The sequence below is a fragment of the Streptomyces sp. BoleA5 genome, from assembly GCF_000373665.1.
Lineage (GTDB): Bacteria > Actinomycetota > Actinomycetes > Streptomycetales > Streptomycetaceae > Actinacidiphila.
Genome location: NZ_KB892127.1, coordinates 1 through 55,133, shown reverse-complemented (window position 1 = coordinate 55,133; position 55,133 = coordinate 1). Strand labels below are relative to the sequence as shown.

Here is a 55,133-nt window from a genome sequence, read left to right as displayed (position 1 = left end):
ACCGCGTCCGGCGCGCGCAAGCCCCCTTGCCCTGGGCGCCGCCCTGCTCAAAGATGACCGGGCTGCTGGATCCCTGACAGGGGCCGCCGCCTCTCGCGTTCGACGGTGCCGTGCGGCATCCTCGGGTTCCCGGCGGCGTCCCGCGCCCGGCGCAGGTATGCCCGCTGCCCCGCAGGGCAGCCGAAAGCCATGGACACACCGGAGCGCCACCGAGCACCCGACCGGAACAGGGACGAAGAGCCCGACGCCACGTCGCCGGAGAACCTGATCCCCGGGACACCCCTGTCACCGTCACCGCCTGCCGGGCCCCGGGAACGCGCCCGGCGGGACGAGGACGACAGGGGCGCCGGCGGTCCGCCCGCAGGGCCGCCCAAGACTGCGGAGCGGGACTGACTCCACGGCGAAGGAGAAGAGCATGAAGCGCAACGAAGACGCCGACGAGGCGCGACGTACGACGCCGCCCGCCGAGGACCGCCAGGACCCGCGGCCGGGCCGCGGACCCGACTCCGGCGCCGCAGAACGAGGGCGTTCGGGGAGCGACGTCCCCGAGGCACCACGTGACGTGCCGCCGCAAGAGCCGCCCGATTGAGAGCGGGCAACCCGAAGGTGGGCTATCCCGGACGCCGGGAGGGGGGGCCGGCGTCCGGGGCGTTCACCCGCCATGCGGTCTGCCTCGCCGCATATTCCGGCTGCCCCCGATGCGCCGTCGCACACCAGCGCGCGAGGCCGTTTTCAGCTCGACCGACCGGGCAGCCGCCTCATATGACGCAATTCGGATACACGATGATGACCGAGCAGGCAGGGCCGAAGGAGTTGGTGGACCACGTGGTGAGGGCCGAGGAGGCAGGCTTCGACTTCTCGGTGACCTCCGACCACTACGTCCCGTGGCTGGACGAGCAGGGCCACGCCCCCTACGCCTGGAGCGTGCTGGGCGCGGCCGCGCAGGCCACCTCGCGGATTCCTCTGATGACGTACGTGACCTGTCCGACCGTCCATTACCACCCTGCCGTGGTCGCGCAGAAGGCGGCCACGATGCAGTTGCTGTCCGACGGCCGGTTCCGGCTCGGGCTGGGGTCGGGCGAGAACCTCAACGAGCACGTGGTGGGCGGCGGATGGCCCGCCGTCGACGTCCGGCAGAAGATGCTGGCCGAGGCCGTCGAGATCATCCGGGCCCTGTTCGGCGGGGGTTACGTCAACCACCGCGGCGAGCACTTCGACGTGGAGTCGGCGAAGCTGTGGGATCTGCCCGACCGGCCGCCGCCGATCGGGGTCGCGGTGTCCGGCACGCAGTCCTGCGAAGACCGAACACCGCGGCCGCTGACCCCTCGTGTCCCGCCCTGGGGCGTTTCCCCCTCGGGGGTTCGGGCAGCCGCCGACCATGGACTACTCGCACGCGCCGGTCCTGGAGGCGCTCGCCGCCTACCAAGCGACCGGACAGACACCCTTCACCCCGCCCGGTCACAAACAGGGCCGGGGAACCGACAAGCGTGTTCTGGAGGCCCTGGGGGAGTCGGTGTTCCGCTGCGACATCCTTGCCACCAGCGGACTCGATGACCGCACCTCCTCACACGGGGCTCTGGAAGAGGCCCAAGCTCTCATGGCGGACGCCGTGGGGCCAAGCACACGTTGAGATGCTCACACCGTATCCGCCGGGGATACCCGCCGCCCTCCCGGGTGAGCGCCTCAACCGGCAGGTGCTGGAGTACCTGCGTACCGGGGTGGAGGCCGGAATGGTCGTACCCGACGCCGCCGACCAGCAGGTGGGCTCCATCCGAGTCGCCATCGAGAAGTGACGGAGGAACAACCCCATGACCTCCCGCAACGAGGACCCGGTCACCCGCCATCCGCAGCCCGACTTCCCCGCGCAGGGCCAGCCGCACCCGGGGTGGACCGGTCCGATGGACCCGCCCCCCGACCACGGCGAGACCTCGTACGAGGGCAGCGGCCAACTGGAGGGCAAGGCCGCTGTGATCACCGGCGGCGACTCCGGGATCGGCCGCGCCGTCGCGCTCGCCTTCGCCCGCGAAGGGGCCGACGTGCTCATCACGCACCTTGCGGAGGAGAGGGAGGACGCGGACACCACGATGGGGCTCGTGCTGGACGCCGGACGCAAGGGCGTCGCCCTCTCCTGCGACGTACGCGAGGAGGACCAGTGCCGCGAGGTGATCGACCTGGCACTCGCCCAGTTCGGCCGGCTCGACATCCTGGTCAACAACGCCGCGTACCAGATGTCCCAGCCGGACGGGATCGGCGCCATCACCACGGAGCAGTTCGACCGGGTGCTCAAGACCAACCTGTACGCGATGTTCTGGCTGTCGAAGCTGGCGCTCGAGCACCTGCCGGCCGGAGGTTCCATCATCAACACCAGCTCCGTGCAGGCCTACAAGCCCAGCCCACACCTGCTGGACTACGCGTTGACGAAGGCGGCCATCGTCAACTTCACCCAGTCGCTCGCGCAGATGGTCGCCGACAAGGGCATCCGCGTCAACGCGGTGGCCCCCGGACCGGTGTGGACGCCGCTCATCCCCGCGACGCTGCCGGACACCACGGAGTTCGGCAAGCAGTCGCCGCTCGGCCGCCCCGCCCAGCCGGCCGAGATGGCCCCGGCCTACGTTTTTCTCGCGTCCCCGCGCGCCAGCTACATCACGGCGGAGGTGGTCAACGCGACCGGCGGCACGCCGCTGCCTTGAGGGCGTGTCGTACCAGCGGATCTCGGTATGAAATGATCTTGATTCGTGGCTCGTGGAGATCTGACGGACGAGCAGTGGGCGTTGTTGGAGCCGCTGCTGCCCGTGCGCAAGAAGGTGGGTCGGCCGGCGACATGGACCCGGCGGCAGTTGATCGACGGCATTCGGTTCCGGGTCCGTACCGGTGTGCCCTGGCGGGACGTGCCCGAGAGGTACGGTCCATGGGGCCGGGTGTACGACCTGTTCCGCCGCTGGCAGAGGGACGGCACATGGCAGCGGCTCTCCGACCAGCTCCACGCCCGGGAGGAGGCGAAGGACGTGATCACCTGGGCTCCCGTCGTCGGCGCCGACGTGAATCGAGTCCGTCGGCGCATCGCGCCGGCACGGCACAGAACAGGCTTCGACGGGAACCGCCTCGCGGTGTCCCCACCGAGCCGGTGATCACCGCGTCGTCGCACCCGGCTGCCGTGTCGTTCTGAACTCGATCCTCAGTGGCTCGGCTCGGGGCGGGCGAGAGGCCCACGAGGCGACGCGCCCTCACACCGGCGCGTGTGCCGGCGCCGGCCGGGGAGGCGTGAGGTTCCACACGCGCTGCACCGAACCGCCGTCACCGTCGTCGTGGCACTGAGGCGCCACCGTGCGACGGGTCTGCGCACGTCGCTGGAGCGATTGCCGCGGGACACGCACACGGTACGCGTGGCGCTCACGCACTTCTCGCCCGTTGCCGACACCCTCGCCGGCGAACCTCCGGAGATCCCCCCGTTCCTCGGCAGCTACCTGCTTGCGGAGGCGATCGACGAGGGCGGAGCCGACCTGGCCGTGCACGGCCACGCGCACCGGGGAGTCGAGCGGGGCATGACGGCGGGGGCGTACGCGTACGCAACGTGGCGCACCCGTGATCGATCGCGCTTTCGCCGTCTACCGGCTGTACACCGGGTACCGGGTAGCAGTCACCCACGGAGGGACCTGCGATCCACCGAGAAGGTGATGTGAGATGACCGGGACGACCCGGGACCAGGACACCGTGAGGGACAAGGCCACGGTCAAGGCCCTGCTGGACCAGGAGGGCCACACCTACGCCGAGGACGCCGGCATCAAGCTGAGGAACACTCCCCAGCCCGTGTACCAGGTGCTGGTGGCAGCGTGCCTGCTCAGCGCCCGCATCAAGGCGTCCGTGGCCACCGCCGCGGCGCACGAGTTGTTCGCCGCGGGGATGCGCGACCCCCGCAAGATGCGCGACGCCACCTGGCAGCAGCGGGTCGACGCGCTCGGCAGGGGCCACTACCGGCGCTACGACGAGCGGACGGCGACGCAACTCGGGGACGGCGCGCGACTGCTCCTGGACCGCTACGGAGGCGACCTCCGCCGCCTGCGGGACGAGGCGGACGGGGACCCGGACGCGATCCGCCGTGCCCTGCGCGAGGTTCCCGGGCTGGGACCCGTCGGGGTGGAGATCTTCCTGCGCGAGGTGCAGGCGGTCTGGCCGGAGGCGGGCCCGCTCTTCGACGCCAAGGCGCTCAAGGGCGCGGAACGGCTCGGTCTCCCGGCGCGGCCGGAGGACTTGGCCGCCCTGGTGCCCGAGGCCGCGTACGCGGTCTTCGCGGCGGCCCTGGTGCGCGCCGCGCTGGACCGCCACGTGGCCGAGGAGGTCGCCGGGGCGCGGCCCTGAGCGGACCCGGGCCGCGCCGTCAGCGGGCCGCTTTGCCGAGGGCCCGGGCGAGATCCGGAAGACTCGTCGCTTCACGGTCCGGACGGGTCATGACAGCGGGGTAGTGGGCAGAGTCCCGGTGCAGCCAGGCGCCCGCGAGCCCGGCCCGCCGAGCACCGTCCACGTCCCATGGGTGGGCAGCGACGAGCAGCGCCTCCTCGGGCCGCACGCCGGCCCGGTCGGTGGCGTGGCGATACGCGGCCGGCGCGGGTTTCCAGCACCGGGGCCCCGAGACGTCCAGCAGGGCGTCGAAGTGCCCCAGCAAGCCGGCACCGTCCAGCAGTCGCCGGGTGGTCGCCGCCGAGCCGTTGGTCATGGTGAGCAGCCGGTAGCCGGCGGCGCGAAGTTCCTGTACGCCGTCGGGTACGTCCGGGTGCACGGTGAGTTCGGCGAAGCCTTCGACCACGTGGCGTGCGGCGTCCTCCGTGTCGCCGCTCCAGTCCGGCGATGCGGTGAGCAGCACGCGGACGTTCTCCGTCGCGATCTCCGCGAAGTCCCCGTATCCGCCGGCGGCCGTGAGTGCGAAGCCGTCGCGCAGCACGGCGGCGAACCAGGTGGGCAGCACGTCCTGGGAAACGCCGATGTCCTCGAAGCGCCCGCCCAGGGGCGTCAGGTCGCTGAGGGTCTCGTTGACGTCGAAGACGATCACGCGGACACGGTTCTCGGCCGCCATGGCGTGCCTCCGGAGAGACGGATCGGTGTCTGTCCGTCCATCGTGCGCCCTCACCGCCGTCCACCGAGACCGGACTGTTCGGCTCCGCTTTTCTGGGCAGCACGTATATGAGGTGATAAAAATGGGTGAAAGTGGTCGTCATTCTTCCTCAGCCGTGATGGAGGCCGTGTCGCACCCTCTGGACACGATGAGGTCGACGGCGCAGAGGCTGCCGGGAGCCGAGGCCGTCAAAGGGGCGTTCGACGGTGTACTGGACAAGGTAGGGGTGGTCTCGCCGCAAACACGACGGGTGGCCGCCTACACCGGGGCGGGGCTGCTCGGCGTCGCCGGAGTCGTCGAGTGGCCGGTGGCGGCCGCGGGAGCCGCCGCCGTGTGGCTGACGCAGCAGCGTTCGCGCGCGCAGGCGACGGTCCAGGACCAGGCCGAGGCACAGGCCCGCCAGGACGTGCCGGACCTGCAGGACACGATGGTCCCGCCGGAGACACGGATACCGGCCGCGCCACACGCGCAGGGCCACATGTCCGCAGCCGAGACCCACGAGGCGCCCCTCACCGAGAAGGGACCGGACGCGATGACCGGACCCGATGAGCTGCCGGTTCCCGAGGGCGGGCCGAGCAAGGCGAAGATCAAGGCGAAGGAAGGCAAGAAGAAGGCGAAGGCCTCCGCCGCATGAGGGCCGCGACGGGGTTGGGGCTGCTGATCGGACTTCCCGCCGCGGGCCTGCGGCTGGCCGCTACCGCTCCCGGCGACGTCGCGCGCCATGTGCTCCCACTGGCGGACGCCGGCGCACGCGTGGCACTGCGCGGCGCCGTTGCCGCCTCCCGCGGTGCCGCGCGCCTCGGGCGGGCGACACAACAGGCGATGACCCCTGGACGCCGCTGGGTCGGCGCACACCGCCTGCACGTCCCGCTGCGGCCGCGCCGCGGAGCGGTACTCGACCGAAGGCAGTTGGAGTCGGCGGCCCGTAGGGTCGCGGTGTCACTGGCCGAGCATCCCGACGTGCTGGCGGCCTACTGGGACGGCGGCCTGGAGTCGCTGGTGGTGCAGTTGGCCGAGGACGCGGTCGCCGACAAGGTGGCGGCCCGGGCGGCCGGGCTGGCCGCCGATCAGCAGCTGGAACAGCCCGAGGAACCGGCACGGGATCACGACCATCCCGGCCAGGCCGCCAGTGCCCGCGTGCATGCCACCGCGCTGTGCTGCGACATGGCGGGTGTCGCCACCGCGACGACCGCGCGAGTCCTGCGGCTGCGCCCGTCCCCGCGCCTGGTGACGGCCGCCGTCACCGTACTGCGCGAGGACTCTCGACCGCGCGGCTGGCTCCGGCACAGGCTCGGGGAACCGACCGCCGACGCTTTCCTCTCCGTCGCCTACGCGGCCGCGCACGGCTTCGGGCAGTCCCCGACGGCTCTCGTGCTGGACGCGTCCCTGCGTGCCGGTCAGCTCCTCGAATCGGTCACGAGGGCCGCGTTGTTCGACGAGGTCCACGACCGCCTGTGCACCCCCGACCGGCACAGCCTTCCGACGCCACAGGTGCGGCGGCCCCGCCTCCATGTGGTGCCGGCCCAGCAGTACGCCGACCAGGCCGTCACCGGAGGACTGCTGGGGGCCGTGGCGACGCTCGCCTTCACCCGCGACGGCGCCGAGGCCGCCGAGGCGGTCCTGGCCGCCGCCCCGCGCGCGGCACACTACGGGCCCGTCGCCTTCACCGCCGCTCTCGGCACCGGCCTGGCCCGTCGCAGGGTGCTCGTGCGCGATCTGGAGCGGATCCGGCAACTGGAACTGGTGGACACCGTCGTCCTGCATCACTCCGTGCTCAGCGGCCGCAGGCGCACCCTGACGGAAGCGAGCCCTCTCGGCGACGACTGGGACCACGACCGCCTCTGGCACGCCGCCGCGGCCACGCTGCGGGCGCAGGACGAGAAGCAGTTGGACGAGAACCAGCGGGACGAGAAGCGGCAGGCCGAGGCGGAGGTGCGCCTGCGAGCCGCGGCAGGAAGCGCACCGGGGACCCGCACGGGGCGGATGACCGCCCTCGACGACGACAACCGCGAGGTGGGCACCGTCTTCGTCGCCCGCGAGGTCGACCCGCTGGCGGAGGCGGTTCTCGACGCGGCCCGCCGGGCAGGTCTGCACGTCGTCGTCGCCGACGACGGGACGCTGGGCGAGTTCGGCGCGCTCGCCGACCAACTGGTACCGGCTGAGGCATCCTTGACCGATACGGTGCGCCGACTCCGTCAATGCCGAAGGGCCGTGCTCACCGTCGCGCGGGTGGCGGCCGGGTCCGGGGCGGACGACGACGTGCCCACGGGATTGCTGAGCAGCGACGTGGCCGTGACCGTCGTCGACTCGGGCAGCGCCGTCCTGTGGGCGGCGGACGCCCTGGTCCTGGACGACCTCTCCGGGGTCTGGCGGCTGCTGGCCGCCGTACCGGGTTCCCGGGCGGCCGCCCGGCACGCCAAGGTCCTTGCCGAGGCCGGAGCGGCGCTTTCGGAACTGATGGTGCTCACCCGCGGCTCGCGAGGACGTCGTGCCGCGTGGCGCGTGGGACCGCGACTGAGTCCGGTCAACGCCGCGGCCGCGGCCGCCCTCGTCGACGGCTGGCGCGGCGCCCGGCGCGTACTGCGCCGCGACGTGCCCCGGCCGCGGCCGCGCGTGCCCTGGCACGCCCTGGAACCCCGGGAAGTCTTCGACCGGCTGCGCGAGGCGGAGCGCGACCTCCACGAGGAGTCGACGCGCGCGACGTCGGCAGCCGGGCGTCTCGGCCGGTCCGTGGCCGCGTCACCCGCCGCCGTTCCACTGCGGCTGACGGGGCGTCTGGTCCGCGCGGTACGCGCCGAACTGGACGACCCGCTCACGCCCGTGCTCGCCGTGGGGGCCACCGCCTCCGCACTGCTGGGCTCGGCCGTCGACGCCTTCCTCGTCACGGGCGCGATGGGCATCAACGCGCTCGTCGGCGGCATCCAGCGGCTGCGCGCGGAACAGGCTCTGACCTCACTGGCGGTGACCCAGCGTCAGCAGGCGCGCCGGGTCGTCGACCCCGGAACCGGCGACACCCGCACCGTCGAGGCCGGACGGCTCACCCCCGGGGAGATCATCGAGCTCCAGACCGGAGACGTGGTCCCCGCCGACGCGCGGCTGCTCGTGGCCGAGGACCTGGAGGTCGACGAGTCCTCCCTGACGGGGGAGTCACTGCCCACGCTCAAGCAGACCGGGCCGACCCCCAGAGTGCCGGTCCCGGACCGCCATTGCATGGTCTTCCAGGGCGCGACCGTGGTGGCGGGCCAGGGGCGCGCCGTGGTGGTCGACACGGGGGACGACACCGAGGCGGGCCGAGCCGCCCACCTGGCCGCGCGGATGCCGCCGGCGCCCGGTGTGCAGGCCCGGCTCCGTGAACTGACCTCCACGGTGCTGCCCCTCACCCTGGCCGGCGGCGCCGCGGTGACCGGACTGTCGCTGCTGCGCGGCACGCCCGTGCGGCAGGCCGTGGCCGGCGGGCTGGCCGTCGCCGTGGCGGCCGTACCCGAAGGGCTGCCGCTCACCGCGACCGTCGCCCAACTCGCCGCCGCCCGCAGGCTGACCGCCCACGGCGTGCTCGTGCGCACCCCGCGCACCCTGGAGGCACTCGGGCGGATGGACACGGTGTGCTTCGACAAGACCGGCACCCTCACCGAGAGCCGGCTCCGCGTGGTCCGCACCGCCGCCCCCGACGGCGGTGCCCACGAGAACGACTCCGAGGAGGGCCGCGAAATCCTGCGGCAGGCCGCCAGGACCTGCCCCCAGGTCGGCGAGGACCACGGCGTCCACGCCCACGCCACCGACGGGGCCGTCCTCGACGCGGCCGGCGACGACCCGCACTGGACCCCCGCCGGCACCCAGCCCTTCCAGGCCTCCCGCGGCTACGCCTCGGCCACCGGGCACGACGCGGAGGGCACCCCGCTTCTGGTCGTCAAGGGCGCACCGGAAGTGGTACTGCCCCTCTGCCCCGACGCGGACGGCACCGCGACCGAGACGGCGCGGGCGCTGGCGGCCGAGGGTCTGCGCGTACTGGCCGTGGCGGAATACCGCCTGCGGGACGGCGAGTTCGCGGGTGCGCTCGAAAGCTCCCTGGAGCAGTACCGGTTGCACCTTTCCGGTTTCATCGCCCTGGCCGACACGCCCCGTTCGGACGCGGCACCGCTGATCTCCGGACTCCGTGAGGCGGGTGTGCGGCCGGTGATGCTCACCGGAGACCACCCCGAGACCGCCAGGGCCGTCGCCGTGGCGCTCGGCTGGTCCACGGACGTCTCCGTGGTCACGGGAGACGAACTCGCCACCCGTGACCGCACGGGCCGGACCTCGCTCGTCCGTGATTGCGGCGTCGTCGCCCGTGTGGCGCCCGAGCAGAAGTTGCAGGTCGTCGAGGCCCTCAGGGAATCCGGGCGGGTCGTCGGCATGGTCGGTGACGGCTCCAACGACGCGGCGGCCATCAGGGCCGCGGACGTCGGTGTCGGCATCGCCGTCCGGGGCTCCGCGGCCGCGCGCAACGCCGCGGACCTCGTCATCGTCAATGACGAACTCTCGGCGCTGATAGAGGCGGTCGCCGAGGGGCGCGCCCTGTGGCACAGCGTCGCCGACGCGCTGACCGTCCTGATCGGCGGCAACGCCGGCGAGATCGGCTTCTCCCTGCTCGGGACCGTGATCTCCGGCGCGTCACCGCTTTCCACCAGGCAACTCCTGCTGGTCAACCTGCTCACCGACATGTTCCCCGCGATGGCGGTCGCCGTGACCCCGCAGGGCGCCACGGGCACGGCTGCCGGAACGGACGGGACCGGAACGGACGGGACCGGGACGGAAGGGCGGGGAGCGCGGACCGGTACGGCCCCGCTGGGCCTGGGTACCCTCGGCGCACCTCTGGCCCACCGGATTCGGCATCGCGGCGTCGTCACCGCCCTCGGAGCCGCGGCCGCCTGGCTGGTCGGCACCGTCACGCCGGGCAGCGCCCGGCGCACCAGCACCATGGCGCTGTGCGGTGTGGTGGGGGCCCAACTCACCCAGACCGTGACCGGCCGCCGTCACAGCCCTTTGGTGTGGCTCACGGTGCTCGGCTCGGCAGCGGCGCTCATAGCCGTCATCCAGACCCCGGGTGTGAGCCAATTCTTCGGCTGTACTCCGCTCGGCCCCATCGCCTGGGCCGGAGTGGCCGCGGCCGTGGCTCTCGCGGCTCTCGCCCCGCGGTCACCGTCCCGCTGAAGTCGCGTCAGGCGACCCGCCGCCTCCGCCGTGCGCGCCCGCCGCTCGCGACCGGCCAGGTGGCGGTGAGCAGGGTGATGATCCATGAGGCCGCGCCGACCCGGACCAGCGGTGGCGACTTGGTCAGCGTGGCCGACAGCAACAGGGCCAGGGTGCCGCCGGCCAGGAAGGTCACGCACAGGGCGCGCGGCCACCGGGCGAACCGCGCCGCGGTCTCCCGCAGGGGGGTGCGCAGGCGCATGGTGCGCAGTCGCCGGGCAAGGGCCCGGTCCTCGTGACGGAGCAGTCGTTCGATCCCGTCGAGTGCCATCCGCTCCCGGCCGGTGAGCCGGCAGTCCTCCCTCATCGGCGTCTCCTGGCCAGGCGCGGGCCGGGCTGCTCCGGCCATCTGCGCCCGCGTCCACCCCGTCGAACGCCGGGGACCCGTGCCGCACGAGAACTGACCGGATCACGCCCACGCCGGACAACGCCCACGACGAGCGGGGTGCCGGCCGCGGATCGCGGCCGGCACCCCGGCGTGCTGCGAGCGAACGTCAGGTCACCATCGGTACCAGCGGCGGCGCCCGCCTCCCTCGGCGGCCCGGAACACGAAGCCGAGCAGCCACACCACCAGGACGATGACGGCGATCCACCACAGCGCCTTGAGGGCGAAGCCCGCCCCGAAGAGGATCAGGGCCAGCAGCAGGACAAGCAGCAAAGGAACCATGTCTACAACCTCCTGACCCCGCGTGTGCCCCGCCCCCGTGCCACCATGCACGCCGAATTCGAGGCGGCGATCGCGAAGCCCTGTCGGACCGGCGTGGCATGATCCGGCCATGAGCCTGACCGCGCGGCAACTCGCCCTCGCCACACTGGACCGCCAGCTCCTGCTCGAACGCCGGAGCCTCGACGTGGCCGAGGCCGTCCGCCGGCTCTGCGCGCTGCAGGCGCAGGCTCCGGCCTCCCCGTACCTGGCGCTGTGGAACCGCGTGCGCGACTTCGCGCCCGAGGACCTGGACGCGGCGTTCGCGGACCGCCGCATAGTCAAGGCGACGCTGATGCGGATCACGCTGCACGCCGTCCACGCCGAGGACCATGCGGCACACCACGCCGCCATGGTCAGCACGTTGCGGGGGTCCCGGCTGTACGACCGCCGCTACAGTTCGACGGGGCTGGACCCCTCCGACGCCGACGGGATCCTCCCCGAACTCGCGGGCTTCCTCGCCCGGCCCCGCGTCGGCGCCGAGGTCGAGAACGAGGTCACGGCACGGTTCGGCGAGCACGCGCATCGGGTGTGGTGGGCGCTGCGGACCTATGCCCCGATACATCATGTGCCGGCCGGCGGCCCCTGGTCGTTCACCCAGCCGAACACCTACCGCGCCGCCGAGGCGGTCCCCGCACCGACGCCCGAGGAAGTGGACGCCGGAGTACGGCAGTTGCTGCTTTCGTACCTGCGCGCGTTCGGGCCCGGCTCCACCCAGGACTTCGCGCGCTTCACTCTGCTGCGGCGTTCCGTCATCACCACGGCGCTGCGGGGGCTCGGCGACCAGGTGGTGCGGGTGGCGGGTCCCGGTCGCGCCCCCCTGTACGACCTCGTGGACGCCACCGTCCCCGACGAGGACACACCCGCACCGCCGAGGCTGCTCCCGATGTGGGACAGCATCCTGTTCGCCCACACCGGCGCCGGCCGGGTCGTCCCCGACGAGTACCGGCCGGTGGTCGTCCGGCGGAACGGGGACACCCTGCCCTGCCTGCTCGTCGACGGGCTGGTCGCCGGGGTGTGGCGGGCGGTGGACGGGGGAGTGGAACTGACCGCCTTCCGCAAGCTCGGCAAAGCCGCCTGGGACGGCCTGGCCGAGGAGGCGGCCAGGCTCAGGGCGCTGCTCGCCGACCGCGACCCGGCCGTCTACCGGCGCTACGGACACTGGTGGGACAAGGGGCTCCCCGGCGTCGAGAGCCGGATCGTCACGGACTGACCGGGAGCCGCGACAGGGCGTCGGGTGTGGCCGTCTCCGCCGCGCCGCGCGACGGGCATCGGTCCCTTGCGCCCCACGGGTCACAGGACCCACTTCGGCCCCGTGGCACATCTTCGGATCACGTGTCTATGGCCGGCCGTACGGGGCATGACGTTCATTGTTCGCCGCTGGTGGCTGAGCCCCAGCCCCCGCGCCCGAGAGGAGGCCACTCATGGGACAGCCGGAGAAGGAGACTCGCGAGGAGCCGGAGCCGGAGCCGGAGCCGGAGCGGGAACCGGCAAAGGACGGCCGCTCCGCGGACGAAGAGCGGCCTGACTCGGAGCGGACGAAGATGCCGCCGCACGAGAAGCGGCGGGGCACCGGCCTGGAAGACTTCTAGGCGGCGCGCGGCCTCGGCGCCGGCAGGCGGGGCGCCACCCGCAGTGCGGGCCGGCGCCCCGCCGTAGTCAGGTGGACAGAAGGCGGTTGAAGAAGGAGCGGTAGCGCCGGAGCGCCGTGCGCAGCTCTTCGGTGTTCACCTCTTCGCCGCGGGTCCACTGGCCCTCCAGGCCCTGCTTGTGCTGGGCGAAGGTCGACGCCAGCTTCTGCATGACGTCGGCGACCAACTCGTCGGCGGCGTGCACGGCGTCGCGCGGGTCGTCGACGAACTCGCTCTGGATCTGCTGCCAGCGGGTGCGGAAGCCCTCCTGGTCCGTGGAGCCCAGCAGCTGCGGGGCCTCGTCCGCCGCCTTGTCCCCTGTGGGGGCGCCGACCGCTTCGTCAGGCGGCGGCTCGCCCCGCGACCCGGTGCTCTCGCCGGGGTATTCCGGTGCCCTGGAGGCCGCCTCCGAGCGGTCCTGCGGGGTGCCGGGAGGCGCGTGGGTCTCTGCGAGGTCCTCGGTGGCCAGACCGCTTCCGCGGGAGACGCGCTCGCGTTCCATCGTTTCTCCGCCTTTCGGATGGGTGTTGCGGGTTCCGCGTCCCGGGCGCTGGTCAGGCCCGGGCGTGGCGCCGCCCGCCGCCGTCGGTGAGCAGCTCGTCGAACAGGGCGCGGTAGTGGACCATCGCACCGCGCAACTGTTCCGTGGTGGCCTCGTGCCGGGTGCTGAGGTCGTTGACCTCGTGCGCCGCCCGGTAGTGGTCCAGGGTCCGGCCGTGCTCCACCGACAGGTCCTTGACCCGCTGGTCGAAGTCCTCGGTCGGGTAGCCGCGGTCGTGCATCAGGGAGACCACGAGGCTGTCGGCGTCGTGCACGGCGTCCTCGGGCCGGTCGACGAACTCCTCCTGGACGCTGGTCCACTCCCGCGCGTAGCGGTCACGGACACCGCTCGGCAGCGGCTTGATGTCCAGCGAGTCGTGACGCTTGGCGCGTGCGGCGAGGTCGCGTTCGGCATCCATGCGGCTGTCGGAGCTCTCCACCGTCCTGTCGTACTCCGGGCCGAAGCGGTTCTTCAGGCGCTGGTGCCGGATGAATAGGGTGGACGCGACCGCGATCAGGGCGAGTACCACCACCACGGGGATGATGATCGCCAGAAGTGTCCCTGTTGACATGGGGTCGACTCCCTAGCACTCACGGGAAACCCCCCTCGCTGCGACGCCTGCCCCGGGCTGTGTCTCCGAAACGCCGCTTGTGCGGCTATTCGTCACGCGAGTCCCGCGCGCCCCTCAGATCCTGCCGCGCGCCGCGCGCAGGTGCTCGACGACCGGGGTGAGGGCCTTGCGGAGGGCCGCCTGGTCGTCGGTGGGGACCAGGTCGATGAAGTGCTCCCGTACTGCGGTGACGTGGTGCGGGGCGACCCTGCGCATGGTCTCCCAGCCCTCCTCGGTCAGGACGGCGAACAGCCCGCGCCGGTCGGATTCGCAGTTCTCGCGGCGGACCAGGCCGCTCTTCTCCATGCGGCTGATCTGATGGGACAGCCGGCTCTTGGACTGCAGGGTGGTGCGGGCCAGATCGCTCATCCGCATGCGGCGCTGGGGCGACTCCGAGAGGTTCACGAGGATCTCGTAGTCGTTGATGGTCAGGTCGAACGGCTCGAGATCCCGTCCGAGCTGGTTGAGCAGCAGAGTGCCGACGTCCACGTACGTGCGCCAGGCCCGCTGCTCGTCGTCGGTCAGCCAGTCGTCGCTCTTGCCCTTCTCCATTTCCTCAGCATATCGAGAGGCGCAGTTCTGCTTGAAAGCTCGAAAAGAAGCCATTCACGGCGGCCTCGCGCAGGGTGCACGGGCGATGGCGAGCCCCGCCCAGCCGAGCGCCCGTGCGCCCGGCCAGACGCTCGCTTCCACCATGGGCTCATCCGGCCCGGCGATTCGTCGTCGGCGGCCGCCGCCGAGCGTGCCGGGGGCCGACAGACAGGCCTGGTGTCGCTCCGTAGCCACCCGAGTGGTCCGGTGCCGTCACTTGTCGCGGGCCGGTGACGGGGTCGCCTACCCGTCCACCAGTCCGGTACCCGGGGGCATGAGCGGGTGCTCCGAGTGGCGTGACGTTCCCCGGCCGTCGTGGACGGAGCGACTCGGGAAGGCCCTCAGAGGTTCCGGTCCTGGTGCGGGTGGCCGAGCCCGAACCTCTCGGGCGTGCCGGACTCGCCGGGGATGATCCTGGCGGACGAGTTGTTCCGGCGGTTCAGGACGACCACGAGGGCCACGATGACGACGACGACGGACAGGGCTGCCAGAAGGTAGAACACGCGGATCCCCCATGACTGTTTCCGCGCTGCCGCGGCAACGGCAGCGTGATGTCATTGTGCCCGCCGCAGGCCCCCAGGTCACGGGGTGAGTCGGGCAAGTCCGGCGGCGCGCGGACCGGGTGCGCCGCGTGTGGCGTCAGGCCTCGGGGATGCGGTGCTACGCCTGCGGCGAGGGCCCGAGTGTGACGGTCGCGGGCGTCCCCTGGGCGAGCATCTTCGTGTACGGGCAGAGGGCGTCCGCCCGCTCGAGCAGGGGGGCCGCGGATGCCGCGTCCGTGCCCGGCCAGGTGACCACCACGTCCGCCCGTACCAGGTAGCCGCCGTCCCTGGGATCGCGGCCGAAGGCGACGGTCGCGTGGACCGCGATCGTCGCGGGATTCCGCCCGGCCTGCCGGGCGACCAGGCTGAGGGCGCCGTGGAAGCAGGCGGCGAGCGCCGCGGCGAACAGCTGCTCCGGATTGGTGCCACCGCTGTCCCCGCCCAGCTCGGCGGGGAGCCGCAGCGTGAGGTCCAGCGCGCCGTCGGCGGACCGGGCCCGGCCCGAGGCCCGTCCGTGGCTGACCGCACCGCCGTCGACGGTCACCGTCGTCGTGTAGAGGGGGGAGAAGGCCGGGCCGTCGAAGTCCTCGGCGGTGGACAGACCGGGCCGATCGGTCGGCTCGCTCATCGTGGCGCCTCTCCATGGTGCGGGCTCCGGGCGGCCGTGGGGCTTGTGACCCGTGCGGGCGTCCACCTGCCGCTCGTGACGGTGGTGTGCATGCTCTGTCCTTCGTCGTCCCGGGGAGAGGCCCGGACCTGATCATCGACTTTGACCGGCCAGCCGATCCGCGTGTGACGCTCCGGGAATCGAGGATTTTCCGGTGAACTCTCGTGGCGATGCGGAGGCTTGGCCCGGGAGGGCTTCGCCGGGCGCCCGGACCCGGCATATCGGGCGTCACACACCCGTCGATCCACTGGTCTCCATGGGGAGTCCCCGCCACGGACGGCCGACGGGTCCCGCCGGCCACGGCCCGCGGGTGTGCCGGGGAGCCCGGCCGTCCGCACGAGGAGGTTTTCGTGAACTGGCGATATGAGGCGGCCTGCCGCGAGGAGGATCCGGAACTGTTCTTCCCGATCAGCGGCAGCGGACCGGGAAGGGCGCAGACCGGTGAGGCCAAGGCCGTGTGCCTGCGCTGCCCGGTCACCGCCCACTGCCTGGAGTGGGCGCTGGCGGCCGGCCGCCTGGACGGGATCTGGGGCGGGACCACGGAGGAGGAGCGGCGCAGGATGCGGCGGCGCGACTACGTCGAACGCTGGCGGAAGGGCCGGGCCACCGCCTGACCCGGATCAGAAGAGCTTCAGTCCGCCGTCGACCGTCACAACCTGGCCGGCCATGTGCGTCCGCACCGCCTCGGTGACCCGCGGGAGCGATGACGCAGTGCGTCGTCCTGCGCGCGCTCCCCGAAAGGATCGGCCCGCTGGGCGTCGCCGCCTCCTACCAGGCGTCGGCCGCCCACGCCACCGTCGGCGGCGATCTCTACGCGGCGGCACGGATCACCGGAGCGACGCGGATCCTGATCGGCGACGTGCGGGGCAAGGGCCCGCAGGGCATCCCCGAGGCCGAGGGGACCGCGGCCTGCGCCCCCTGAGACCGCCCCGCACACCGGTGCCGGTCCGCCCGCGCCCCGGCCGGCCGGCCCGCGGCAGCCCAGGCGCGTCGACTGCCGCGAAGGTACGTTGAACACGTAGAGGCATTCACCGGTCATCGGCATCGGGAGATGGGCAAAGCCATGAAAATCGCAGTCATCGGCGGAACAGGGCTCATCGGCTCACAGGTCGTGAAGAACCTCACCGCGGCGGGTCACGAGGCCGTGCCGCACTCCCTGTCCACCGGCGTGGACCTCCTGAGCGGCGAGGGCGTCGTGGAGGCCGTCGCGGGCGCCGACGTCGTCGTCAACCTCACGAACTCGCCGACCTTCGACGAGGCCTCGCCCGCCTTCTTCCAGACGTCCATGGACAACCTGGTCGCCGCGAGCGAGAAGGGCGGCGTCGGCCACATGGTCATCCTCTCGATCGTCGGCGTCGACCAGGTGCCGGAACTGGACTACTACCGGGCGAAGACGCTCCAGGAGGACATCCTCAAGGCCGGTTCGATCCCCTACTCCATCGTCCGCGCCACGCAGTTCATGGAGTTCATGGAAGCGACGATGTCCTGGACCACCGACGGTGACACCGTACGGCTGCCGCGGACCCCGCTCCAGCCGATCGCCGCCGCCGACGTCGCGCGGATGGTCGCCGAGGTCGCCTCGGGCCCCCCGCTCAACGGGACCGTGGACATCGCCGGGCCCGACGTCTTCCCCCTGGCGGAGATCGGCCGGATCACCATCGCGGCCAAGGGCGACGGACGTACGGTCGTCGTCGACGACACGGCGGGCATGTTCGCCGTCGCCCACGGCGACGTCCTCACCGGAGGCAGCGACGCCCGCATCGCCCCCACCCACTACAGGGACTGGCTGTCCTGACGACCGGGGCGTCCCGGACGCGGACGACGCCGACGAGGACGAAGCAGTGGATGAAGCCGAGGACCTGGACCTCCGCGAAGCACAGGAGGAGTTCCAGGCCGCCCGTGGCAGCCTGTTCGGCATCGCCTACCGGATGCTCGGCAGCGTGAGCGAGGCCGAGGACATCCTTCAGGACGCCTGGATCCGCTGGCAGACCTACGACCGCTCCAAGGTGGAGAACCCCCGGGCGTTCCTCGCGACGACGGTGACGAGGCTCGCGATCAACGTGCTCAAGTCGGCCAGGGCCCGCCGCGAGACCTACGTCGGGCCCTGGCTGCCCGAACCGGTGGACACCGAGAGCGACCCCGCCCTCGGCGCGGTGAACGGCGAGGCGCTGGAAGTCGCGGTGCTCATGCTCCTGGAGAAGCTCACGCCCGCCGAACGCGCCGCGTACGTGCTCCGTGAGGCGTTCGAGTACCCGTACGCGCAGATCGCGGAGATCATCGGCCAGTCCAACGCCAACGCGCGCCAACTGGTCAGCCGGGCGCGCAAGCACCTGGCGGCGGAGAAGAGGGCCAGTGTCGTGTCCACCGACCACCAGCGGTTCCTGACGGCGTTCGTCGCCGCCGCCAAGGCCGGTGAAGTGGGCGTGCTGGAGGACATGTTCACCGAGGACGTCGTCTCGTACTCCGACGGCGGAGGCGAGGTGCGGGCGTCGAAGTTCCCCGTCGTGGGCCGTCACCGGGTGGCCAAGTACCACCATGCCTTCGCCGACCGGTTCTGGGTGGACGCCACCGTGGAGCCCGTCCAGGTGAACGGCCGGCCCGCCATGAAGCTGTCCCGGGACGGCACGGTCTTCGCCCTCCTGACGCTGAGCGTCACGGCGGAGGGCATCGACCGCGTGATGTGGATGATGAGCCCGACGAAACTCGCCGTCCTGGACGAGTAGGCGCGCACGGACCCCGGCACCGCCCAGGGGGGCGCGGCGCCGGGGAGCGGCCCGGTCAGTCGACGAAGTACGAGTCGTGCTTGTCCAGGAACGCGGCGCGCTCCTCCGCCGTGGCGTTGCCCATCTGCGAGATCTGCTCGAAGTACTCCTCGCGCGGCGCTCCCGGCGTGAAGAGCAGCAGCATCTCGGCCGGGGCGTCGGAGTCGTTGCGGAAGGCGTGCAGTCCGCCCTGCGGGACGTGCAGGAAGTCGCCCTCCTCCGCGTCGACCCACTTCTCGCCGTTGTAGAGGCGGACGGTTCCGCGCAGGATGAAGAAGGACTCCGAGATGGTGCGGTGGAAGTGCGTGCTGGGACCGCCCGCGTTCGCCCTCATCATGACGCGGTAGAGCCCGTACTCGCCCCGCGTCATGTCCGTGGTGGCCAGGTAGTGGATGCCGTCCCCGGCCTGGCCGACGTTCGGAGGGGTGCTCGCCGGGCGGAAGTTCGCGTTGATCTCTCCGGTGTCCCCGAAGTACACCTGCTGTGGGTACGACATGCCTACCATCCCTTGCTCACGTCGCGTGCGCCGAGCGCACCGGGTGGGGCGAGTGCCGGCCGTCGCGACCGTCCGTGACCACGCCCCTCCGAGGTAAGACCGAGGCCCCCGGGCGGATGTGACAGCCCCGGAGGGTCAGGCGACCGCGACGACGCCCACCGCCGCCATGCCGTCGTCCGCGCGCAGGAGGATGTCGTAGAGGTAGGTGTCGCCCGCGCGGGGCGTCACGATTTGCCGGCCCCCCGGGGGCAGGGTGCGGGACACGGCCTCGTGCCTCTCACCGGGCTCCGACCCGCTGACGGCCACCAGCCTGACCGGCGTTCTGCCGATGTTCTCCAGCGTAACGGAACGGGTCCTCGGACACGTTTCGCCGAGCGCGTCTGTGCAGTGGAAGCGCACGTCGCCGAAATCGTCCAGCCCGCAGGAGACATCGGTGGCGAAGCTGAAGCGCACCGAGCAGACCGCGCCCACGCGCAGGTCCGTCGCGGGCGGCGGCGAGGCCCGCTCCTCCTTTCGGGGCGGGCCGTCCGCGCATGCCGCGGCGAACGGCACGAGCGTGACGGTGCTGACGAGTACGGCGGACAGGAGCGCGGTGCGCACGAGGGCTCCAGGGGGAAGACGGGAACAGCCGGGTGCCGCACCGGTCGGGGTGCGGGCGGGCCTGGGCGGTGCGGGCGCGAAGTCGCCGCGGACGTCGGTCGGCCCGTGCCGGCCTGAAGTCGAGTCCTCGGGAACGTAGCAGACAGTGTTGAACCGTAGGGCGGGCGGAGGGGGTGCACACGCTCTTCGACGTGGCTGTTTCCCGCGGAAAGCCCCATGTATGGGCGCTATGCGGTCACAACGTTCGCGACTGAGCGGGCATGCTCTGTCACACCGACAGGGGCTGCGCTGTCTTACTGGTGACGGAGAGAAACAGAGGGAACCATGCGCGAGATCCTGATCGTCGGCGGCGGCTACGCGGGCTTCTACACGGCCTGGGGCCTGGAGAAGACGCTGCGGCCCGGGGAAGCGCGGGTCACCGTCGTCGACCCGCGTCCCTACATGACCTACCAGCCGTTCCTGCCGGAAGTGACCGCGGGTTCGGTGGAGGCACGCCACGCCGCCGTGTCGCTGCGGCGCCACCTGCACAAGACCCGCCTGGTCGCGGGAAGTGTGACCGAGATCCGCCACGCCGACCGGACGGTGACCGTCCGGCCCCCGAACGGTGAGGAGTACGAACTCCGCTACGACACGCTGGTCGTCACCGCGGGTGCCGTGACCCGCACCTTCCCCATCCCGGGACTGGCCCAGAGCGCCATCGGCCTCAAGCACGTCGAGGAGGCGGTCGCCGTCCGCGACCGGCTGCTGACGGCGTTCGACCAGGCGGCCTCGCTGCCGCCGGGGCCCGAGCGGCGGAAGCTGCTCACCGTCACGTTCGTGGGCGGCGGCTTCTCCGGTGTCGAGGGCTTCGGCGAACTGCTCGCGCTCGCGACCGCGATGCTCAAGTCCTATCCCGAACTGAGCCCGGGCGAGCTGTCGTTCCACCTGATCGAGGCCCGGGGCCGCATCCTGCCGGAGGTGAGCGACAAGCCCGGCGCCTGGGTCGTGCGCCACCTGGAGCGGCGCGGCGCCCATGTGCACCTGAACACCCAGTTGGTCTCCGCCGAGGACGGACACGTCGTGCTGTCCGACGGGGAGGAGTTCGACTCGGAACTCATCGTCTGGACCGCGGGCAACGCCTCGAACCCGGTCGTGCACAACCACACCGACCTGCCGGTGGACGAGCGCGGACTGCTCGTCGTGCGCCCCGACCTCCGGGTGGGCACGGAAGGCGACCCCGTGCCGGACGTGTGGGCGGCCGGGGACGACGCGGCCGTGCCCGACCTGGCCTCGCCCGTGCCGGGCGCGCGCACGGTGCCGAACGCCCAGCACGCGGTCCGGCAGGGCAAGCGGCTGGCGAAGAACATCCTCGCGAGCCTGCGCGGCGGCAGGGTCCGGGACTACCGCCACAGCAGCCTCGGCGTGGTGGCCACGCTGGGCCTGGGCCGCGGGATCTTCCAGTACAAGGGCATCGTCGTCAAGGGCTTCCCGGCCTGGCTGATGCACCGCGGCTACCACGTGCTCGCCGTGCCCACCTGGGAGCGGAAGGTCCGGGTGCTCACCGTCTGGCTCACCGCGGCCCTGTTCGGCCGGGACCTCGTCTCCCTCGCCTCCGTGCAGCACCCGCGGGACGCGTTCGTCACCAGCGCCGCAGCCCGGCGCCCCGCGGAGCGGCGGGCGGGCGACCGCACGGCGGTGTGAGCGCCGCGAAGACGACGCCGGCCGGGCGGTGGGGCGCGCTCACGTCCTGAACGCCCTCCGTGCCGGGGACGACCGACGCGGACCTGATCCGCCGCTTCCAGGGGCCCGCCCGGCTCCCGGAGGCGGCGGATCAGCTCTGCGGGGCTCTCGCACCCTCCACCCGTCACACTCCGTGACACCACATTTCCGTGGGCGGAACTTCAGCCACGGATGAATAACGTGTCACTGCTTTTTGAAACACCATGGGATTGATTCTGCGCGGTTCTTGGCGAACTGTCGGGAGTAGCGTCCGATTCGCGGCATTTGTCCAGCGTATGATGTGTGCCGACGGTGGGTTGTGAGGCTCTGACACACACCGTTCACTCGCCCGAGATCCTTTGTTTCGGTGGCCGGTGACGATTTTCTCTCGCCATTTCTGTCACACGATCGGGCCTTTATCGGTCTATTCAGCGGAAGTGATGGGAGAAGTCAGTGACGCTAGGTGACCGCAGCCCGTGTAGTAGCCACCCAGGTGGAACATCGTGTGACACCCTTGTGTCGCGCGGCTGGGGGCTGCCCGTAAATGACCTCTGAACGGATGGGTGACGTGTGCGCCTGCCGCCCACCCGGTGACGGTGATGCCGTGCGCGTGGACGAAGCCCGGGGGAAGGCGGATGCCGAGCCGTCCCCCTCCGCACAGGGTCTCGACGAGGCCGCCGGCGTCTTCATGGAACTGCAGCCGCGTCTGTTCGGCATCGCGTACCGCGTGCTCGGAAGCGCTGTCGAGGCCGAGGACGTCGTGCAGGAGGTCTGGCTGCGCTGGCAGAAGACCGACCGCTCCGCGGTGCTCAGCCCACCCGCGTTCCTCTCCACCACCACGACCCGCCTGGCCATCAACGTCGCCCAGTCCGCCCGGGTGCGCCGCGAGACCTACATCGGGCCCTGGCTGCCCGAACCCGTCGACACGAGTGCGGATCCCGAAGTGGGTGCCCAGCGGGCCGAGGCCGTGGAACTCGCCCTGCTCCTGGTGTTGGAGCGACTGGCCCCGACGGAGCGCGCGGCCTATGTCCTGCGCGAGGCGTTCGACTACTCCTATCCGGAGATCGCCGGGATACTGCAGGTCAGCCTCGTCAACGCACGCAAGATAGTCAGCCGGGCCCGCAAGCACGTGATGGCCGGGCGTCGCGAGACGGTGGACTCCGCGGAGCACCGGCGTCTGCGTGAGGCCTTCGTCTCCGCGGCGCGGACGGGGGAGCTGGCCCCGCTGGAGGCGCTGCTCGCCCCCGAGGTCGCGGACCGGGTGCGGGAACGCGGCGGTCCGCGGGGCGCGGAAGCGGCCCGCGCGGCGCCAAGCGCCGTCAGGAGCCGATGACGGGGCGGACGGAGCGGGCCGGATGGTTCCAGGGCCGGAGCTTGTCGGGGTTGAGGACGATCCAGGCCTGCGAGACACGGTCGTCGGCGATGTCCAGGCTGACGACCGCCACCACCTGGCCCTCGTAGCGGGCCACCAGACCGGTGCGGCCGTTGACGGCGTGGGCGGTCAGGGTCACCCGCTGACGGTGGGCGAGCAGGGTCAGCAGACTGCGCGCGACCGGTTCGGCACCGTGCACCGGCCGGACCAGTGCCCTCAGCTTCCCGCCCCCGTCGAAGAACGCCGTGGCGTCCGGGCGCATCAACGCCGACAACCGCACCGCGTCGTCACTCAGGCACGCCGCCCGCACCGCGCGCGCCACGGCATCGTGCACCTGCGGCGTCACGGTGTGCGACCTGCGGGCGCGGATCGCACGCCGCGCGCGATCGGCGAGCTCGGCGCACTCCGGCTCCGGCCGACCCACGACGTCCGCCACCGTGCCCAGCGCCATCCCGAAGCAGCCGTTGAGCACGAACGCCGCCCGCTCCGCGGGCGCCAGCGCGTCCAGCGCGGTCAGCAGGGCCTCACCGATCTCGTGCTGCAGCTCGACCCCCACCTGCGGACGCGCCGTGACGGCCGTGGCCGGTCCCGCGTACCCGGCAGACGTGGCCAGGCGGGCCAGACAGATCCCGCCCACCGTCTTCACCAGCCACGCCCCGGGCGACTCGATCCCCCTGCGCGCCGCCTCCGGCAACCCGAACCACTGCCGGTAGGCCCCGTCGACGACCGACTCGGCCTGCGCCGACCCGCCCACCATCCACAGGGCCACGTCCAGCAGGTGCCGGCGCTCGTCCAGCAACTCCGCGATCGGCACCGCGTCATCGGAGAAATCCATGGCGTTGACCTCCCTCGTCCGCGATACCGACAGGGAACCGTTTTCCTGTCCTGCTGGTGAGACCGACCGGGCGGGGACCTTGTGACATTGCGCTCCTCCGCCACCGCGGCGATGCCGCGCGGACGGTGCACGTCACACTTTCGTCTCGGGATCGGTCATATACGAGGAAGGTGCACGAGAGTGCCGACCTGCGACCCGCCATGGGTGGAACATGAATGGTGACAGGAACATGGGAAGCGTCAGCCGGTCCGCGAAATCGCAGCAGGCGGGCGGAGGCGCGAAGGTCGCCGAATGGTTCGGCGGGCGACTGGGCGTCGACACCCGTTCCGGATCATCCGTCAGACGGAAAGCGTTCCCCAGCCACTGGTCCTTCATGCTGGGGGAGATATCCCTCTACAGTTTCTTCATTCTCGTCCTCACGGGAATCTACCTTTCGCTCTACTTCCACCCGTCCATGACGCCGGTGGAGTACCAGGGCAGTTACGCGCCGCTGCGGGGCCTGACGGTCTCCGAGGCCTTCGACTCGACCATGCGCATCTCCTTCGAGGTGCGCGGCGGCCTGCTGATCCGCCAGGCCCACCACTGGGCGGCGCTGGTCTTCGTCGCCAGCATGTTCGTCCACATGCTGCGCGTCTTCTTCACCGGAGCCTTCCGCAAGCCGCGCGAACTCAACTGGGTGCTGGGCTTCTCGCTGCTGGTCCTGGGCATGTTCGAGGGTCTGACGGGCTACGACCTCCCGGACGACCTGCTGTCCGGGACCGGGCTGATGGTCGTGAACGGGACCATCCTCTCCATCCCGCTCGTCGGGACCTATCTGTCGATGTTCCTCTTCGGCGGCGAGTACCCGGGCAAGGACCTGATCGCGCACTTCAACACCCTGCACGTCGTGGTGATCCCGGCCCTCATGGCCGGCATCCTCGTCGCGCACCTGGTCCTGGCACGCCGTCACAGGCACACCCAGTACCCGGGACCGGGGCGTACCGAGAGGAACACCGTCGGTCTGCCCTTCCGCGTGTACGCCGTGAAGTCGGGGGCGTACTTCCTGCTGGTCACCGGGGTCGTCTTCATCATCGCCTCGCTCGTGCAGATCAACCCCATCTGGCTGTACGGCCCCTACCGGCCCGACCAGGTCACCGCGGGATCACAACCCGACTGGTACATGGGCGTCCTCGACGGGCTGCTGCGCGTGATGCCGGGCTGGGAGGTCGCCTTCTGGGGCCACACCCTGGCCCTGGACAACCTCGTGCCGCTGCTGGCGGGCGCGGGGCTCTTCCTCGCCCTGGGCGCCTACCCGTTCGTCGAGGCCTGGGTGACCAATGACGGCAAGCGCGACCACCACCTCCTCGACAGGCCGCGCAACCGGCCGGTGCGCACGGCCCTGGGCGCGGCGTGGGTCAGCGTGTACGCGGTGGCGCTGCTGGGAGCCGCCAACGACCTGATCGCGGTCCGTCTGCACATGTCGGTCAACGCCGTGACCTGGGCCGTCCGGATCGGCCTGTTCGTCGTGCCGTTCGTCGTCTTCACCGTGACGAAGCGATGGGCCCTCGCCCTCCAGCGCGGCGACCGCGAGGAGGTGCTGCACGGCCGCGAGACCGGGATCATCAAGCGGATGCCGGACGGCGAGTACGTCGAGGTCCACCGTCCGCTCGCCCGGGAGAAGCTCCATCTCCTCACCCAGCACGAGCAGTACGCGCCCATCCGCATCTCCGCGGACGGCAGCGCCGCCCGTGCCGAGCGGCTGCGCGCGCTGCTCAGCCGCGGCCTGTACGGAAAGGGGACGCAGATTGCCAAACCCACCGTGCGGGAATACGAGGAGATCGCCCATGGCGAGGGTGACGGCACCGTTATCCACTGAGCTGTCACAGATTCCCCCGTGCCCTTGTCGAAAAGGGTGAGGGAAAACGCACGCAGTTCCGAAACTTGGGAGTCCCACAGATGAGCAAGCCCGTTCTCGAGCCCGCGGCCCAGGAAATAGCGGACGCCACGGCAAAGCCGCCGTTCCTCCACGAACTCGGTGCGGAGGGCGCCCGCAAGGTCCTCGACGACATCCAGGCGGCGCCGGTCGAGAAGTACGAGGTCCGGGAGAAGTGGCTCACCGTGCCCGCGGAGGCCGGAGACGTACGGGTGCGCATCGTCAGGCCGGTGGGCGCGGACGAGCTCCTTCCCGTCGTGCTGTACGTGCACGGCGGAGGCTGGGTGCTCGGCAACGCGGGTACGCACGACCGCCTCGTGCGGGAACTGGCCGTGCTGGCGCACGCCGCGGTGGTGTTCGTGGAGTACGACCGCTCGCCCGAGGCCCGCTACCCGGTCGCGATCGAGCAGGCCTACGCCACGGCCCGCTGGATCACCGCGCAGGGCGCGGCCGAGGGTCTGGACGCCTCCCGCATGGCCGTCGCCGGAGACTCCGTGGGCGGCAACATGACCGCGGCCCTGACGATCATGGCCAAGCGGCGCGGCGACGTGACCTTCGTCCACCAGTCGCTCTACTACCCCGTGACCGACGCGGCCCAGGACACCGGCAGCTACCGGGAGTTCGCGGACGGCCCGCACCTGACCGCCAAGGCCATGGCCTGGTTCTGGGACTGCTACACCACCGACCCGGCGGAGCGGGCGGAGATCACCGCCTCGCCGCTGCGCGCGAGCCTGCGGGACCTCGAGGGGCTGCCGCCGGCGCTGGTCATCACCGACGAGAACGACGTGCTGCGCGACGAGGGCGAGGCCTACGCCCGCAAGCTGACCCAGGCCGGCGTCCCCACCGTCAGCGTCCGCTACAACGGCACGCTGCACGACTTCATGATGCTCAACCCCGTCCGTTCCACGCGGGCCACCCGCGCCGCGATGGAGCAGGCGACCCGCGCGCTGCACACCGCGCTGCACGGCAACTGACCTCCCCGCTAACGGAGGGCGGCCGCGTGACGCGCCTCCCGCAGCGGTGATCCCGGGTGGCCCGGACCCGTACGCCGCCGTCCCGCGGCCGGCGGGCCACCCCTTCCAGACGTACGGCAGCGACTGCCGTGCCCACCCACCGCCGGCCTCCGTCCCGGGGCCGGGTGGGGACACAACCAACACCTGCCTCGAAAGGGCCAACCCGTGAACCGTCATGCCCGCTACCGGACCCTCCGCACCCCGCTCACCGTCATGGCGACGGTGACCGTCGCCGCCGGTCTGCTCGCCGCCACCATCGGTCCCGCCGGCGCCACCAAGGGCGGCGGCCAGGCCCCCGCGCAGCACCGCAAGCCGACCGTGGTCCTCGTCCACGGCGCGTTCGCCGACTCCTCCAGCTGGAACGACGTCGTCAAGAAGCTGAAGCACGACGGCTACCCCGTGGTGGCCGCGTCCAACCCGCTGCGCGGGCTCAGCAGCGACGCCGCCTACGTCAGGGAACTGGTGGACAGCATCAAGGGGCCCGTGGTCCTTGCCGGCCACTCCTACGGCGGCGCCGTGATCTCCAACGCCGCCTACGGCTCCGACAAGGTCAAGGCCCTGGTCTACCTGGCCGCCTTCATGCCCGACAAGGGCGAGAACGCCTTCGACCTGTCGCTGAAGTTCGAGGGCAGCACGCTCGGCGACGCGCTGAAGCAGGTGCCGGTCACGCTGCCCGACGGCTCCAAGGGCGTCGACCTCTACATCGACCAGCCCAAGTTCCACGACCAGTTCGCCGCGGACGTCCCTGCGCACACCGCGGAGATCATGGGGGCCACCCAGCGCCCCGTGTCCGGCGGCGCGCTCTACGAGCCCTCCGGCGAGCCCGCGTGGAAGACCATCCCGTCCTGGGTCCTGGTGGCCTCCGAGGACCGCAACATCCCCCGCGAGCTCCAGGTCTTCATGGCCGAGCGCGCCAAGTCCCACGTGGAGGAGGTCCGTTCCTCCCACGCGGTGAGCGTCTCCCACGCGAAGGAGAGCGCCCGCATCATCGAGGAAGCGGCGCGTTCCGTCCGCTGACCGGCGCCGCGGAGAACCGGCGGGCGGGGCGGCGCGTCACGCGCCGCCCCGCCCCTCCCTCGCCGCGACGTCCGGCCGCGGGCCGCGCACGACGCGGACGCCGGCCGCCCGCTCCGCGCGGTCGGCCAGTGCCGTGAGGCCTACGGACGGCTCGGTCGCCAGCGCGTCACCCACGAGCGCTCCCACGTCGACCGCCGCGGTCCGCCGGGCCGGCGGCCGCGTGAACCCGGTCACCACCCAGCGGCCGCCCACGGGCGAGGCCGAGTCGTCGAGCCACGCCCAGCGCGCACCGTGCACACTGATCAGGAACTCCCCGAGGCAGGCCGTCAGCAACGTGTGCAGCCGCGTCCACTCCTCGCCGTCCAGGAGGGCGGGGATCTCGCGTGCAAGGCTGTCGTCGAGGACGCGGACCGCGGCTCCGGGATCGGTCCGCAGGAGACCGGGAGCGTGCCCCAGACCGGCCAGGAGGTCCCTGGTGCGGCCGCGGCACGCGGCGGCCCACTCGGCGACGTCCAGGGCGGCGGTATCTGTACGCATACCCGCAGGGATATCAGAGCGGATCCGCCCGGCCGCACGGCACCCCCCCCCGGCACCGGCCGCCCGGCCGCCGAAATCGCGTTGTCGGCCCCCGCGCCGCCGCGAGAGCATCCGTGCATGGCCGAACCCGCCGCAATCCTCCGCTCCGACCAGGCCGTACTGCGCCGCTGGCGCACCGGCGACCTCGACGCCCTGGACCGCGCGATCACCGAGTCCCTGGAACACCTGATGCCCTGGATGCCGTGGGCCGCCGATCACGGCAGGCACCGCACCGCCGGCTTCCTCGCCGGCAGCCACGAGGAGTGGGCGACCGGTGAGGCGTTCGCCTACGCGATCACTACGGACGGCACCGTGATCGGCGGCTGCGGCCTCCACCGCCGTATCGGCGCCGGAGGCCTGGAGATCGGCTACTGGCTCCACCCCCGGTGGACCGGACGCGGCCTGGCCGCGGGGGCCGTGGCCGCCCTCGTCGACGAGGGCTTCACCCTGCCCGGCATCGAGCGCCTGGAGATCCACCACGACGCCGCCAACGCCGCCAGCGCCGCCGTGGCACGGCGCCTCGGCTTCGCCGAGGTCGCTCGCGTCCCCGAACCGGAGGGGCCCTCCACTCCGGGCGAGGTGGGGATCGAGGTCGTCCGGCGGCTGACCGCCGACCAGTGGCGACCGCGGGATCGGTCAGGAATGGAGAAGCCGCCGCCGGCGGCCCGCGGCTAGCGTGACGGCCATGGACATCACCATTCACTGGACCTTCCTCCCGCACACCGACCCCGAGGCCTCGCTCGCCTTCTACCGCGACACCCTCGGCTTCAAGGTCCGCAACGACGTCGGCTACGGCGACATGCGCTGGATCACCGTCGGCCCCGCCGACCAGCCCGGCACCTCGATCGTCCTGGAGCCGCCCGCCGGCGACCCGGCCATCACCGAGGACGAGCGCCGCGCCGTCACCGCGATGATGGCGAAGGGCACCTACGCCCGTGTCGTCCTCGCCACGCCCGACCTCGACGGCGTCTTCGAGCGGCTGGTCGCGGGCGGCGCCGAGGTCGTCCAGGAGCCGACCGAGCAGCCGTACGGGATCCGCGACTGCGCCTTCCGCGACCCGGCGGGCAACACGATCCGGTTCAACGAGGTCCGCTGACGCCGCCCCGCCGATCCCCGCTCCCCGCACGGACGGCCGCCGGGGCCGGGAACCCGTCCGCGGCCCGGCCCGTTCGAGGGGGACCGGTCCGAACCGGGAGCGGGGCGGCCGGTCGGACGGCTAGCGTGGCCGCGACCGCGCCGACGAGGGGACGCCGGACATACGTGTCCGAAGCCGGTCGGATCGAGTCAGGCGACGCCGGCGGAGACCGCGTGGGCGGCCCCGTACGCACCAGACAGATGGAGAGACGATAAGCATGGCCAAGAAGGCGGACGCGCAGTCGCCTGCGCCGCACGTTGCCGACAGCCACGATCTGATCCGCGTGCACGGCGCGCGCGAGAACAACCTGAAGGACGTCAGCATCGAGATCCCGAAGCGCCGGCTGACGGTGTTCACCGGTGTCTCCGGCTCGGGCAAGAGCTCCCTCGTCTTCAACACCATCGCCGCGGAGTCGCAGCGGCTGATCAACGAGACCTACAGCGCCTTCGTGCAGGGCTTCATGCCGACGCTGGCCCGTCCCGAGGTGGACGTCCTCGACGGGCTGACCACCGCGATCACCGTCGACCAGCAGCGGCTGGGGGCCGACCCCCGCTCCACCGTCGGCACCGTCACCGACGCCAACGCCATGCTGCGCATCCTCTTCAGCCGGCTCGGCGCCCCGCACATCGGCCCGCCCAGCGCGTACGCCTTCAACGTCCCCTCCGTCCGCGCCAGCGGGGCGATCACCGTGGAGCGCGGCGCGAGCAAGGCCGAGAAGGTCTCCTTCACCCGCACCGGCGGCATGTGCCCGCGCTGCGAGGGCCGGGGCACGGTCTCCGACATCGACCTCAGCCGGCTCTTCGACGACTCCAAGTCGATCAACGAGGGCGCCATCACGGTCCCCGGTTACAAGGGCGGCGGCTGGAACTCCCGGCTCTACGCCGAGTCCGGCTTCTTCGACCCCGACAAGCCGATCAGCACGTTCACCCAGCAGGAACTGCACGACTTCCTGCACCGCGAGCCGACCCGGATGAAGATCGCCGGCATCAACATGACCTACGAGGGGCTCATCCCGCGGGTCCAGAAGTCGATGCTCTCCAAGGACAAGGAGGCGATGCAGCCGCACATCCGCGAGTTCGTGGACCGCGCCGTCGCCTTCACCACCTGCCCCGAGTGCGACGGGACCCGGCTCAGCGAGGGCGCCCGCGCGTCGAAGATCGCCGGGACGAGCATCGCCGACGCGTGCGCGATGCAGATCAGCGACCTGGCGGAGTGGGTGCGCGGCCTCGACGAGCCCTCGGTGGCGCCGCTGCTCACCAAGCTGCAGCACACCCTCGAGTCGTTCGTGGAGATCGGCCTCGGCTACCTCTCGCTCGAGCGGCCGTCGGGCACCCTCTCGGGCGGCGAGGCGCAGCGCGTCAAGATGATCCGCCACCTCGGCTCCTCGCTCACCGACACCACGTACGTCTTCGACGAGCCCACCACCGGTCTGCACCCGCACGACATCCAGCGGATGAACGGCCTGCTGCTGAGGCTGCGCGACAAGGGCAACACGGTGCTCGTCGTGGAGCACAAGCCGGAGACCATCGCGATCGCCGACCATGTCGTCGATCTCGGCCCCGGCGCCGGTACGGCCGGCGGCACCGTCTGCTTCGAGGGCGACATCGAGGGGCTGCGCGCCAGCGGCACCATCACCGGCCGGCACTTCGACGACCGCGCCTCCCTGAAGGAGACGGTGCGCAAGCCCACCGGCAACCTGGAGGTACGCGGCGCCACGGCGCACAACCTGCGGGACGTCGACGTCGACGTCCCGCTCGGGGTGCTCACCGTCATCACCGGAGTCGCCGGCTCCGGCAAGAGCTCCCTCGTGCACGGGTCCATCCCCGCCGGTGCCGGCGTCGTGTCCGTCGACCAGAGCCCCATCCGGGGCTCCCGCCGCAGCAACCCGGCGACGTACACCGGGCTGCTCGACCCGATCCGCAAGGCGTTCGCCAAGGCCAACGACGTCAAGCCCGCGCTGTTCAGCGCCAACTCCGAAGGCGCCTGCCCCACCTGCAACGGCGCCGGCGTCGTCTACACGGACCTGGCGATGATGGCCGGCGTCGCCAGCACCTGCGAGGAGTGCGAGGGCAAGCGGTTCCAGGCCTCCGTGCTGGAGTACCACCTCGGCGGGCGCGACATCAGCGAGGTGCTCGCCATGTCGGTCACCGACGCCGAGGAGTTCTTCGGCGCCGGCGACGCGCACACCCCTGCCGCGCACCGCGTCCTCGGCCGGCTCGCCGACGTCGGACTCGGCTACCTCAGCCTCGGCCAGCCCCTCACCACGCTCTCCGGCGGTGAGCGGCAGCGGCTGAAGCTGGCCACGCACATGGCGGACAAGGGCGGTGTCTACGTCCTCGACGAACCCACCGCCGGCCTGCACCTCGCCGACGTCGAGCAACTGCTCGGCCTGCTGGACCGCCTCGTCGACTCCGGCAAGTCCGTCATCGTCGTCGAGCACCACCAGGCGGTCATGGCGCACGCCGACTGGATCATCGACCTCGGCCCCGGCGCCGGCCACGACGGCGGGCAGATCGTTTTCGAGGGCACCCCGGCGGACCTCGTCGCCGACCGCTCCACCCTCACCGGCCGGCACCTGGCCGCCTACGTCGGCGCCTGAGGCGCGGCTTCCGTACGACGACGCGGGGGCCGGGGCGATCCGCCCCGGCCCCCGCGGCCCTCAGTAGCGGGCGGCCCGGCCACCAGCGACGCGCCGACAGCCGCATGTCGCTCGTGGCCCGGGCGATCGAGTGGATCAAGGCCCACTACGACGAGGTCATCCGGATCGACGAGGTCGCCCGCGAGGTGGGCATGAGCGTCTCCTCGCTGAACCGGCACTTCCGTGCCGTGACCGCGATGAGCCCGCTGCAGTTCCAGAAGCAGATCCGGTTGCAGAAGGCCCGTCTGCAACTGATCGCGGCACCGGACGACATCGCCGCGGTCGGTCACGTCGTCGGGTACGACAGCGCCTCGCAGTTCAGCCGCGAGTACCGCCGCATGTTCGGAGCCCCGCCGGGCCGGGACGCGGCCCGCCTGCAGACCGCGGCGGTCGTCCAGGAGCAACCGCCCCGCGGACCGCCTCACGAGGAGGCCGTCGGTCCGCGGGGTCCGGGAGTTCGGCTCCCCGCCCTGGCAGGATGGCGGCATGGAACGTGTGCTTGGAATCGGCGGGCACTTCGTGCGCGCCGCCGACCCGGCGGCCCTCAGCGCCTGGTATCGCGACTGCCTGGGGCTGGACGCCGATCAGAACGGCCTGTGGACCCAGGAACCCGGCCCCACGGTCTTCGCGGCCTTCGAGTCCGGGACCGACTACTTCGGGTCCCGCACCCAGCAGACGATGCTCAACTTCCGGGTCCGCGACCTGGACGCGATGCTCGCGCAACTGCGCGCCCGGGGAGCGGACGTGGCCGCGCAGACCCAGGACATGGACGGTGTCGGCCGCTTCGGCTGGGTCACCGACCCCGAGGGCAACCGCATCGAGCTGTGGCAGCCCGCCTGACATCACCTTCCCCCTGGCACCGACCCCCGGAACCCGGGTCCACGGCGCCGGGCTCAGTGGTCGCCCGGGTCCTGTTCCGGGAGGAGGCCGGAGGCGCGGAGGCCGCTCAGGGCCTCGGCGACGGCGGTCATGCGGTCGGCGACGTCGGCGAGTTCGCGGCGCAGCTCGATGACGCGCAGTTCCAGGGCGACGGCCTGGGCGCTGAGGGTCAGCGCACTGGCCGAGACGTCGGGACGGTGGTCGGGTGAGCCGGTCATCACAGGGCCTCCGGGCCGAGTCGCAGCGCGGAGACGCTGAGTTCGAGCCGAACCTTGTCGCTGAGCAGGACGCCCCCGGTCTGCAGGGGGACGTTCCAGTCGAGCCCCCACTCGGAACGCCGGAGGGTGGCCGAGCCCTCGAAGCCGACCCGCCACTGTCCACCGGGGTCCCGGGCGGTGCCGCCGTAGGCCAGGTCGAGGTGCACGGGCCGCTCGATGCCCTTGATCGTCAGGTTCCCCGCCATGCGGAAACCGTTCCCGCCCGGGGAAGCGACCGCGGTCGAGCGGAAGACCATGAGGGGGAAGGCCGCGGAGTCCAGGAAGTCGGGGCCGGTGATGTGGGAGTCGCGCGCCGGGAGGCCCGTGGTCAGGCTGCCGGTCTGCACGCTCACATGGGCCTCGGAGCGGGCCGGCCGGAGCCCGTCGAGCCGCAGGAAGCCCTCGAAGGCCGTGAATCCGCCCCGCACCCGGGTGACCATGGCGTGCCGGACGGAGAAGCCGACCGCGCTGTGGAGCGGGTCGATGACGTACGCGCCGGTCAGTTCCTCCTGCGGACGCGTGCCGGGGACGGTGGTTTCCGCGCAGTTCCTGGGCATGGCGGGTCGGCACCTCTTCGTACGGGTGGGTCTCGGGAGGCTGCGGTGGCCCCCGCCGGGGGCGGGGGCCACCCGCGGGGGTTACCGCTGCTGCTGGGCGAACCAGTCGGCGAAGCGGGTCGCTGCCAGCTGCGCGCCGGGGCCGGGGACGAGGGAGTCTTCCTGCAGCTCGGAACCGTAGTAGCGGGCGTGCGGGTCCGCGACGACCTTGCGGGGGTCGTTCTGGGCGGTCAGCACGTCACGGATCAGTTCGTCGAACCGGAACACGTCCGGGCCGGCGATCTCCACCACCCCGTTGAGGGGCGTGCCGGCCGCGGTGCGGGCGACTGCCGTGGCCACGTCGTCGGAGTAGATGGGCTGGAACTTGACGGGCGGGATGCGCACCGTGTCGCCCTCGGTCCCCGCGTCCGCGATGCCGTTCGCGAACTCGAAGAACTGCGTGGCGTGGACGAGGGAGTAGGGCATGCCCGACGCCTTGATCAGCTCCTCCTGGGCCAGCTTGGCGCGGAAGTAGCCGTTCTCCGGGAGCCGGTCGGTGCCGACGATGGAGAGCGCGACGTGGTGCGTGACACCGGCCTCGGCGTTCGCCTTCAGCAGGTTGGAAGTGCAGGTGCGGAAGAAGTTCATCACGGCCTCGTCCTCCCAGGAGGGCGAGTTGGAGACGTCCACGACGACCTGGGCGCCCTGCAGGACCTCGGCGAGGCCCTCGCCGGTCAGGGTGTTGACGCCGGTGTTGGGGGAGGCCGCGACGGCCTCGTGCCCGTGGTCGTTGAGCTTGCTGACGACCTTCGAGCCGATCAGCCCGGTTCCGCCGATGACTACGACCTTCATGTTGGGGTCCTCTCGGGTGTTCTCGTGCGCGGGGCGCATGGTGCGGTGACTCGCCCACCGGCACCGGCCGGTACGTGATCGCCGGTACGTGTTCGCCGGTAATGACCGGGTGGCGGGGCGGTTTGTGACAGGGGCCCGGCGTGGCGGGCCCGGTACCTCACACGGAGTGGCCTGGCGGCGCCGCTACTCGACGAGCTTGCCCTCGGTGGAGACGTCCTGCATCAGGGCGGCGATCTCCTCGGGGACGGCCGGGATGCTCTCGCGGGTGACGCCGGTCTTCGGGGACCAGACGAGGTTGACCCGCAGCGCGGGGTCCGTCTCCGGGTAGTCGCTGCGGTTGTGGCAGCCACGGGTCTCGCGCCGCTCCAGCGCCGACTCCAGCGTGGCGCGCGCCGCCAGGGCCGCGGACTTGAGGTCGAAGGCGTGTGCGAGGTCCTGGTAGCCGGCGATGTCGGGGTGGATCCCGACCGACTCCATCCGCTTCTCGATGGCGTCGAGTTCCGCCAGGCCCGCGCGCAGGCCCTCCTCGTCGCGTACGACGCCCGCGTGCTCGGTCATCGTGTTGCGGATCGCGCGCTGCAGGGCGCGGACGTTCTCCGGCCCGTCCGCCGCCAGCAGGTCGTCGACCTCGGCGCGGGCCTGAGCGATCGCCGCCGCCGAGCGAGGAAGCGAGGTCAGCCCCAGCGAGTAGGCGGCGGCCGCCTGGCCCGTGATGCGGCCGAAGACGAGCAGCTCGATCAGGCTGTTGCCGCCCAGGCGGTTGGCGCCGTGCAGACCGCTGGACGCCTCGCCGATGGCGTACAGGCCGCGGACGTCGGTGCTGTGGTCCTCGGGCCGCACCCAGACGCCGCCCATCGAGTAGTGCGCGGTGGGCGCGATCTCGATCGGGTCGCGGGTGATGTCCAGCATCTGCAGGTCCAGCAGCGTCTGGTAGACCCGGGGGAGCCGGTTCATGATGGTCTGCCGCGGCAGGTGGGAGACGTCCAGCCACACGGCGCCCTTGGGGGTGCCGCGTCCCTCCTTGATCTCCGTGTACGAGGCGAGCGCCACGCGGTCACGCGTGGACAGCTCCATCCGCTCGGGGTCGTAGCGGCTCATGAACCGCTCGCCGAGCGCGTTGCGCAGGATGCCGCCCTCACCGCGGGCCGCCTCGCTGACGAGCGTGCCGGCCGCGTTCTCCGGCTCGATGATGCCGGACGGGTGGAACTGGACGAGCTCGGCGTCGCGCAGCCGGGCGCCGGCCTCCACGGCCAGGCGGAAGGAGTCACCGGTGTTCTCGTCGCGCCGGGAGGAGGTGCGCCGCCAGATCCGGGTGTGGCCGCCGGCCGCGAGGATCACGGCGTCGGCGTGGATGAGGTAGCGCGTGCCGTCCGTGAGGTCGAAGCCGTACGCCCCGAACACGGCGCCGTCGTGCTCCAGGATGCGGGTGATGTAGACGCCCTCGAGCACCGGGATGCCGAGCTGCTCCGTCCGGCGGACGAGGGTGCGCTGGATCTCCAGGCCGGTGTAGTCGCCCGCGAAGGCGGTGCGGCGGTACCGGTGCGCGCCGAAGAAGCGCTGCGAGATCCGGCCGTCCTCCTCCCGGGCGAAGGCCATGCCGTACCGCTCCAGGTCGTCGATGCCGCGGGCCGCGCCCTGGGTGACGATCTCCACGGTGCGGGGGTCGGCCAGCAGGTAGCTCTCCTTGAGCGTGTCCGCGGCGTGCTGCTGCCAGCTGTCCTCGGGGTCCATGGTGGCCAGCGCGGCGTTGATGCCCCCGGCCGCGAGCGCGGTGTGGGCGTCGTCCTTGGGCCGCTTGCCGACCGCGAGGACGTCGACACCGGCCTCCGCCAGTTCGATCGCCGCTCGCAGTCCTGCTCCTCCGGTGCCGATCACCAGCACCATGGTGGAAATGTGTCGTTCAGTGAGGGCCACGGTCCGCTCCGATCGCCTTGGTTGTCACTCGGTACGACCGGGCGGGCGGGCCATCTGTGACACCGGCTTCCCGCGCGGGGAAGGGCGTGGGGCGCCCGGGTCGTCCGGCCGTCCCACGCCCACGGGCGGCCGGGCCGTCAGGCGGTGACGCGGTCCAGCGGCACCTGCGGGTCGGCGAGCCGGGCGTCGTCGACCGCGGCGCGCGAGGTGATCAGGTCGCGGACCGGCTCGATGACGTCCCACACGTTGACGTTCATGCCGGCCTGGATGCGGTCGCCCGCCATCCAGAAGGCGACGAACTCCCGTGCGGCCTTGTCGCCGCGGAAGACGACGCGGTCGTAGCCGCCGGGCTCCACGTAGCCGGTGTACTCCATGCCGAGGTCGTACTGGTCGGTGTAGAAGTACGGCAGCCGGTCGTGGACGGCGTCGCCGCCGAGCATCCCCTGCGCGGCCGTGGCGGGCTGGTTCAGCGCGTTGGCCCAGTGCTCGACACGGATGTGGCGGTCGAGGAACGGGTGGTAGGCGTTGGCGACGTCGCCCGCGGCGAAGACGTCCGGCGCGGAGGTGCGCAGGTGGGCGTCGGTGACGATGCCGTTGCGCACCTCCAGCCCGGCCGCCTCGGCGAGCTGCACGTTGGGGGTGATGCCGACGCCGACGACCACGGCGTCCGCGGGGAGGCGCGTGCCGTCGGCGAGCTGCACCCCGTCGGCGCGTCCGCCGCTGCCGGTGATGCGCTCCACCTGCGCGCCGTGCCGCAGGACCACGCCGTGGTCGGTGTGCAGGGCCGCGAAGACCTCGGCCGCCTCGCGCCCGAGCACCCTGAGCAGCGGCAGCTCCTCGGCCTCCAGCACCGTGACGTCCGCCCCGGCCTGCTTGGCGGCCGCGGCGGTCTCCAGACCGATCCACCCGCCGCCGATGACGACGATCCGCGCGCCCGCGGTGAAGGCGGCCTTGAGCCGCTCGCTGTCACCCACACGGCGCAGGTAGAGCACGTTGTCCAGGTCGGCCCCGGGGACGGGCAGACGGCGCGGCGTCGAACCGGTGGCCAGGAGCAGCTTCGTGTACGGCATGCGCTGCCCGCCGTCGAGCTCCACCTCCTTGGCCCCCGCGTCGAGCCCGGTGACGGGCGTCCCGAGGCGCAGGTCGACGTCGTGCTTGTCGTACCAGTCGTCGGGGTGGACGAAGATCGAGTCGCGGGTCTCCTTGCCGAGCAGATAGCCCTTCGAGAGGGGCGGCCGGACGTAGGGCCGGTCCGGTTCGTCGCCGATGAGAACGAGCCGGCCGTCGTAGCCGTTCTCCCGCAGCGCCTCCGCCGCCTTGCCCGCGGCCAGACCGCCTCCGACGATCACGAAAGTGTTCTCAGGGGACACGATGCACCTCATTTCGGATGTCGCATGCTGCGAACCATGTACGGAGAGTCAACCACCAGACCGCTCGGCACTCCGCTGTGTGACACCGCCGTCGTGTCGCCGGGGCGTCCGGCGGGTGCGTCTGTCACAACGCCAGGCGTGTTCCGGTCATAGGGCTGCTGATCGAAGGACGCCCGGGGCGGACGGCCCACCGGTGCTCGTCCCCGCCGCGACCTTGGAGCTAAGGGTGACCTACGTCGTCGCGCAACCCTGCATCGACGTCAAGGACCGGGCCTGCGTCGCCGAATGCCCGGTGGACTGCATCTACGAGGGCGGCCGGACGCTCTACATCAACCCCGCCGAATGCGTGGACTGCCGGGCCTGCGAGCCCGTGTGCCCGGTCGAGGCGATCTTCCACGAGGACGACCTGCCGCAGGAGTGGGCGCGGTACCGGGACGTCAACGCCGAGTACTTCGCGTCCCTCCCGGATCCCGGTGGGCACGGCGGACCGCCGGCCGGGGACCGGGACCACCCCTACGTGGCGGCGCTGCCGCCGCAGGGGTCCCGGAAGAAGGACATCGCCGTCTTCGCCATCGGCAAGGAGGAGGCCGAGGAAGCCGACCTCTGGTTCCCGTCGTGACGGTCCGAGGGGACACGGGCGTGGGTGGGGATCCGGACGAGGCCCGCGGGTGAACCCCTTCGCCCGTACCCGGCTGCGGGGCGGACGGCCCGCGCGGCACGCGCCCCGCCTCGTCGAACTCGGCCCTCGGGACCTCGAACGAGCCGTGGCCATGCACCTCAGGTGCTCGCCCGGCACGCTGTGGAGCCGCTACCACAGGGCGATGGGTGATCCGCGGTCCTATCTGAGCACCCTGCTCGCCAGACCGGGAGCCGTGCACCTGGGCGTCCGGCAGCCGGACGGCGACCTCGTGGCCGTGGGGCACCTGATGCCGGACCGCGGGAACGCGGAGGCGGCGCTGCTCGTCGAGGACGCCTGGCAGAACAGCGGACTCGGCAGCCGGCTCCTGCGCCACCTCGGCCACCGTGCGGTCGGCGCCGGGTGGAAGGAGGTCTACGGGCTCGTCCTGCCCGGGGACGCGAAGATCGCCGCCATCCTGTCGCACACCTCCGTCCCGGTGCACGCCGTGCACGAGGAGGGCGTGACGACCCTGTGGGCGGAGACCGGCGACATCGGGGCCGAGGAACTCCCCGCCGACGTGTGGTGACGGGCGCGGCGCGCGTGCCGCTGTCACAGATCGGGACGCTGCCCGGTCTGTCCCCCGGAAGGCGCAAATCGGGCATTACGCCCGCCTGCTCGGCTGGCCTGAGGACAAGACTTCGATGACCTGCACAGATGTGGTGACGCTTGGCAATCGCGTGAACGCGCCCGGCATATCCGACTCGGCGTTCGCGATCTTCGACGAGCGGGGGACGGTGGTGGCCTGGACCACGGCCGCCGAGCGTCTGGTCGGCTACGCCGCCGGTGACGTGGTCGGCCTGTCCGCCGCACGCGTGCTGCCGTCCTTCGGGGACGCTCCGTCGATGTGGGATTTCACCCGGCAGCGCGTCGCCGAGGACGGCTGGCCGGGCACGGCCTCGGTGACCCACCGCGACGGGCGCATCATCGACGTCAGCCTGCGGATCACGATGCTGCGGGGCCTGAACGGGGCGACGCGCTGGCTCGCGACCCTGACCGACACCGGTGCCCTCACCGGGGACGCGACGAGCGGATCCGTGTGGGGGCCGCTCCTCGCCCGCGCGCCCATCGGGGTCGTCATCCGCGACCCGCAACTGCGCTGCGTCTTCGCCAACGACGTGATGGAGGAGCACGACGGCATCCCGGCCGCCCGGCGACTCGGACGACGGTTCGTCGACGTGCTGGCCGGCCCCAAGGCCGGCGCACTCGAAACGGTGATGCGCCAGGTGCTCGAGAGCGGCACCACCAAGGTGCACGAGTACCGGACGTGGCTGCCGGTGAGCAAGGGCCGGGAGCATCCGTTCGCGGCGTCGTTCCACTGCCTCCAGGGCGCCGACGGCGAATCGCTCGGGGTCTGCGTCATCAGCGCCGACGTCGTCGAGAGCCGGCTGGCCCGCGAGCGCCTCGCCGCCGTCGGCGAGGCCAGCGCGCGCCTCGGCAGCACCCTGGACGTGATGCAGACCAGCCAGGAACTGGCCGACCTCGCCGTGCCGCTGCTCGCCGACTACGTGGCCGTGGACCTGGAGCAGTCCGTGCCGTTCAGCGAGGGGCCTCCGGCGCGCATCGACCCGGCGGGCGGGCGCCTGCCCGTGCTGCGGCGAGCCGGTCTGGCCTCGATCCACCCGGGGGCGCCGGAATCCGTCTGGGTGCGCGGCGAGCCGGTCAGCGTGCCGCCCCGCTCGCCCTTCGCGTCCGTGCTGAGTACGGGCAGATCCCACCTGGAGCCGATCCTGGACACCGCTCCGGGGATCTGGTTCGACCATGACCCGGCCCTGGCCGCGCGGATCCGCACGAACGGCGTCCACTCGCTGATGGTCGTCCCGATCCGTGCCCGGCGCGCGCTGCTGGGCGTCGTCCTGTTCATCCGCACCGCCGACCCGGAGCCGTTCCAGGAGGTCGACCTCCTGCTGGCCGAGGAACTCGTCGGGCGCGCCGCGGTGGCGCTGGACAACGCACGCCAGTACGCACGGGAGCACACCGCGGCCCTCACCTTGCAACGCAACCTGCTCCCACGCCGGCTGAAGGGCGGCACGGCCGTCGAGGCGGCCTCGCGCTACCTGCCGGCCGACATGGACCACGGCGTCGGCGGGGACTGGTTCGACGTCATCCCGCTGTCCGGCGCCCGCGTCGCCCTCGTCGTCGGCGACGTGGTCGGGCACGGTCTCCACGCGGCGGCCACGATGGGCACCCTCCGCGCCGCCGTCCGCACACTGGCCGACATGGAACTGCCCCCCGCCGAACTCCTGCACCGGCTCGACGACACGGTCCAGCGACTCGTCGAGGAGGACACCGACCCCGCGGACCAGACTCCCGCCGTCGTCGGCGCCACCTGCCTGTACGCCGTCTACGACCCGGCCACCCGCGTGTGCGTCATGGCCCGCGCCGGGCATCCGCCGCCCGCGATCGTCGACCGCGAGGGCCGGGTCACCTTCCCCGACCTTCCCACCGGGGCGCCCCTGGGCATCGGCCTCGGCGACCCCTTCGAGGCGGTGGAGCTGGAACTGCCCGAGGGAAGCCTGGTCGCCCTCTACACCGACGGCCTGATCGAGAGCCGCGACGGTGACATCGAGGAAGGGATGCACCGCCTGGGTACCGCACTCGCGGAACCGGACCGCTCCCTGGAGGAACTCTGCACCCTCGCCACGGCGAGCCTCCCGGCCCAGGCACCCTCGGACGACGTCACCCTGCTCCTGGTCAGGACGCTGTCGCTCGGCGCGGCCCAGGTCGCCTCCTGGACCCTGCCCTGCGACGAGGGCGCCGTCCGCCACGCCCGGCGCCTGGCCGCCGCCCAGCTCACCGCCTGGGGCCTGGACGGGATCGAGCACTCCGCGAAACTGCTCGTCAGCGAGCTGGTCACCAACGCCGTCCGTCACGGCGCCGGCCCGATCGGCCTGCGCCTGATCCGGCATCAGGCCCTGACCTGCGAAGTGTCCGACACCGACGTCTGCGTTCCGCGCCTGCGCAGTGCGCGCGCCACGGACGAGAACGGCCGCGGCCTCTTCCTGGTCGGCCAGCTCTCCCGGCGGTGGGGATCACGCTCTGCGGACGGCGGCAAGGTCGTCTGGGCCGAACTGGACCTGGCCTCCGCACGCGCGTAGCGACGGCACCGCTTCATCCCGGCCCCGTCGTACGCTGAACCCCGCGCACGAGGGAGAGGAGCCCGAGATGGTGCGCCGGCAGGACGCCGCGAAGACGGCCTGACCACCCCTGCGGCGCCTCCCGCGGGTCCCGCACCGGTACACCCGGCGCACGCCGGGGGAGCGATCAGGCCCGCAGATAGGCGAGGACGGCCAGGACGCGGCGGTGGGTCTCCTCGGCCGGAGGCAGGTCGAGCTTGGTGAGGATGCTGCCGATGTGCTTGCCCACGGCCGCCTCGGAGACGACCAGCGCACGGGCGATCGCGGCGTTCGACCGCCCCTCGGCGACCAGTGCCAGCACCTCCCGCTCGCGCGGCGTGAGGCGCTCCAGCGGATCGCGGCGGCGGCGCAGCAACTGCCGTACGACCTCGGGGTCGACGACCGTGCCGCCGGCCGCGACCTCGCCCAGCGCCTCGACGAACTCCTCGACCTGCCCGACCCGGTCCTTCAGCAGGTACCCGAGGCCCTTTCCGTCGCCGGAGTCCAGCAGTTCGCCCGCGTAGGAGCGCTGCACGTACTGGCTGAGGACGAGGACGGGCAGGGCGGGCCGCTCCCGCCGCAGCCGCACCGCCGCCCGCAGGCCCTCGTCCTGGAAGCCCGGAGGCATGCGGACGTCCGTCACCACCACGTCGGGGGAGTGCTCACCGACGGCCGCGACCAGCGCGTCGGCGTCGCCCACGGCGGCCACGACCCGGTGCCCGCAGCGCTCCAGCAGCCCCGTCAGGCCGTCCCGCAGCAGCACGCTGTCCTCGGCCAGCACTACGCGGAGCGCTCGGTCCACTCGCAAGGGATCTCCACACGCAGCAGGGTCGGTCCGCCCGGGGGACTGGACAGGGAGAGTCTGCCATCCAGCACGGACACCCGGTCGGCGAGCCCGGTCAGTCCGCTGCCCGCGCCGGGTACGGCGCCGCCGCGGCCGTCGTCGCGGACCTGGAGGACGAGCCGCCCGTCCCGGTGCCCGCCGCTGACCCGCGCGCGGTCGGCGGCGCTGTGCCGGGCGACATTGGCGAGGGCCTCGCGGACCACGAAGTACGCGGCGGCCTCGACCGCCCGGGGCAGCCGCCCGGGCAGTTCCAGGTCCACGTCGACGGGGACGGCCGAGCGGTCGGCGGCGTCGGCGACGGCCGCCCCCAGGCCGAAGTCGGTCAGGACCCGGGGGTGGACGCCGTTGATGAGCTCGCGCAGTTCCTCCAGGGCCCTGCCCGCCTCCTCGTGGGCCTCGGCGAGCCGGTCGGCCAGCGGACCGGGTGGCGCGTCCAGCCGGGCCATGCCCAGGGCCATCGACAGTGCGACCAGGCGTTGCTGCGCCCCGTCGTGCAGGTCGCGCTCGATCCTGCGCCGCTCCGCCTCGAAGGCGTCCACCAGGCGTACGCGGGAGCGGGTCAGTTCGACGATCCGGGCGCCCAGGTCGCGGTCGCGCGGGGCGACGAGGAGCCGGGCGAGGCCGGCCCGGGCGCCCGCGGCGACGCCCAGCGCATAGGCGCCGATTGCGAGCAGCAGCAGCCCCAGGACGGCAGTGCCGCACGCGGCCGGCCAGGTGGTGACCGTCCACTGCTTGAGCACCTTCGCCTCGTGCCCCTGCCCGACGGTGGCCATGAGCACCGGGGCGGCGACCAGGGAGAGCGGCGCCACCAGCCCGACGGTGACGACGAGGGCGTCCACCGGCCACAGCACACCCGCGAACAGCAGGGCGTGACCCAGCTCCCGCCAGGTCGCCCGCTCCCGCAGCCGGGTCGTCAGCCACGGCCACAACCCTCCCGCGGCGGGAGGCACATGGGGCCCCGGCGCGGGATCGCGGTCGACCAGGCGCAACCGGGCCCGCTCCAGCACGGCCACGGGAAGGCCGGCGAGCGCGGTGAGGACGAGCAGCGGCAGCCCCACCAGGAGGACGGCGAGGGCGGCCCCGGCGGCTGCCGCGGTCACGATCCCCACGAGGGTGACGGCGCCCGCGACCACCCCGGTCAGCAGGTACGCCAGCGAGCGCCACGGCCACGCGGACAGCAGGAAGCCCGGTCCGGACATCGCCTGCCACACATTCCTGGGATGCATGCGGATCACCGTAGGTCCCGGGCGCCGGCCCGGACCATCCGCCCAGGGGGAGGACCGGGGGTATGGCTGGCCCCACCCCGGTTCTCGCCCCTGCCGCACTGCGCCGGGGCCTTCCCGGGCGGTTTCGTGGAGCCGTCCGGGAGACACCGCCTCCCGGAGCACCCCGCCCCGCCGGGCGCGGGGGAGAACCGGCAACCGACCCAGTGGGGACCGATGAACGACGACGCCATCCGATTGCGCTCCGTCAGCAGGCGGCACGGCTGCGGCGACAGTGCCGTGACGGCCCTGGACGAGGTCACCCTCGGCTTCCCCAAGGGCTCCTTCACCGCCGTCATGGGGCCCTCCGGCTCGGGCAAGTCCACCCTCCTGCAGTGCGCCGCGGGCCTGGACCGGCCCACCTCGGGGTCGGTCCTGCTCGGCGACACCGACCTGACCGCGCTCGGCGAGACCCGGCTGACACTGCTGCGCCGCGAGCGCATCGGCTTCGTCTTCCAGGCGTTCAACCTGCTGCCGTCGCTGACCGCCGCGCAGAATGCCGCGCTGCCCCTGCGGCTGGCCGGCCGCAGGCCCTCGCGGGCCCGGGTGCGCGAAGTGCTCGAGCAGGTCGGCCTCGGCGACCGCTCCGGGCACCGGCCGTCGGAGCTGTCCGGCGGGCAGCAGCAACGCGTCGCCCTGGCCCGCGCCCTGATCACCCGTCCCGAGGTGCTGTTCGGCGACGAACCGACCGGCGCCCTGGACTCGCGGGCCGGCCGCGAGGTGCTGACCCTGCTGCGGCGGATGGCCGACGGCGAGGGCCGGACCGTCGTGATGGTCACCCACGACCCGGTGGCCGCCTCCTACGCCGACCGTGTCGTGTTCCTCGTCGACGGCCGCGTCCACGGCGAGTTGGCCGCCGCGGGCGCCGACGCCATCGCCGCGCGCATGACCGGGCTGGAGGCCGTTCCGTGCTGAGTGTCGCCCTGCACACCCTGCGCACCCGCCGGGTCACCTTCGCCGGCAGTTTCGTGGCGCTGACGCTGGGGGTCGCGCTGCTCGCCGTGATGGGCCTGGTCCTCGCCTCCTCCCAGGACGCGCCCGAGCGCCGCCCCGAGCGGTTCGCCGCCGCGCCTGTCGTCGTCCGCGGCCAGGACACCCTGCGGGTGCCCACGCCGAGAGGCGAGCGGACGCGGCCGCTCGCGCAGCCGCGCGCCGTGCCCGCCGCGACCCTGGGCGCACTGCGGCGGCTCGGCACGGTCGTCGAGGACCGGTCCTTCCCCGTACGGGCCGGGGACGGCCCCGGCGACCTCGTCGGACACCCCTGGTCCACCGCCGCCTTCGCCCCGTACGGGCTCAGCGCCGGACGCGCGCCCCGCGCCGCCGACGAGGTCGTCGTGACCGGCGGCTGGGCCGTACCGGGGCAGCGCGTGCGCACCGACCGGGGCACCGTCCGCGTCGTCGGCACCGTGCCCGACCTCGGGTTCGAGCACGCCGTGTTCTACACCGACGCCCGCGCCGCCCGGCTGTGCCCCCGCAGCGTGCAGTCGGTGGTCGACGCGGACGCCGCCGCGGTGCGGGACGCCGTCAGCGGCAGCGGCGCCCGGGTCCTCACCGGGAACGACCGCCGCTACGCCGACGCCGACCCCGGCCGGGACGACGAGGCGGTGACCGCGCTGAACGCCCTGTTCGGCACCGCGGGCGGCGTCACCGCCTTCGTGTCGGTGTTCGTCGTGGCGTCCACGTTCGCCTTCGCGGTCGCCCAGCGCCGCCGCGAGTTCGGGCTGCTGCGCACCGCGGGAGCCACCCCGGGCCAGCTCAGCCGGATGGTACTGGCGGAGTCCCTCCTGGTGGGGGTGCTCGCCTCGGCGGCGGGGTGCGCGCTCGGCGGGTACGCCGCGCCGTGGCTGGCCGCGACCGTGGTCGACGGCGGGCTCGCACCCGTCTGGTTCACCGTCGGCGACCACACCTGGCCCTACCACGCGGCCTTCTGGACGGGTCTGCTCGTCGCCCTCGCCGGAGCGGCCGCGGCCTCCTGGCGCGCCGGCCGCACCGGCCCCGCACAGGCGCTGCGCGAGGCCTCCGTGGACACGGGGGCGATGACCTGGGGCCGTCGGCTCGTCGGCGCCGGGCTGCTGCTGACCGCCGTCGTCACCCTCTGCGTCACGCTCGCCGGCGACCCCGGCGACCTGCTGCACCGCAAGACGTACGTGAGCCGGCCGATGCTGCTGATCACCGCGACCGCGCTGCTCACCCCCGTTCTGCTGCGCCCGCCGACCCGGCTGCTCGCCCGGGTCCTCGGCCGGCTGCCGGGCGCGGCCGGCATGCTCGTGGGCGAGAACGCCGCCGCCGGCGTGCGCCGTACCGCCGCGGTCGCGGCGCCGGTGCTGGTGACCGTCGCCCTCACCGGCTCGCTCCTCGGCGCCCCCGCAACCCTCGACCGGGCCGAGGCCCAGGAGGCCCGCGAGCGCACCGCCGCAACCTTCGTGGTCACCGCGCCGGGCGGCACGGGCTTCGGCGCGCGGACCCTGGAACGCCTGCGCGGCATCCCCGGGACCGAGGTGTCGCCGACCGCGGCGAGCGAGGTGTTCGCGCTGGAGGACGGCCCGGCACTGATCAGGTCCGAGGCGCGCGCCGCCGACCCCGGGGCACTCGCCGCCACCACGCGGTTGCCGCTCGTCGCGGGGAAGGTGACCGACCTCGACGACGGGTCGATCGTCGTCAACGAGGAATGGGAACGGCACTCCGTCGGACAGAGCGTCCGGGTGTGGCTCGGGAACGGTGCCGGCAGGACTCTGCGCATCGCGGCGGTCATGGCCACCGGTACGGGCGGCAACGGCGTCTACGTCACGCCCGCCAACGCCCCGCACGCCCCCGTCGACCGGGTGGACGTCGCCCTGACGGACGGCGCCGACGCCGGCGCGGTGAACGCCGCGCTGCGCGAGGCGGTTCAGCCGGACGGCGGCCGGGTGCAGACCCGGGACGAGTGGCTCGCCGCCCTGCGGCCGTCGAACGACCGCACGACCCGGCTGGGCTTCCTGGTCGTCCTCGGCATCGCCCTGCTCTACACGGCCGTCTCCCTGGTCAACACCATGGTGATGGCCACCTCCGACCGGGCCCGCGAGCTGGCGGTCTTGCGGCTGGCCGGGGCCACGCGGCGCCAGGTACTGCGGCTGGTGGCCGCCGAGTCCCTGGTGGTGGTCGCGATCGGCGCCTTCCTGGGCCTGGCCGTCGCCGTGCTCAACCTCGCCGCAATGGGGTGCGCGCTGGCCCTGCTGTCGGTGAGCGTTCCGGTCGAAGTGCCGTGGGCGGCCGCCGGCGCGGCCACCGCGGCGTGCGCGGTGTTCGGGGTCGCCGCGTCGGCCGTCCCGGCGTGGTCGGCCCTGCGCGGCGGTGCGGCGGCGCTCGCGGGGCTGCGGGAGTGACCCCCGCGCCGGGCCGTCACCCGGCGCGGGGGCGGGCCCTCGGCGACCCTCACGCCGAGGGCCCGCGGGGCACGGAGGCACCCGTGCCCCCGGTGGGCGCGTCAGGCCTGCCGGCCGTATCGGCCGCGGGCCCGCTCCACCGTCTGCGGGGTGACCGCTCCGGTGCGCGCCAACCGGTCCAGTGCGGCCACCACGATCGACCCGGCGTCGACCCGGAAGTAGTGGCGCGCGGCCTCCCGGGTGTCCGACAGGCCGAAGCCGTCCGTGCCGAGGGACGAGTAGTCCTGCTCGACCCACTGGCTGATCTGGTCGGGCACCTGCCGCATCCAGTCGCTGACCGCCAGGACGGGCCCGGCCGCTCCCGACAGCGCCGACGTCACGTACGGGACGCGCTCCTCGCCGTCCAGGCGCTGCCGGTCGGCGTCGAGCGCGTCGCGGCGCAGTTCCGTCCAGGAGGTCACCGACCAGACGTCCGCCCGCACCCCCCACTCGGACGCGAGGAGCTCCTGGGCCTCCAGCGCCCAGTGGATCGCGGTGCCGGAGGCCAGCAGCTGGATCCGCGGCCCGGCGCCGGTGTCCGCCTGCCGGAAGCGGTAGACGCCCCGCAGGATCCCCTCCTCGACGGACGGCCCCTCGGGCATGGCCGGCTGCCGCTTCGACTCGTTGTAGACCGTCAGGTAGTAGAAGACGTCCTCGGGCCGGTCGCCGTACATGCGGCGCAGCCCCTCCCTGACGATCACCGCGATCTCGAAGGCGAACGCCGGGTCGTAGCAGACGGCCGCCGGGTTGGTGGACGCGATCAGGTGCGAGTGGCCGTCGGCGTGCTGCAGGCCCTCGCCCGTCATCGTCGTACGGCCCGCGGTCGCGCCGACCACGAAGCCGCGACCCAACTGGTCGGCCAGGGCCCAGAACTGGTCGCCCGTGCGCTGGAACCCGAACATGGCGTAGAAGATGTAGAACGGGATCATGGGCTCGCCGTGCGTGGCGTACGAGGTCGCGGCGGCCGTGAACTCCGCCAGCGACCCGGCCTCGGTGATGCCCTCGTCGATCAGCTGCCCGTTCTCGGCCTCGCGGTAGTGCAGCAACTGGCCGGCGTCGACCGGCTCGTAGGTCTGGCCGTCGGGGGAGTAGATCCCGGCGCTCGGGAAGAGCGACTCCATGCCGAACGTGCGCGCCTCGTCGGGGACGATCGGCACCCAGCGCCGCCCCGTGTCCGGGTCGCGCATCAGGTCCTTGACCAGCCGCACGAGTGCCATGGTGGTGGCCACCTCCTGCTTGCCGAAGCCCTTCCGCAGCGACTCGAAGGGCGCCTGCGGCGGCTGCTTCAGCGGATGGGCGAGCACCCTCCGCGCCGGAGCGGGGCCACCGAGCGCGGCCCGCCGCTCGCGCAGGTAGCGGACCTCCTCGGAGTCCTCGCCGGGGTGCCAGAACGGCACCTGGTCGCCGCTGAGCGCGCTGTCCGGGATGGGCAGCTCCAAGGTGTCGCGCATCCGGCGGAACTGCTCCATCGTCAGCTTCTTCATCTGGTGGTTGGCGTTGCGCGACTCGAAGTCCGCCCCCAGGGTGTGCCCCTTGACGGTCTGGGCGAGGACGACCGTCGGCGCGCCCCTGTGTTCCACGGCGGCGCGGTAGGCGGCGTACACCTTCAGGGGTTCGTGGCCGCCCCGCGACTCGGTGAACAGCTCGGTGATCCGGCTGTCGGTCAGTCCCGCCGCGATGCGGGACAGCGCGTCGCCGGTGAAGAAGTGCTCGCGTACGTACGCCGCGTCCCGCGCCGCGTACGTCTGCATCTGGGCGTCGGGCACCTGGCCGAGCCGCCGCACCAGCGCCCCGTCGGAGTCCTGCGCCAGCACCGGGTCCCAGGCCTCGCCCCACAGCGACTTCACCACGTTCCAGCCCGCGCCGCGGAACCGGCCCTCGAGTTCCCGCACGATGCTGGAGTTCGAGCGCACCGGTCCGTCGAGCCGCTGCAGGTTGCAGTTGACGACGAAGGTCAGGTTGTCGAGGCCCTCACGCGCGGCGAGCGCCAGCGCGGCCAGCGACTCGGGCTCGTCCACCTCGCCGTCCCCGAGGAACGCCCACACCCGGGACCCGGAGGTGTCCTTGATGCCCCGGGCGTGGAGGTAGCGGTTGAACCTGGCCTGGTAGACGGCCGCGAGAGGACCCAGGCCCATGGAGACCGTGGGGAACTCCCACAGCCACGGCAGGCGCCGCGGGTGCGGATAGGACGGCAGACCGCGGCCGCCGGCCTCGCGGCGGTAGGCGTCCAGCTGCCCCTCGTGCAGCCGGCCCTCCAGGAACGCCCGGGCGTAGATGCCGGGCGACGCGTGCCCCTGCACGTACAGCTGGTCGCCGGAACCTCCTCCGGGACCCTCCTTGCCCTGGAAGAAGTGGTTGAAGCCGACCTCGTAGAGCCAGGCCGCCGACGCGTACGTCACTATGTGTCCCCCGAGGCCCAGGTGGGAGCCGCGGGTGACCATCGCCGCCGCGTTCCACCGGTTCAGCGCGGTGATCCGGGCCTCCATGGCGAGGTCGCCGGGAAAGTCCGGCTGGGCGGCGGCGGGGACGGTGTTGACGGGTTCCGTGGAGAGCAGCCCCGGGAGCGGCACGCCGGATGCCGAGGCGTACTCGTGGACGCGCCGCAGCAGGTACGCGGCGCGCTCGGGCCCGGCGTGCCGGATGACGGCGTCGAGCGACTCCCGCCACTCCGCGGTCTCCTCGGCGTCAGGGTCGGGCAGCCGGTCGAACCCGCCGGCCGGGTGGGAGTGCGTGGACTGCGCCGGATCGCTCATGGGAGCCTTCCTGTCGGGGTGTGGGGCGGGGAGGGCGGCGGCGGCCGCGGAGGGGGACTCGCGGAGGGTGGTCGCCGCGTGGGCAACGGTGCGCCGCGCAAGCGGTGCCGAGGTCCTCACCGTCGCGCGAGCCACTCGCGGAACGCCGTGGGGGCGCCATGGGCGTGCGCCGCCGGGAGCAAAGACCGGCGCTGCAGCTCGGCGCCGAAGAACCAGGCGTGCTCGTCGGCGACGACCTGCCGCGCGTCGCCCCTGGCGGCCAGCAGCTCGGCGGTCAGCTCGTCGAGCCCGAACTCCTCCGGCCCGGCGACCTCCAGGGTGCCGAACAGCGGGACCCCCACCGCCACGTGCGCGACCGCCGCGGCGACGTCGTCCGCCGCCGCGGGCCGCACGAGGGCGGGCGCCACGCGCACCTCGCCGTCCTGGTGCGCGTTCTGACGGGCCATGGCCTCGACGCACTCGAAGGACAGGGTGGCACGGACGATCGAGTGGGGGACGGGGGAGCGCCGCACCTGTTCCTCCAGCAGCAGCTTCGCGCGGAACCATCCCGACAGCAGCCGCTCGGCCCCCACGAAGGAGAGGACGACGTGGTGCTCGGCGCCCGCCCTCTCGGCGGCGGCCACCAGAGCGGTCGTGGAGGTGCGGAAGAACTGCAGGCTCAGCGGCTCCGTGGGCGAGGGCGCGTCGGTGACGTCGACCACGATGTCGGCGCCGCGCAGAGCCCGGGCCAGGTCCCGCTCCGTGGCCGCGTCGGAGTGGTCGCGGTGGGACAGGGGGACGACCTCCACCCCGTGGTCCCGCAGCCTGACGACCGTCCGGGAGCCGACCAGGCCGGTGGCCCCTGCGACAACGACTCTCATCCGGGTCCCTTTCGTCCGCGGGGCCGGCGACCCCTGTGGTGTCCGCGTGACGGCGCAGCCGGCCGCTCCACCTGCTGTGACCGCGGCGGGGCCGTGGTTGTGACAGCACCGGGGGCCGTTCCGCGGCGGCGCGGACGGTGGGGGTGGGGAAGGCGGGGACGAGGCGGGAACGAGGCGGACGTCACGCAAGCGCGCGCTGTCCGGTCGTATGAAGGAGCGGCGACCTCCGCCCGCAGAGGACGAGAGCGGACACCGCCCGCCGATGTCGGTACATCGGGACTGTGGGAGGCCGGAATATCATCATTTCCTCCCAATTCAGGCATAACCATGGAGGTGCAGCACAATGCCGGACAACGGGACACAGGGCAGCGGCGGCAGCGAAGAGCCCCGGTCGGAGGTCTGGAAGACAGCGGTGACGATGCTGCAGGAGGCCAAGCCGCCGTTCCTCCCCGAGGGCGCCTCGGGGATGACCATCGCCGTCGAGTGGCCCCCCGGCGACCCCGGGACCCCGCCGCACCGCCACTCGGGGCCGGCCTTCGGGTACGTGCTCGAGGGCGCGGTCCGCTTCGAGCTCGAGGGCGAGCCGGAGCGCATCGTCAGGGCCGGTGAGACGTTCTGGGAGCCGGGCGGGGACGTGATCCACTACCAGGACGGCAACGCACTGCAGGACGCGCGGACGCGGTTCGTCGTGACCATGCTGTGCGCGCCCGGCCAGCCGATGCTCACCCTCGTCGAGGACGAGGAACTGGCCCGGCGCGCCCACCTGCGCGCCCCTCGCCCACCGCGGACCGGAGCATGACCCCTCCCGTGCCGGACGGCGGAACACGGCAGGAGTGCGATGTGCGCTGCGGCGGACTGCGGGCCGACGCGGTGCGCAACCGCCGCAGGATCCGTACCGCCGCCGCCGACCTGCTCGCCGAACAGGGCGCGAGCGTGTCCCTGGACCGGATAGCCCGCCTGGCCGGGGTCAGCAACGCGACGCTCTACCGCCACTACGGAAGCCGTGAGGAACTGCTGACCGACGTCGCCGAGGAGGTCGCGGCCGTCGCCGCCGCTGCCGAGGCCCGGCTGTCCACGTGCGACCCCCTGGTCGCGCTGCGGGGCTTCCTGGAGTCCCTGGCGACCGCGCGGCCGGCCGCGCTGTACTGCCTGCCCGAAGGGGGCGCCGACGGGCCGGCGGCGGGCTCCGGGCCCCGGGCCCGTGTGGCCGCCGCGGCGCGGCGGCTGCTGTCGCGCGCCCAGCGGGCGGGGCGGGTGCGCGAGGACGCGACCGCCGAGGACCTCCTCGCCGTCGTGTCGCAGCTGGGCCGCCCGCTCCCCGGAACCACCTGGCGGGCCACCGACGAGAAATGCCCGCGCCTCGTCCGGCAGTACCTGGAGGGCCTGGTCCTCCCCGTTCCCCGGGTGTCGCACGAGCCGTACCACCTGCCCCGGCGCTGAGCCGGGCGCGGAGGACGTCGGCGCCCTCCGCGCCCCCGGTCAGTGTCCCGGTCCGCGCGGAACGGCGTGTTCCAGCAAGAAGCCGGCCACCGTGTGCGTGAACTCCGCGGGGCGCTCGACGTGCGCCAGGTGGCCCGTCCCGTCGAGGACGGCGAGCCGCGCGCCGGGGATCCGCTCGTGGAGCATCCGTGCCCACCGCGGCCCGCAGATGAAGTCCTCGGCGCCGACCAGCACCAGCGTGGGCGCCGTGACGCCGGACAGTCGCTCCCGGACGTCGAAGGCCGGCTCCTCGCCGAGCGAGGGTTCCGCGTACATGCGCAGGGAGCCGCGCGCGGGCCCGAACTCGCCCTCGCGCCCCCAGTAGTCGACGACGTACGCCGGCATGGTCGTGCGGAGGCACTCGGTGGCGCCGTCGTCGTCGAGCCGGCCGAGCGGGGCCGTCAGGGCCTCCACGTAGCGGGCCACCTCGGGGTGGTCCGCGACATGGCGGCGGGCGAACCGCTCCATGTTGGCCACGGCGTCGGCCCAGAACTCCTCGCCGGTCACCGGGGACGTGTCGTAGAGGACGAGCGAGGCGAGGTGCTCCGGGTGCTCCAGCGCGTACTGCTGGGCGACGAAACCGCCGTACGAATGGCCGAGCAGCGTCACCGGCGGCTGTGCGAGGTGCTCGATCACACCGTTCAGGAAGTGCGTGTACGTCGGCAGGGTGTACTCGCGCGGGTCGGGCAGGCGCCCGGACTCACCGGTGCCGACGGGCTCGACGTACACCATCGTGAAGGCACGCTCCAGGAGCGGCATACGCAGGTACTCCCAGCCGATGCCGGGCCCGCCGGAGAGGGCGACGCACACCGGGCCCCCGGCGCCGGCGACGTGGTACCGCTGCGCGACGGCGGTGCCCCTGTGGTCGACGGTGATCGTGTGCGTACCCGGGGCGAGCGGCCCGGCGGCGCTGTCGGCGGCGCTGGGGAGGACGGCGGGCGCGGCGGATGAATTCACACTTTCCACATGTTGTGTCACAGTGTCAGTCTATCGAGGGAGAGGCCGCGCCCTTCACCCCGTCGATCCCTCCCGGGCCCGGGTCCGGGAGCGCGAGGCCGGGCAGCCGGCGCAGGGACTCGTGCACGGCGTCCAGCCGCGCGTCCACGCCGGAGATCTCCTCGCGCAGCCGGCGCACGTGCGCATCCAGGGAGGCGGCCTCCGAGGCCAGTGACATGACGATCGCCCGCACGTCGGGGGCGTCATCGGTGTTCGGGAGCATCGTCGCCCTCCAGGCGGATCGGCCGGTCGAGAGGAGAGCGGCCGGAGGCGGGGGCAGGGGAACCCCGTTCCTCCGGTCGCTCTCCCGGCGCGGAGCGCCATGCACACTCTCGACAGGCCAGCCGTCCGGAACGTGACAACGACGCGCGGGGGCCTTGCGCCCCCGGCCGTCAGACGGCGGCCCGGTACAGGCCCCGACCGGCCCGTTGCACCCTGGACGCGCCCACCAGACGGTCGAGTGTGCTGCGCACCGCGTTGATGCTGCCGGCGTTCTCGTCGCGGCCGAGGGCGGCCGCGACCTCGCGCGCCCGGACCTCCGATCCGCCCGTGGTGGCCAGGTACTCCAGGATCTGCTCGGTGAGCCTGCCGTAGCCGCCCACCGCGGAAGCGGCGGCCTGCGCCCCGACAGCTTCTTCGCCGCCGTCCTCGTCCGGGTGTCCGGTGTCGTCGGCCGCGCCGTCCTCCACGAGGGGAGACTGCCGCTCCTCGGTCCGGACGTCCTCGCCGTCGATGCCCGCGGCAGCAACGGCGGGACCCGTGACCGCGAGGTGACTGAGGGCGCCGAGCGCCCTGCGCACCGATCCCAGATGGGCGACGACCGCCGCCAACTCCCGTTCGAGTGCCTGCTTCTGCGACTCGAGGCGCTGCAGTTCTCCCCGCAGGGCTCCGGCCGTGACCTGGAGATCCTCGGTCGTGTGCGCTGCTGAGACCATGTGTCCTCTCATTCCCGGCCCCTGGGGGCCAACGTCCGCGCACACAGATTAGTACGGCGAACACACGGGGTGACCACACTGAACACCGACGGCGCTGCCCGCCTTACGACTCGTCCGCGGTGACCTCGCCGACGTCCTCGGCGTCGGCCGCCGCGAGCAGGGCGCGCGTCAGGTCGGGGAACCGCTCGTCCAGCTCGGCACGGCGCAGCGTGACGTAGCAACGCGTCCCCTCCTGGCGGGTCCGGGTGATGCCGGCCTCGCGCAGGATCTTCAGATGGTGGCTCAACGTGGACTTCGCGACCGGCGCCCGCAGCTGGCCCCACCCGCGCTCCCTGCCGTCGGCCAGGACGCGCACGATCCCGATCCGCGTCGGATCGCTCAACGCGGCGAGGACGCGGGGCAGGCTCATCTCGCTCGCCTCGTGGGAATGCTGGTCGGCCATACGGTCACGATAACCCGAATGTTCGAACAATGTGGAACCCCGGATCGTCGCGACCGCTGATCACCGGGAGGGCGTGATCGTCACGCCGGCCGGGACGGCGCCCGGGACGACGCGGTCTCAGGACCGGCGCGCCCGGTAGAGTCCGCGGCCCGCGCGGTCGACGCGCGACGTCCCCACGAGGCGGTCCAGTGTGCTCCGGACGGCGTTGATGCTGCCGCTGTCGCCGTCACGGCCGAGGGCCGCGGCGACGTCGCGGGCACGTACCTCGGTGTCACCGGACCGCTCGAAGAAGTCCATGATTTGCTCGGTGAGCCTCCCGTACGGACTCCCGGTGTCCGCCGGGGCCGCTGTGACGTCCGCGGGGACGGCGGACGCGGGCGGGCGGATGACGGCTTGGAGCGCGCCGAGGGCCCGCTGCACCGAGCCGAGGTGCGCCATGACCGCGGCGAGCTCCCGCTCCAGGGCCTGCCGCTGGGCCTCCAGGCGGACCAGGTCGTCCTGCAGGCTCTCCGCGGTGTGCTCGACGCTCCGCGCCTTCCGGGTCACCGAAGCCATGCGATCCCTCACCTCCGCGCTTTCCGTGATCACACGGATCGGCACCGTTCACAACCCAATTTACGCGCCGAAAGGCGGAATGTCCCCACTCTCCGGAGGAAACCGGGTGTCAGTCGGTGGTGAGGATGTGGCCGTCTCGGAGTTCGAGGACGCGGTCGGCGAGGGCGAGGAGTTGGGGGTCGTGGGTGGCGACGAGGGCGGTGACGCCTTCGCTGTGGACGACGGCGCGCAGGAGTTCCATGACGGCGCGGCCGGTGTCGGCGTCGAGTTGGCCGGTGGGTTCGTCGGCGATGATCAGGGCGGGCCGGTTGGCCAGGGCGCGGGCGATGGC

General features: G+C 72.7%; 54 protein-coding genes and 6 pseudogenes. 33 read left to right on the top strand and 27 right to left on the bottom strand.

Annotated features, from left to right (window positions below):
* The first annotated feature begins 415 nt into the window (after positions 1–415).
* From B085_RS49710 to B085_RS0132310, 8 genes and pseudogenes are all read left to right on the top strand, one after another.
* Positions 416–589 (top strand): hypothetical protein, encoded by a 174-nt coding sequence (locus B085_RS49710; protein ID WP_158689869.1) that lies wholly within the window; start codon positions 416–418, stop codon positions 587–589.
* 173 nt (positions 590–762) lie between these two features.
* Positions 763–1,296, top strand: a pseudogene (locus B085_RS44475) (TIGR03557 family F420-dependent LLM class oxidoreductase); the annotation flags it as partial.
* Positions 1,297–1,378: 82 nt separating this feature from the next.
* Positions 1,379–1,630 carry a hypothetical protein gene (locus B085_RS47650; protein ID WP_158689868.1) on the top strand — a complete coding sequence of 84 codons (252 nt, stop codon included), beginning with the start codon at positions 1,379–1,381 and terminating at the stop codon, positions 1,628–1,630.
* The gene (locus B085_RS47645; protein ID WP_078620171.1) at positions 1,551–1,793 is read left to right on the top strand and encodes a hypothetical protein; all 243 of its coding nucleotides are present in this window, start codon (positions 1,551–1,553) and stop codon (positions 1,791–1,793) included. Before B085_RS47650 ends, B085_RS47645 begins: the two co-directional genes overlap by 80 nt.
* Positions 1,794–1,808: 15 nt before the next feature.
* Entirely contained in the window at positions 1,809–2,690 is an 882-nt protein-coding gene (locus tag B085_RS0132325) for an SDR family oxidoreductase (RefSeq protein ID WP_018562755.1), read from the top strand.
* A gap of 45 nt (positions 2,691–2,735) precedes the next feature.
* A complete protein-coding gene (locus B085_RS0132320; protein ID WP_026251681.1) occupies positions 2,736–3,128 on the top strand; it encodes a transposase in 393 nt (130 codons plus the stop codon).
* Between the two features lie 195 nt (positions 3,129–3,323).
* Positions 3,324–3,675 (top strand): annotated as a pseudogene (locus B085_RS51165) (metallophosphoesterase family protein); the annotation flags it as partial.
* A 6-nt stretch (positions 3,676–3,681) separates the two neighbouring features.
* Entirely contained in the window at positions 3,682–4,356 is a 675-nt protein-coding gene (locus B085_RS0132310) for a hypothetical protein (RefSeq protein ID WP_018562754.1), read from the top strand.
* 19 nt (positions 4,357–4,375) lie between these two features.
* On the opposite strand, the gene B085_RS0132305 is transcribed toward B085_RS0132310, so the two are convergent.
* Positions 4,376–5,068 (bottom strand): haloacid dehalogenase type II, encoded by a 693-nt coding sequence (locus tag B085_RS0132305; RefSeq protein WP_018562753.1) that lies wholly within the window; start codon positions 5,066–5,068, stop codon positions 4,376–4,378.
* A 166-nt stretch (positions 5,069–5,234) separates the two neighbouring features.
* Between B085_RS0132305 and B085_RS48305 the strand changes: the two genes are divergently transcribed.
* Both B085_RS48305 and B085_RS0132295 read left to right on the top strand, forming a co-directional pair.
* Positions 5,235–5,741, top strand: a complete 507-nt coding sequence (locus B085_RS48305; protein ID WP_158689867.1) for a hypothetical protein — start codon at positions 5,235–5,237, stop codon at positions 5,739–5,741.
* Complete coding sequence (locus tag B085_RS0132295) at positions 5,738–10,297, top strand: cation-translocating P-type ATPase (RefSeq protein WP_018562751.1); 4,560 nt, start codon at positions 5,738–5,740, stop codon at positions 10,295–10,297. The genes B085_RS48305 and B085_RS0132295 overlap by 4 nt, the downstream gene beginning before the upstream one ends.
* A 7-nt stretch (positions 10,298–10,304) precedes the next feature.
* Here B085_RS0132295 and B085_RS46315 read toward each other — a convergent pair whose 3' ends face one another.
* On the bottom strand, positions 10,305–10,643 hold the full coding sequence (locus tag B085_RS46315; protein ID WP_018562750.1) for a DUF3040 domain-containing protein: 339 nt from the start codon (positions 10,641–10,643) through the stop codon (positions 10,305–10,307).
* Positions 10,644–10,835: 192 nt separating this feature from the next.
* Positions 10,836–11,003, bottom strand: coding sequence for a DUF5670 family protein (locus B085_RS0132285; RefSeq protein WP_026251678.1), 168 nt, complete (start codon positions 11,001–11,003; stop codon positions 10,836–10,838).
* Positions 11,004–11,112: 109 nt separating this feature from the next.
* Here B085_RS0132285 and B085_RS0132280 point away from each other — a divergent pair, with 109 nt between their 5' ends.
* Both B085_RS0132280 and B085_RS49705 read left to right on the top strand, forming a co-directional pair.
* Positions 11,113–12,252, top strand: a complete 1,140-nt coding sequence (locus B085_RS0132280; RefSeq protein ID WP_018562748.1) for a winged helix DNA-binding domain-containing protein — start codon at positions 11,113–11,115, stop codon at positions 12,250–12,252.
* 211 nt (positions 12,253–12,463) lie between these two features.
* On the top strand, positions 12,464–12,631 hold the full coding sequence (locus tag B085_RS49705; protein ID WP_018562747.1) for a hypothetical protein: 168 nt from the start codon (positions 12,464–12,466) through the stop codon (positions 12,629–12,631).
* 67 nt (positions 12,632–12,698) lie between these two features.
* On the opposite strand, the gene B085_RS0132270 is transcribed toward B085_RS49705, so the two are convergent.
* The 5 genes from B085_RS0132270 to B085_RS0132250 form a co-directional block, all read right to left on the bottom strand.
* Entirely contained in the window at positions 12,699–13,172 is a 474-nt protein-coding gene (locus B085_RS0132270; protein WP_018562746.1) for a hypothetical protein, read from the bottom strand.
* Positions 13,173–13,224: 52 nt separating this feature from the next.
* The gene (locus tag B085_RS0132265; RefSeq protein ID WP_018562745.1) at positions 13,225–13,782 is read right to left on the bottom strand and encodes a hypothetical protein; all 558 of its coding nucleotides are present in this window, start codon (positions 13,780–13,782) and stop codon (positions 13,225–13,227) included.
* Between the two features lie 114 nt (positions 13,783–13,896).
* Positions 13,897–14,373, bottom strand: a complete 477-nt coding sequence (locus B085_RS0132260; protein ID WP_018562744.1) for a MarR family winged helix-turn-helix transcriptional regulator — start codon at positions 14,371–14,373, stop codon at positions 13,897–13,899.
* Positions 14,374–14,753: 380 nt separating this feature from the next.
* Positions 14,754–14,915: a hypothetical protein gene (locus B085_RS49700; RefSeq protein WP_018562743.1), complete on the bottom strand. Its 162-nt coding sequence runs from the start codon at positions 14,913–14,915 to the stop codon at positions 14,754–14,756.
* A 157-nt stretch (positions 14,916–15,072) separates the two neighbouring features.
* The gene (locus tag B085_RS0132250; RefSeq protein ID WP_018562742.1) at positions 15,073–15,582 is read right to left on the bottom strand and encodes an Ohr family peroxiredoxin; all 510 of its coding nucleotides are present in this window, start codon (positions 15,580–15,582) and stop codon (positions 15,073–15,075) included.
* 389 nt (positions 15,583–15,971) lie between these two features.
* Between B085_RS0132250 and B085_RS0132245 the strand changes: the two genes are divergently transcribed.
* The 4 genes from B085_RS0132245 (at position 15,972) to B085_RS0132230 (ending at position 18,344) form a co-directional block, all read left to right on the top strand.
* On the top strand, positions 15,972–16,235 hold the full coding sequence (locus B085_RS0132245) for a WhiB family transcriptional regulator (protein ID WP_018562741.1): 264 nt from the start codon (positions 15,972–15,974) through the stop codon (positions 16,233–16,235).
* Positions 16,236–16,324: 89 nt separating this feature from the next.
* Complete coding sequence (locus B085_RS0132240; RefSeq protein ID WP_018562740.1) at positions 16,325–16,543, top strand: hypothetical protein; 219 nt, start codon at positions 16,325–16,327, stop codon at positions 16,541–16,543.
* Between the two features lie 141 nt (positions 16,544–16,684).
* Positions 16,685–17,416 carry an SDR family oxidoreductase gene (locus B085_RS0132235; RefSeq protein ID WP_026251677.1) on the top strand — a complete coding sequence of 244 codons (732 nt, stop codon included), beginning with the start codon at positions 16,685–16,687 and terminating at the stop codon, positions 17,414–17,416.
* Between the two features lie 46 nt (positions 17,417–17,462).
* Positions 17,463–18,344, top strand: coding sequence for an RNA polymerase sigma-70 factor (locus B085_RS0132230; RefSeq protein WP_018562738.1), 882 nt, complete (start codon positions 17,463–17,465; stop codon positions 18,342–18,344).
* Positions 18,345–18,399: 55 nt separating this feature from the next.
* On the opposite strand, the gene B085_RS0132225 is transcribed toward B085_RS0132230, so the two are convergent.
* The gene (locus B085_RS0132225; RefSeq protein ID WP_018562737.1) at positions 18,400–18,879 is read right to left on the bottom strand and encodes a cupin domain-containing protein; all 480 of its coding nucleotides are present in this window, start codon (positions 18,877–18,879) and stop codon (positions 18,400–18,402) included.
* Between the two features lie 135 nt (positions 18,880–19,014).
* Positions 19,015–19,479 (bottom strand): hypothetical protein, encoded by a 465-nt coding sequence (locus tag B085_RS44455; protein WP_018562736.1) that lies wholly within the window; start codon positions 19,477–19,479, stop codon positions 19,015–19,017.
* A 324-nt stretch (positions 19,480–19,803) separates the two neighbouring features.
* On the opposite strand from B085_RS44455, the gene B085_RS0132210 reads away from it, so the two are divergent.
* Together B085_RS0132210 and B085_RS44450 are read left to right on the top strand one after the other, a co-directional pair.
* Positions 19,804–21,159 (top strand): NAD(P)/FAD-dependent oxidoreductase, encoded by a 1,356-nt coding sequence (locus tag B085_RS0132210; RefSeq protein WP_018562735.1) that lies wholly within the window; start codon positions 19,804–19,806, stop codon positions 21,157–21,159.
* A gap of 706 nt (positions 21,160–21,865) precedes the next feature.
* Positions 21,866–22,468: pseudogene (locus B085_RS44450) on the top strand (sigma-70 family RNA polymerase sigma factor); the annotation flags it as partial.
* A gap of 28 nt (positions 22,469–22,496) precedes the next feature.
* Here the strand turns inward: B085_RS44450 and B085_RS0132200 are convergent.
* The gene (locus B085_RS0132200; protein WP_018562733.1) at positions 22,497–23,384 is read right to left on the bottom strand and encodes a hypothetical protein; all 888 of its coding nucleotides are present in this window, start codon (positions 23,382–23,384) and stop codon (positions 22,497–22,499) included.
* Between the two features lie 229 nt (positions 23,385–23,613).
* On the opposite strand from B085_RS0132200, the gene B085_RS0132195 reads away from it, so the two are divergent.
* The 3 genes from B085_RS0132195 to B085_RS0132185 all read left to right on the top strand — a co-directional run bounded on the left by B085_RS0132195 (position 23,614) and on the right by B085_RS0132185 (position 27,326).
* Positions 23,614–25,239 (top strand): cytochrome b, encoded by a 1,626-nt coding sequence (locus B085_RS0132195; RefSeq protein WP_026251676.1) that lies wholly within the window; start codon positions 23,614–23,616, stop codon positions 25,237–25,239.
* An 80-nt stretch (positions 25,240–25,319) separates the two neighbouring features.
* Positions 25,320–26,270: an alpha/beta hydrolase gene (locus B085_RS0132190; protein WP_018562731.1), complete on the top strand. Its 951-nt coding sequence runs from the start codon at positions 25,320–25,322 to the stop codon at positions 26,268–26,270.
* Positions 26,271–26,474: 204 nt separating this feature from the next.
* Positions 26,475–27,326, top strand: coding sequence for an alpha/beta fold hydrolase (locus B085_RS0132185; protein ID WP_018562730.1), 852 nt, complete (start codon positions 26,475–26,477; stop codon positions 27,324–27,326).
* Between the two features lie 36 nt (positions 27,327–27,362).
* Here the strand turns inward: B085_RS0132185 and B085_RS0132180 are convergent, their stop codons facing one another.
* Positions 27,363–27,863, bottom strand: a complete 501-nt coding sequence (locus tag B085_RS0132180; protein ID WP_018562729.1) for a hypothetical protein — start codon at positions 27,861–27,863, stop codon at positions 27,363–27,365.
* 117 nt (positions 27,864–27,980) lie between these two features.
* On the opposite strand from B085_RS0132180, the gene B085_RS0132175 reads away from it, so the two are divergent.
* The 5 genes and pseudogenes from B085_RS0132175 to B085_RS0132155 all read left to right on the top strand — a co-directional run bounded on the left by B085_RS0132175 (position 27,981) and on the right by B085_RS0132155 (position 32,515).
* The gene (locus tag B085_RS0132175; protein WP_018562728.1) at positions 27,981–28,577 is read left to right on the top strand and encodes a GNAT family N-acetyltransferase; all 597 of its coding nucleotides are present in this window, start codon (positions 27,981–27,983) and stop codon (positions 28,575–28,577) included.
* Between the two features lie 10 nt (positions 28,578–28,587).
* The gene (locus B085_RS0132170; protein ID WP_026251675.1) at positions 28,588–28,998 is read left to right on the top strand and encodes a VOC family protein; all 411 of its coding nucleotides are present in this window, start codon (positions 28,588–28,590) and stop codon (positions 28,996–28,998) included.
* Between the two features lie 256 nt (positions 28,999–29,254).
* On the top strand, positions 29,255–31,636 hold the full coding sequence (locus tag B085_RS0132165) for an ATP-binding cassette domain-containing protein (protein WP_018562726.1): 2,382 nt from the start codon (positions 29,255–29,257) through the stop codon (positions 31,634–31,636).
* Between the two features lie 92 nt (positions 31,637–31,728).
* Positions 31,729–32,070 (top strand): annotated as a pseudogene (locus B085_RS47635) (helix-turn-helix domain-containing protein); the annotation flags it as partial.
* 91 nt (positions 32,071–32,161) lie between these two features.
* Positions 32,162–32,515: a VOC family protein gene (locus tag B085_RS0132155; RefSeq protein ID WP_018562724.1), complete on the top strand. Its 354-nt coding sequence runs from the start codon at positions 32,162–32,164 to the stop codon at positions 32,513–32,515.
* Positions 32,516–32,568: 53 nt separating this feature from the next.
* On the opposite strand, the gene B085_RS0132150 is transcribed toward B085_RS0132155, so the two are convergent.
* The 5 genes from B085_RS0132150 to B085_RS0132130 form a co-directional block, all read right to left on the bottom strand.
* Positions 32,569–32,772 (bottom strand): hypothetical protein, encoded by a 204-nt coding sequence (locus B085_RS0132150; protein ID WP_018562723.1) that lies wholly within the window; start codon positions 32,770–32,772, stop codon positions 32,569–32,571.
* Positions 32,772–33,368, bottom strand: a complete 597-nt coding sequence (locus B085_RS0132145; protein WP_018562722.1) for a YceI family protein — start codon at positions 33,366–33,368, stop codon at positions 32,772–32,774. The genes B085_RS0132150 and B085_RS0132145 overlap by 1 nt, the downstream gene beginning before the upstream one ends.
* An 81-nt stretch (positions 33,369–33,449) precedes the next feature.
* Positions 33,450–34,199, bottom strand: a complete 750-nt coding sequence (locus B085_RS0132140; RefSeq protein WP_018562721.1) for an SDR family oxidoreductase — start codon at positions 34,197–34,199, stop codon at positions 33,450–33,452.
* 183 nt (positions 34,200–34,382) lie between these two features.
* Positions 34,383–36,083, bottom strand: coding sequence for an L-aspartate oxidase (locus tag B085_RS0132135; RefSeq protein ID WP_018562720.1), 1,701 nt, complete (start codon positions 36,081–36,083; stop codon positions 34,383–34,385).
* Between the two features lie 167 nt (positions 36,084–36,250).
* On the bottom strand, positions 36,251–37,483 hold the full coding sequence (locus tag B085_RS0132130; RefSeq protein ID WP_026251672.1) for an NAD(P)/FAD-dependent oxidoreductase: 1,233 nt from the start codon (positions 37,481–37,483) through the stop codon (positions 36,251–36,253).
* A 226-nt stretch (positions 37,484–37,709) separates the two neighbouring features.
* Between B085_RS0132130 and fdxA the strand changes: the two are divergent.
* The 3 genes and pseudogenes from fdxA to B085_RS0132115 all read left to right on the top strand — a co-directional run.
* Positions 37,710–38,021, top strand: a pseudogene (fdxA, locus tag B085_RS44445) (ferredoxin); the annotation flags it as partial.
* A gap of 283 nt (positions 38,022–38,304) precedes the next feature.
* Positions 38,305–38,688: a GNAT family N-acetyltransferase gene (locus B085_RS0132120; protein ID WP_158689866.1), complete on the top strand. Its 384-nt coding sequence runs from the start codon at positions 38,305–38,307 to the stop codon at positions 38,686–38,688.
* 115 nt (positions 38,689–38,803) lie between these two features.
* Complete coding sequence (locus B085_RS0132115; protein WP_037732902.1) at positions 38,804–41,257, top strand: SpoIIE family protein phosphatase; 2,454 nt, start codon at positions 38,804–38,806, stop codon at positions 41,255–41,257.
* Positions 41,258–41,423: 166 nt separating this feature from the next.
* Here the strand turns inward: B085_RS0132115 and B085_RS0132110 are convergent, their stop codons facing one another.
* Together B085_RS0132110 and B085_RS0132105 are read right to left on the bottom strand one after the other, a co-directional pair.
* On the bottom strand, positions 41,424–42,056 hold the full coding sequence (locus B085_RS0132110) for a response regulator (RefSeq protein ID WP_018562715.1): 633 nt from the start codon (positions 42,054–42,056) through the stop codon (positions 41,424–41,426).
* A complete protein-coding gene (locus tag B085_RS0132105) occupies positions 42,056–43,345 on the bottom strand; it encodes a sensor histidine kinase (RefSeq protein ID WP_037732900.1) in 1,290 nt (429 codons plus the stop codon). Before B085_RS0132105 ends, B085_RS0132110 begins: the two co-directional genes overlap by 1 nt.
* 213 nt (positions 43,346–43,558) lie before the next feature.
* Here B085_RS0132105 and B085_RS0132100 point away from each other — a divergent pair, with 213 nt between their 5' ends.
* Both B085_RS0132100 and B085_RS0132095 read left to right on the top strand, forming a co-directional pair.
* The gene (locus tag B085_RS0132100; RefSeq protein ID WP_018562713.1) at positions 43,559–44,296 is read left to right on the top strand and encodes an ABC transporter ATP-binding protein; all 738 of its coding nucleotides are present in this window, start codon (positions 43,559–43,561) and stop codon (positions 44,294–44,296) included.
* A complete protein-coding gene (locus tag B085_RS0132095) occupies positions 44,290–46,743 on the top strand; it encodes an FtsX-like permease family protein (RefSeq protein WP_018562712.1) in 2,454 nt (817 codons plus the stop codon). Before B085_RS0132100 ends, B085_RS0132095 begins: the two co-directional genes overlap by 7 nt.
* Before the next feature lie 101 nt (positions 46,744–46,844).
* Here B085_RS0132095 and aceE read toward each other — a convergent pair whose 3' ends face one another.
* Both aceE and B085_RS0132085 read right to left on the bottom strand, forming a co-directional pair.
* Positions 46,845–49,535, bottom strand: a complete 2,691-nt coding sequence (gene aceE / locus B085_RS0132090; RefSeq protein WP_018562711.1) for a pyruvate dehydrogenase (acetyl-transferring), homodimeric type — start codon at positions 49,533–49,535, stop codon at positions 46,845–46,847.
* 116 nt (positions 49,536–49,651) lie between these two features.
* Positions 49,652–50,395, bottom strand: a complete 744-nt coding sequence (locus B085_RS0132085; RefSeq protein WP_018562710.1) for an SDR family oxidoreductase — start codon at positions 50,393–50,395, stop codon at positions 49,652–49,654.
* Between the two features lie 343 nt (positions 50,396–50,738).
* Here B085_RS0132085 and B085_RS0132080 point away from each other — a divergent pair, with 343 nt between their 5' ends.
* The gene (locus B085_RS0132080) at positions 50,739–51,194 is read left to right on the top strand and encodes a cupin domain-containing protein (protein ID WP_018562709.1); all 456 of its coding nucleotides are present in this window, start codon (positions 50,739–50,741) and stop codon (positions 51,192–51,194) included.
* Positions 51,191–51,835 carry a TetR/AcrR family transcriptional regulator gene (locus B085_RS44440; RefSeq protein ID WP_078620168.1) on the top strand — a complete coding sequence of 215 codons (645 nt, stop codon included), beginning with the start codon at positions 51,191–51,193 and terminating at the stop codon, positions 51,833–51,835. The genes B085_RS0132080 and B085_RS44440 overlap by 4 nt, the downstream gene beginning before the upstream one ends.
* Positions 51,836–51,874: 39 nt before the next feature.
* On the opposite strand, the gene B085_RS0132070 is transcribed toward B085_RS44440, so the two are convergent.
* The 6 genes and pseudogenes from B085_RS0132070 to B085_RS44430 all read right to left on the bottom strand — a co-directional run.
* Positions 51,875–52,831, bottom strand: a complete 957-nt coding sequence (locus B085_RS0132070) for an alpha/beta fold hydrolase (RefSeq protein ID WP_018562707.1) — start codon at positions 52,829–52,831, stop codon at positions 51,875–51,877.
* Between the two features lie 25 nt (positions 52,832–52,856).
* Complete coding sequence (locus B085_RS44435; protein ID WP_018562706.1) at positions 52,857–53,093, bottom strand: hypothetical protein; 237 nt, start codon at positions 53,091–53,093, stop codon at positions 52,857–52,859.
* Between the two features lie 169 nt (positions 53,094–53,262).
* On the bottom strand, positions 53,263–53,805 hold the full coding sequence (locus tag B085_RS0132060; protein WP_018562705.1) for a hypothetical protein: 543 nt from the start codon (positions 53,803–53,805) through the stop codon (positions 53,263–53,265).
* A gap of 103 nt (positions 53,806–53,908) precedes the next feature.
* Entirely contained in the window at positions 53,909–54,247 is a 339-nt protein-coding gene (locus B085_RS0132055) for an ArsR/SmtB family transcription factor (protein ID WP_018562704.1), read from the bottom strand.
* 117 nt (positions 54,248–54,364) lie between these two features.
* Entirely contained in the window at positions 54,365–54,802 is a 438-nt protein-coding gene (locus B085_RS0132050) for a hypothetical protein (protein ID WP_018562703.1), read from the bottom strand.
* Between the two features lie 109 nt (positions 54,803–54,911).
* Positions 54,912–55,133: pseudogene (locus B085_RS44430) on the bottom strand (ABC transporter ATP-binding protein); the annotation flags it as partial.

Coding starts and splice junctions, on each gene's coding strand:
- B085_RS49710 (WP_158689869.1), top strand. CDS start 416: ATGAAGCGCAACGAAGACGCCGACGAGGCGCGACGTACGACGCCGCCC.
- B085_RS47650 (WP_158689868.1), top strand. CDS start 1,379: ATGGACTACTCGCACGCGCCGGTCCTGGAGGCGCTCGCCGCCTACCAA.
- B085_RS47645 (WP_078620171.1), top strand. CDS start 1,551: ATGACCGCACCTCCTCACACGGGGCTCTGGAAGAGGCCCAAGCTCTCA.
- B085_RS0132325 (WP_018562755.1), top strand. CDS start 1,809: ATGACCTCCCGCAACGAGGACCCGGTCACCCGCCATCCGCAGCCCGAC.
- B085_RS0132310 (WP_018562754.1), top strand. CDS start 3,682: ATGACCGGGACGACCCGGGACCAGGACACCGTGAGGGACAAGGCCACG.
- B085_RS0132305 (WP_018562753.1), bottom strand. CDS start 5,068: ATGGCGGCCGAGAACCGTGTCCGCGTGATCGTCTTCGACGTCAACGAG.
- B085_RS0132295 (WP_018562751.1), top strand. CDS start 5,738: ATGAGGGCCGCGACGGGGTTGGGGCTGCTGATCGGACTTCCCGCCGCG.
- B085_RS46315 (WP_018562750.1), bottom strand. CDS start 10,643: ATGAGGGAGGACTGCCGGCTCACCGGCCGGGAGCGGATGGCACTCGAC.
- B085_RS0132285 (WP_026251678.1), bottom strand. CDS start 11,003: ATGGTTCCTTTGCTGCTTGTCCTGCTGCTGGCCCTGATCCTCTTCGGG.
- B085_RS0132280 (WP_018562748.1), top strand. CDS start 11,113: ATGAGCCTGACCGCGCGGCAACTCGCCCTCGCCACACTGGACCGCCAG.
- B085_RS49705 (WP_018562747.1), top strand. CDS start 12,464: ATGGGACAGCCGGAGAAGGAGACTCGCGAGGAGCCGGAGCCGGAGCCG.
- B085_RS0132270 (WP_018562746.1), bottom strand. CDS start 13,172: ATGGAACGCGAGCGCGTCTCCCGCGGAAGCGGTCTGGCCACCGAGGAC.
- B085_RS0132265 (WP_018562745.1), bottom strand. CDS start 13,782: ATGTCAACAGGGACACTTCTGGCGATCATCATCCCCGTGGTGGTGGTA.
- B085_RS0132260 (WP_018562744.1), bottom strand. CDS start 14,373: ATGGAGAAGGGCAAGAGCGACGACTGGCTGACCGACGACGAGCAGCGG.
- B085_RS0132250 (WP_018562742.1), bottom strand. CDS start 15,582: ATGAGCGAGCCGACCGATCGGCCCGGTCTGTCCACCGCCGAGGACTTC.
- B085_RS0132240 (WP_018562740.1), top strand. CDS start 16,325: ATGACGCAGTGCGTCGTCCTGCGCGCGCTCCCCGAAAGGATCGGCCCG.
- B085_RS0132235 (WP_026251677.1), top strand. CDS start 16,685: ATGAAAATCGCAGTCATCGGCGGAACAGGGCTCATCGGCTCACAGGTC.
- B085_RS0132225 (WP_018562737.1), bottom strand. CDS start 18,879: ATGTCGTACCCACAGCAGGTGTACTTCGGGGACACCGGAGAGATCAAC.
- B085_RS0132210 (WP_018562735.1), top strand. CDS start 19,804: ATGCGCGAGATCCTGATCGTCGGCGGCGGCTACGCGGGCTTCTACACG.
- B085_RS0132200 (WP_018562733.1), bottom strand. CDS start 23,384: ATGGATTTCTCCGATGACGCGGTGCCGATCGCGGAGTTGCTGGACGAG.
- B085_RS0132195 (WP_026251676.1), top strand. CDS start 23,614: ATGGGAAGCGTCAGCCGGTCCGCGAAATCGCAGCAGGCGGGCGGAGGC.
- B085_RS0132190 (WP_018562731.1), top strand. CDS start 25,320: ATGAGCAAGCCCGTTCTCGAGCCCGCGGCCCAGGAAATAGCGGACGCC.
- B085_RS0132180 (WP_018562729.1), bottom strand. CDS start 27,863: ATGCGTACAGATACCGCCGCCCTGGACGTCGCCGAGTGGGCCGCCGCG.
- B085_RS0132175 (WP_018562728.1), top strand. CDS start 27,981: ATGGCCGAACCCGCCGCAATCCTCCGCTCCGACCAGGCCGTACTGCGC.
- B085_RS0132170 (WP_026251675.1), top strand. CDS start 28,588: ATGGACATCACCATTCACTGGACCTTCCTCCCGCACACCGACCCCGAG.
- B085_RS0132165 (WP_018562726.1), top strand. CDS start 29,255: ATGGCCAAGAAGGCGGACGCGCAGTCGCCTGCGCCGCACGTTGCCGAC.
- B085_RS0132155 (WP_018562724.1), top strand. CDS start 32,162: ATGGAACGTGTGCTTGGAATCGGCGGGCACTTCGTGCGCGCCGCCGAC.
- B085_RS0132150 (WP_018562723.1), bottom strand. CDS start 32,772: ATGACCGGCTCACCCGACCACCGTCCCGACGTCTCGGCCAGTGCGCTG.
- B085_RS0132145 (WP_018562722.1), bottom strand. CDS start 33,368: ATGCCCAGGAACTGCGCGGAAACCACCGTCCCCGGCACGCGTCCGCAG.
- B085_RS0132140 (WP_018562721.1), bottom strand. CDS start 34,199: ATGAAGGTCGTAGTCATCGGCGGAACCGGGCTGATCGGCTCGAAGGTC.
- B085_RS0132135 (WP_018562720.1), bottom strand. CDS start 36,083: ATGGTGCTGGTGATCGGCACCGGAGGAGCAGGACTGCGAGCGGCGATC.
- B085_RS0132120 (WP_158689866.1), top strand. CDS start 38,305: ATGGGTGATCCGCGGTCCTATCTGAGCACCCTGCTCGCCAGACCGGGA.
- B085_RS0132115 (WP_037732902.1), top strand. CDS start 38,804: ATGACCTGCACAGATGTGGTGACGCTTGGCAATCGCGTGAACGCGCCC.
- B085_RS0132105 (WP_037732900.1), bottom strand. CDS start 43,345: ATGCATCCCAGGAATGTGTGGCAGGCGATGTCCGGACCGGGCTTCCTG.
- B085_RS0132100 (WP_018562713.1), top strand. CDS start 43,559: ATGAACGACGACGCCATCCGATTGCGCTCCGTCAGCAGGCGGCACGGC.
- aceE (WP_018562711.1), bottom strand. CDS start 49,535: ATGAGCGATCCGGCGCAGTCCACGCACTCCCACCCGGCCGGCGGGTTC.
- B085_RS0132085 (WP_018562710.1), bottom strand. CDS start 50,395: ATGAGAGTCGTTGTCGCAGGGGCCACCGGCCTGGTCGGCTCCCGGACG.
- B085_RS0132080 (WP_018562709.1), top strand. CDS start 50,739: ATGCCGGACAACGGGACACAGGGCAGCGGCGGCAGCGAAGAGCCCCGG.
- B085_RS44440 (WP_078620168.1), top strand. CDS start 51,191: ATGACCCCTCCCGTGCCGGACGGCGGAACACGGCAGGAGTGCGATGTG.
- B085_RS44435 (WP_018562706.1), bottom strand. CDS start 53,093: ATGCTCCCGAACACCGATGACGCCCCCGACGTGCGGGCGATCGTCATG.
- B085_RS0132060 (WP_018562705.1), bottom strand. CDS start 53,805: ATGGTCTCAGCAGCGCACACGACCGAGGATCTCCAGGTCACGGCCGGA.
- B085_RS0132055 (WP_018562704.1), bottom strand. CDS start 54,247: ATGGCCGACCAGCATTCCCACGAGGCGAGCGAGATGAGCCTGCCCCGC.
- B085_RS0132050 (WP_018562703.1), bottom strand. CDS start 54,802: ATGGCTTCGGTGACCCGGAAGGCGCGGAGCGTCGAGCACACCGCGGAG.